This window comes from Bacillus sp. FSL M8-0077 (genome assembly GCF_038050255.1).
GTDB classification, from domain to species: domain Bacteria; phylum Bacillota; class Bacilli; order Bacillales; family Bacillaceae; genus Bacillus; species Bacillus altitudinis.
On record NZ_JBBPAF010000001.1, the window covers coordinates 1,057,534 to 1,115,204 of the forward strand.

The 57,671-nt window shown below is 41.2% G+C and carries 50 protein-coding genes and 3 pseudogenes (2 of these 53 only partly in view); 34 read left to right on the forward strand and 19 right to left on the reverse strand.

All coding sequences use genetic code 11. The features are described 5' to 3' along the window. Both NST57_RS05320 and NST57_RS05325 read left to right on the forward strand, forming a co-directional pair. Window positions 1–324: the end of an EcsC family protein gene (locus NST57_RS05320; RefSeq protein WP_341298192.1), read on the forward strand. Its footprint begins 384 nt before the window's first position; the window shows 324 of its 708 coding nt (coding positions 385–708); its start codon lies beyond the left edge, outside the window; its stop codon occupies window positions 322–324. Window positions 325–423: 99 nt separating this feature from the next. Beyond that, a protein-coding gene (locus NST57_RS05325; RefSeq protein ID WP_445818773.1) for an IS3 family transposase occupies window positions 424–1,613 on the forward strand; the annotation gives its coding sequence in 2 pieces (ribosomal slippage) (window positions 424–712 and window positions 712–1,613; 1,191 coding nt in all). 53 nt (window positions 1,614–1,666) lie between these two features. On the opposite strand, the gene NST57_RS05330 is transcribed toward NST57_RS05325, so the two are convergent. Next, on the reverse strand, window positions 1,667–2,854 hold the full coding sequence (locus NST57_RS05330) for an amidohydrolase (protein WP_142154678.1): 1,188 nt from the start codon (window positions 2,852–2,854) through the stop codon (window positions 1,667–1,669). 150 nt (window positions 2,855–3,004) lie between these two features. Between NST57_RS05330 and NST57_RS05335 the strand changes: the two genes are divergently transcribed. Beyond that, the gene (locus tag NST57_RS05335) at window positions 3,005–3,292 is read left to right on the forward strand and encodes a hypothetical protein (protein ID WP_341298193.1); all 288 of its coding nucleotides are present in this window, start codon (window positions 3,005–3,007) and stop codon (window positions 3,290–3,292) included. Between the two features lie 61 nt (window positions 3,293–3,353). Here the strand turns inward: NST57_RS05335 and NST57_RS05340 are convergent, their stop codons facing one another. After that, the gene (locus NST57_RS05340; RefSeq protein ID WP_007497177.1) at window positions 3,354–3,839 is read right to left on the reverse strand and encodes an antibiotic biosynthesis monooxygenase family protein; all 486 of its coding nucleotides are present in this window, start codon (window positions 3,837–3,839) and stop codon (window positions 3,354–3,356) included. A gap of 127 nt (window positions 3,840–3,966) precedes the next feature. Between NST57_RS05340 and NST57_RS05345 the strand changes: the two genes are divergently transcribed. From NST57_RS05345 to NST57_RS05375, 7 genes are all read left to right on the forward strand, one after another. Then, entirely contained in the window at window positions 3,967–6,102 is a 2,136-nt protein-coding gene (locus NST57_RS05345; RefSeq protein WP_341298194.1) for a transglycosylase domain-containing protein, read from the forward strand. A gap of 124 nt (window positions 6,103–6,226) precedes the next feature. Further along, window positions 6,227–7,285 carry a uroporphyrinogen decarboxylase gene (gene hemE / locus NST57_RS05350; RefSeq protein WP_341298195.1) on the forward strand — a complete coding sequence of 353 codons (1,059 nt, stop codon included), beginning with the start codon at window positions 6,227–6,229 and terminating at the stop codon, window positions 7,283–7,285. Between the two features lie 32 nt (window positions 7,286–7,317). Beyond that, entirely contained in the window at window positions 7,318–8,256 is a 939-nt protein-coding gene (gene hemH, locus NST57_RS05355) for a ferrochelatase (protein ID WP_268439710.1), read from the forward strand. Between the two features lie 22 nt (window positions 8,257–8,278). Next, on the forward strand, window positions 8,279–9,691 hold the full coding sequence (gene hemY / locus NST57_RS05360; protein WP_341298196.1) for a protoporphyrinogen oxidase: 1,413 nt from the start codon (window positions 8,279–8,281) through the stop codon (window positions 9,689–9,691). A gap of 176 nt (window positions 9,692–9,867) precedes the next feature. Further along, entirely contained in the window at window positions 9,868–10,446 is a 579-nt protein-coding gene (locus NST57_RS05365) for a TetR family transcriptional regulator (protein ID WP_200831208.1), read from the forward strand. Between the two features lie 64 nt (window positions 10,447–10,510). Beyond that, the gene (locus NST57_RS05370; protein ID WP_341298197.1) at window positions 10,511–12,820 is read left to right on the forward strand and encodes a YhgE/Pip domain-containing protein; all 2,310 of its coding nucleotides are present in this window, start codon (window positions 10,511–10,513) and stop codon (window positions 12,818–12,820) included. A 352-nt stretch (window positions 12,821–13,172) separates the two neighbouring features. Next, window positions 13,173–14,222, forward strand: a complete 1,050-nt coding sequence (locus NST57_RS05375; RefSeq protein WP_341298198.1) for a M42 family metallopeptidase — start codon at window positions 13,173–13,175, stop codon at window positions 14,220–14,222. Window positions 14,223–14,455: 233 nt separating this feature from the next. On the opposite strand, the gene NST57_RS05380 is transcribed toward NST57_RS05375, so the two are convergent. Together NST57_RS05380 and yhfH are read right to left on the reverse strand one after the other, a co-directional pair. Continuing rightward, window positions 14,456–15,745: a cation:dicarboxylate symporter family transporter gene (locus tag NST57_RS05380; protein WP_008348850.1), complete on the reverse strand. Its 1,290-nt coding sequence runs from the start codon at window positions 15,743–15,745 to the stop codon at window positions 14,456–14,458. A gap of 339 nt (window positions 15,746–16,084) precedes the next feature. Continuing rightward, on the reverse strand, window positions 16,085–16,222 hold the full coding sequence (gene yhfH, locus NST57_RS05385) for a protein YhfH (protein WP_008359029.1): 138 nt from the start codon (window positions 16,220–16,222) through the stop codon (window positions 16,085–16,087). A gap of 155 nt (window positions 16,223–16,377) precedes the next feature. On the opposite strand from yhfH, the gene NST57_RS05390 reads away from it, so the two are divergent. From NST57_RS05390 to NST57_RS05400, 3 genes are all read left to right on the forward strand, one after another. Next, the gene (locus NST57_RS05390) at window positions 16,378–17,121 is read left to right on the forward strand and encodes an MBL fold metallo-hydrolase (RefSeq protein WP_341298199.1); all 744 of its coding nucleotides are present in this window, start codon (window positions 16,378–16,380) and stop codon (window positions 17,119–17,121) included. A 2-nt stretch (window positions 17,122–17,123) separates the two neighbouring features. Continuing rightward, the gene (locus NST57_RS05395; protein WP_142154692.1) at window positions 17,124–18,113 is read left to right on the forward strand and encodes a lipoate--protein ligase; all 990 of its coding nucleotides are present in this window, start codon (window positions 17,124–17,126) and stop codon (window positions 18,111–18,113) included. Between the two features lie 172 nt (window positions 18,114–18,285). After that, window positions 18,286–19,839 carry a fatty acid--CoA ligase family protein gene (locus tag NST57_RS05400; protein ID WP_341298200.1) on the forward strand — a complete coding sequence of 518 codons (1,554 nt, stop codon included), beginning with the start codon at window positions 18,286–18,288 and terminating at the stop codon, window positions 19,837–19,839. 216 nt (window positions 19,840–20,055) lie between these two features. On the opposite strand, the gene NST57_RS05405 is transcribed toward NST57_RS05400, so the two are convergent. Further along, complete coding sequence (locus NST57_RS05405) at window positions 20,056–20,472, reverse strand: hypothetical protein (RefSeq protein ID WP_007497192.1); 417 nt, start codon at window positions 20,470–20,472, stop codon at window positions 20,056–20,058. 175 nt (window positions 20,473–20,647) lie between these two features. Between NST57_RS05405 and NST57_RS05410 the strand changes: the two genes are divergently transcribed. Further along, entirely contained in the window at window positions 20,648–21,931 is a 1,284-nt protein-coding gene (locus NST57_RS05410) for a M48 family metallopeptidase (RefSeq protein ID WP_341298201.1), read from the forward strand. Between the two features lie 46 nt (window positions 21,932–21,977). Here NST57_RS05410 and NST57_RS05415 read toward each other — a convergent pair whose 3' ends face one another. The 4 genes and pseudogenes from NST57_RS05415 to NST57_RS05430 all read right to left on the reverse strand — a co-directional run bounded on the left by NST57_RS05415 (window position 21,978) and on the right by NST57_RS05430 (window position 27,073). Then, window positions 21,978–23,123, reverse strand: a complete 1,146-nt coding sequence (locus tag NST57_RS05415) for a serine alkaline protease SapB (protein WP_039962807.1) — start codon at window positions 23,121–23,123, stop codon at window positions 21,978–21,980. 386 nt (window positions 23,124–23,509) lie between these two features. Then, the gene (locus NST57_RS05420) at window positions 23,510–24,094 is read right to left on the reverse strand and encodes a histidine phosphatase family protein (protein WP_142154700.1); all 585 of its coding nucleotides are present in this window, start codon (window positions 24,092–24,094) and stop codon (window positions 23,510–23,512) included. Between the two features lie 61 nt (window positions 24,095–24,155). Then, a complete protein-coding gene (locus tag NST57_RS05425) occupies window positions 24,156–25,517 on the reverse strand; it encodes a globin-coupled sensor protein (protein ID WP_445818813.1) in 1,362 nt (453 codons plus the stop codon). A 24-nt stretch (window positions 25,518–25,541) separates the two neighbouring features. After that, window positions 25,542–27,073, reverse strand: a pseudogene (locus NST57_RS05430) (FAD-dependent oxidoreductase). A 143-nt stretch (window positions 27,074–27,216) separates the two neighbouring features. Between NST57_RS05430 and NST57_RS05435 the strand changes: the two are divergent. Further along, window positions 27,217–28,077 carry an SDR family oxidoreductase gene (locus NST57_RS05435; RefSeq protein ID WP_341298202.1) on the forward strand — a complete coding sequence of 287 codons (861 nt, stop codon included), beginning with the start codon at window positions 27,217–27,219 and terminating at the stop codon, window positions 28,075–28,077. Between the two features lie 58 nt (window positions 28,078–28,135). On the opposite strand, the gene NST57_RS05440 is transcribed toward NST57_RS05435, so the two are convergent. Next, window positions 28,136–28,372 carry an IDEAL domain-containing protein gene (locus NST57_RS05440; protein ID WP_008348804.1) on the reverse strand — a complete coding sequence of 79 codons (237 nt, stop codon included), beginning with the start codon at window positions 28,370–28,372 and terminating at the stop codon, window positions 28,136–28,138. Window positions 28,373–28,661: 289 nt separating this feature from the next. Here NST57_RS05440 and NST57_RS05445 point away from each other — a divergent pair, with 289 nt between their 5' ends. The 3 genes from NST57_RS05445 (at window position 28,662) to NST57_RS05455 (ending at window position 31,359) form a co-directional block, all read left to right on the forward strand. Continuing rightward, the gene (locus NST57_RS05445) at window positions 28,662–29,240 is read left to right on the forward strand and encodes a competence protein ComK (protein ID WP_017366958.1); all 579 of its coding nucleotides are present in this window, start codon (window positions 28,662–28,664) and stop codon (window positions 29,238–29,240) included. A 143-nt stretch (window positions 29,241–29,383) separates the two neighbouring features. Next, window positions 29,384–30,490, forward strand: a complete 1,107-nt coding sequence (locus tag NST57_RS05450) for a D-TA family PLP-dependent enzyme (RefSeq protein WP_341298203.1) — start codon at window positions 29,384–29,386, stop codon at window positions 30,488–30,490. A gap of 386 nt (window positions 30,491–30,876) precedes the next feature. Further along, window positions 30,877–31,359, forward strand: coding sequence for a hypothetical protein (locus tag NST57_RS05455; protein ID WP_341298204.1), 483 nt, complete (start codon window positions 30,877–30,879; stop codon window positions 31,357–31,359). A gap of 31 nt (window positions 31,360–31,390) precedes the next feature. Here NST57_RS05455 and pdxR read toward each other — a convergent pair whose 3' ends face one another. Further along, complete coding sequence (gene pdxR / locus NST57_RS05460) at window positions 31,391–32,830, reverse strand: MocR-like pyridoxine biosynthesis transcription factor PdxR (protein WP_341298205.1); 1,440 nt, start codon at window positions 32,828–32,830, stop codon at window positions 31,391–31,393. Between the two features lie 144 nt (window positions 32,831–32,974). Between pdxR and NST57_RS05465 the strand changes: the two genes are divergently transcribed. From NST57_RS05465 to NST57_RS05490, 6 genes and pseudogenes are all read left to right on the forward strand, one after another. Then, complete coding sequence (locus NST57_RS05465) at window positions 32,975–34,144, forward strand: MFS transporter (protein WP_341298206.1); 1,170 nt, start codon at window positions 32,975–32,977, stop codon at window positions 34,142–34,144. A gap of 62 nt (window positions 34,145–34,206) precedes the next feature. Next, the gene (locus NST57_RS05470; RefSeq protein WP_142154713.1) at window positions 34,207–34,485 is read left to right on the forward strand and encodes a barstar family protein; all 279 of its coding nucleotides are present in this window, start codon (window positions 34,207–34,209) and stop codon (window positions 34,483–34,485) included. Between the two features lie 159 nt (window positions 34,486–34,644). Continuing rightward, a pseudogene (locus tag NST57_RS05475) lies at window positions 34,645–35,595 on the forward strand (ABC transporter permease). A 67-nt stretch (window positions 35,596–35,662) separates the two neighbouring features. After that, a complete protein-coding gene (locus NST57_RS05480) occupies window positions 35,663–36,034 on the forward strand; it encodes an iron chelate uptake ABC transporter family permease subunit (protein WP_341299186.1) in 372 nt (123 codons plus the stop codon). Beyond that, window positions 36,022–36,444: pseudogene (locus tag NST57_RS05485) on the forward strand (ABC transporter substrate-binding protein); the annotation flags it as partial. The gene NST57_RS05480 and the pseudogene NST57_RS05485, both read left to right, overlap by 13 nt. Window positions 36,445–36,636: 192 nt before the next feature. Further along, complete coding sequence (locus NST57_RS05490; protein WP_142154715.1) at window positions 36,637–37,593, forward strand: LCP family glycopolymer transferase; 957 nt, start codon at window positions 36,637–36,639, stop codon at window positions 37,591–37,593. Between the two features lie 418 nt (window positions 37,594–38,011). Here the strand turns inward: NST57_RS05490 and NST57_RS05495 are convergent, their stop codons facing one another. Beyond that, window positions 38,012–38,446, reverse strand: coding sequence for an enoyl-CoA hydratase (locus tag NST57_RS05495; protein ID WP_341298207.1), 435 nt, complete (start codon window positions 38,444–38,446; stop codon window positions 38,012–38,014). A gap of 85 nt (window positions 38,447–38,531) precedes the next feature. After that, the gene (locus NST57_RS05500; protein ID WP_142154719.1) at window positions 38,532–38,894 is read right to left on the reverse strand and encodes a hypothetical protein; all 363 of its coding nucleotides are present in this window, start codon (window positions 38,892–38,894) and stop codon (window positions 38,532–38,534) included. A 158-nt stretch (window positions 38,895–39,052) separates the two neighbouring features. Here NST57_RS05500 and NST57_RS05505 point away from each other — a divergent pair, with 158 nt between their 5' ends. After that, a complete protein-coding gene (locus tag NST57_RS05505; protein ID WP_341298208.1) occupies window positions 39,053–39,670 on the forward strand; it encodes a TVP38/TMEM64 family protein in 618 nt (205 codons plus the stop codon). Beyond that, entirely contained in the window at window positions 39,670–40,182 is a 513-nt protein-coding gene (lepB, locus tag NST57_RS05510; protein ID WP_341298209.1) for a signal peptidase I, read from the forward strand. Before NST57_RS05505 ends, lepB begins: the two co-directional genes overlap by 1 nt. A 239-nt stretch (window positions 40,183–40,421) precedes the next feature. On the opposite strand, the gene NST57_RS05515 is transcribed toward lepB, so the two are convergent. Beyond that, window positions 40,422–41,564 carry an AbrB family transcriptional regulator gene (locus NST57_RS05515; RefSeq protein WP_142156150.1) on the reverse strand — a complete coding sequence of 381 codons (1,143 nt, stop codon included), beginning with the start codon at window positions 41,562–41,564 and terminating at the stop codon, window positions 40,422–40,424. A 275-nt stretch (window positions 41,565–41,839) separates the two neighbouring features. On the opposite strand from NST57_RS05515, the gene NST57_RS05520 reads away from it, so the two are divergent. From NST57_RS05520 to NST57_RS05530, 3 genes are read left to right on the forward strand one after another with little or no spacing between them, the layout of a single operon-like run. Continuing rightward, window positions 41,840–42,262 (forward strand): BlaI/MecI/CopY family transcriptional regulator, encoded by a 423-nt coding sequence (locus tag NST57_RS05520; RefSeq protein WP_007499135.1) that lies wholly within the window; start codon window positions 41,840–41,842, stop codon window positions 42,260–42,262. Then, entirely contained in the window at window positions 42,255–43,094 is an 840-nt protein-coding gene (locus NST57_RS05525; protein WP_142154723.1) for a M56 family metallopeptidase, read from the forward strand. The genes NST57_RS05520 and NST57_RS05525 overlap by 8 nt, the downstream gene beginning before the upstream one ends. 57 nt (window positions 43,095–43,151) lie before the next feature. Next, a complete protein-coding gene (locus NST57_RS05530) occupies window positions 43,152–43,562 on the forward strand; it encodes a DoxX family protein (protein ID WP_008348626.1) in 411 nt (136 codons plus the stop codon). A gap of 193 nt (window positions 43,563–43,755) precedes the next feature. On the opposite strand, the gene NST57_RS05535 is transcribed toward NST57_RS05530, so the two are convergent. Continuing rightward, entirely contained in the window at window positions 43,756–44,202 is a 447-nt protein-coding gene (locus NST57_RS05535) for a ferritin-like domain-containing protein (RefSeq protein WP_007499129.1), read from the reverse strand. A gap of 166 nt (window positions 44,203–44,368) precedes the next feature. On the opposite strand from NST57_RS05535, the gene addB reads away from it, so the two are divergent. The 5 genes from addB to NST57_RS05560 are packed head-to-tail and all read left to right on the forward strand — an operon-like array spanning window position 44,369 to window position 56,470. After that, window positions 44,369–47,878: a helicase-exonuclease AddAB subunit AddB gene (gene addB / locus NST57_RS05540; RefSeq protein ID WP_341298210.1), complete on the forward strand. Its 3,510-nt coding sequence runs from the start codon at window positions 44,369–44,371 to the stop codon at window positions 47,876–47,878. Then, entirely contained in the window at window positions 47,856–51,560 is a 3,705-nt protein-coding gene (gene addA, locus NST57_RS05545) for a helicase-exonuclease AddAB subunit AddA (RefSeq protein WP_341298211.1), read from the forward strand. Before addB ends, addA begins: the two co-directional genes overlap by 23 nt. Before the next feature lie 25 nt (window positions 51,561–51,585). Then, a complete protein-coding gene (gene sbcD, locus NST57_RS05550) occupies window positions 51,586–52,761 on the forward strand; it encodes an exonuclease subunit SbcD (RefSeq protein WP_025207109.1) in 1,176 nt (391 codons plus the stop codon). Beyond that, a complete protein-coding gene (sbcC, locus tag NST57_RS05555; RefSeq protein WP_341298212.1) occupies window positions 52,758–56,153 on the forward strand; it encodes an exonuclease subunit SbcC in 3,396 nt (1,131 codons plus the stop codon). The genes sbcD and sbcC overlap by 4 nt, the downstream gene beginning before the upstream one ends. Window positions 56,154–56,170: 17 nt before the next feature. After that, a complete protein-coding gene (locus NST57_RS05560; protein ID WP_142154727.1) occupies window positions 56,171–56,470 on the forward strand; it encodes an HNH endonuclease in 300 nt (99 codons plus the stop codon). A gap of 47 nt (window positions 56,471–56,517) precedes the next feature. Here the strand turns inward: NST57_RS05560 and NST57_RS05565 are convergent, their stop codons facing one another. The 4 genes in view from NST57_RS05565 to NST57_RS05580 are tightly spaced (at most 22 nt apart) and all read right to left on the reverse strand, a layout consistent with a single transcriptional unit that may run on beyond the window. Next, window positions 56,518–56,736 (reverse strand): spore germination protein, encoded by a 219-nt coding sequence (locus NST57_RS05565; protein WP_003211468.1) that lies wholly within the window; start codon window positions 56,734–56,736, stop codon window positions 56,518–56,520. Window positions 56,737–56,758: 22 nt separating this feature from the next. Further along, window positions 56,759–57,193 carry a spore germination protein GerPE gene (locus tag NST57_RS05570; protein ID WP_142154728.1) on the reverse strand — a complete coding sequence of 145 codons (435 nt, stop codon included), beginning with the start codon at window positions 57,191–57,193 and terminating at the stop codon, window positions 56,759–56,761. Beyond that, window positions 57,193–57,369, reverse strand: coding sequence for a spore gernimation protein GerPD (locus NST57_RS05575; RefSeq protein ID WP_142154729.1), 177 nt, complete (start codon window positions 57,367–57,369; stop codon window positions 57,193–57,195). Before NST57_RS05575 ends, NST57_RS05570 begins: the two co-directional genes overlap by 1 nt. Next, window positions 57,366–57,671: the 3' portion of a spore germination protein GerPC gene (locus NST57_RS05580; protein WP_008348607.1), read on the reverse strand. It continues 309 nt past the right edge of the window; the window shows 306 of its 615 coding nt (coding positions 310–615); its start codon lies off the right edge, out of view; the stop codon is at window positions 57,366–57,368. Before NST57_RS05580 ends, NST57_RS05575 begins: the two co-directional genes overlap by 4 nt.

The window sequence follows — 57,671 nt, forward strand, 5'->3', positions numbered from 1 at the left end:
CTTGCTTGTATATATGGATTTGATTTGTCTCAAAAAGAGGAAAGACTCTTTTTGCTTTGTATTTTTCAACTCGCCTTTTCAAGCAGTACACATCGTCAAAAAATGATGAAACTCATTGAAGAATGGGAAACAACCGGGGAAGAAATGGATTGGTATAGCTTTCAGCAGGAATATCGAGATTATATTGACCTTGTGAAGCTGTTTCAATTAATGCCTGTGGTCGGTGCCGCTGTTGGTGGGGTGGCAAATCATCAGCTGACAGGACAGCTTGGTGAAGTCGCACGCCATGTGTTTCACTTGCGTGTGTTGAAAGAATTGAAATAGAAAAGCCGCTGGCGGGTGATATTATCCCCTCTAAGTAGACAGTGTAAAAAGCCCAAGAACATATCTTGGCTGTTACACTATACTTGGAGGGGATTTTTTATGGCGAGAAAAGGACAACAATTTCAACAATATTCTAAAGAATTTAAGATGAAAGCTGTCAAAATGTACGAAGAAGGAAACAAAAGTTATCAGTCATTGTCTGAAGAATTAGGTATCAAAAGCTCCACTCAGTTAAAAAGTTGGGTCAGAAAATTTCGTGAGGGGCAATCTTTTGAAGATCAAAGAGGAAAACATACAAAGTCAGAAAATCCTTTTAACGGACGTCCCAAGTTCATGTTTAAAAATGTGGAAGAAGAAAGAGATTATTTAAAGGCACAGGTAGAATACTTAAAAAAGCGTTATCCAAATCTACACGGAGAGGATGGATTTTAAAGAATGTGAGGTTTGAAGTTGTTCACGAATTAAAGAGTTTTTTTCCGTTGACATGGCTCGTCTGCATCGCCAAAGTATCACGATCTGGGTACTATAAATGGCGTAAGAATCAAAAGATTCGAATGGAACGACAACTGAAAGAACAAATCCTCAAAGAACACATCATGGCCATTCATCATTCAAGACCCTTCTATGGCTATCCTCGGGTGACAATCGCTTTAAAGAAAGAAGGATTTCGCATCAACCATAAGCGTGTCTACAGGTTGATGAAAGAGATGAACATCCAATCAATCATTCGAAAAAAACGGCGGTATTTCGGAAGACAAGCTTCGGTTGTCCATCCAAACAGATTAAACCGAAAATTTAAAGCCAATCAATACAATCAGCTATATGTGACTGATATTACCTATATCGCTTGCCAGCATCACTTTTATTATCTTTCAGCTATACAAGATCTATACAACAATGAAATCGTCGCATGGAAACTGTCAAAACGAAATGATCTTGAACTGGTCATGGAGACATTAAAGAACTTGACATCCCTGCGGGATGTCAAAGGAGCCCTACTTCATTCAGATCAAGGATTTCAATACACAACAAAAGCATATCAAAAGCGACTAGAAAACGTTGGTTTGAAGGGCAGTCATTCCCGAAGGGGAAACTGCCTGGATAATGCCTGTATCGAATCATTTTTCTCCCATCTCAAAACAGAGAACACTTACTTTTCTTCGTGTCAAACGGAAGAAGAGCTTCATAAAAGCATAGAAGATTACATTCAATTCTATAATCACGATCGATTTCAGAAAAAATTAAACCAGTGTGCTCCGGTAGAATACCGTCACACACTGGCAGGTTAGGCTTTTTATAATTGTCTACTTGACAGGGGTAAGACCAGGGCAGCGGCTTTTTTTCATTCATCGTAGGAAAGGACGGCATGAGCCAGTACCTTTGCTGCGACAGGCATTGCGTTTTCATTTATATCAAATTTCGGGTGATGGTGTGGATATACATCTTGGCTGTTTTCCGGCATAGCGCCTGTGTAGAAGAAAGTACCAGGAACATGCTGAAGGTAGTAAGCAAAGTCTTCTCCGCCCATTTGGGTTTCTGCTTCTTTTACTTCTGTGACTCCTTCTGTCTGTTTGGCTATTTCAGCTATATATTCAGTTGGCGCAGGGTGATTTTTGACAGCAGGATAGCCTCTCACATATTCATAGGTGTAGGATGCATCGTGCATGTGGCAGACGCCTTTCACCACCTGTTCAATTTCACGTTCAATGACATGGCGTGCACTCTCTTCAAAGGAACGTGCAGTACCTGTTAGCACGGCCGAATCTGCAATGACGTTAAAGGCATTTTCAGCGACAAATCCCCCAACAGATACCACCGAAGAATCAATCGGGTTGACTTTACGGGCCACGACCTGCTGAAGATTGGCCACAATTTGTGAACCGATGAGTACGGCATCTTTCGTCAAGTGCGGCTGTGCGCCATGTCCACCTTTACCTTGTACTTGAATAGAGAAACGATCGGCGGCTGCCATAAAGTTCCCGCTTTTATAAAGAACAGTGCCGCATGGTTCTGAAGACCAAAGGTGAGTGCCGAAAATGACGTCAACACCGTCTAAACAGCCATCCTCAATCATTGGTTTCGCACCGCCGGGGGCATATTCCTCAGCGTGTTGATGAATGAGGACGATTTTTCCTTTTAATTGATCTCGGTGCTCGTGTAAGATCTTCGCTAAGACGAGAAGTGTAGCTGTATGACCATCGTGACCGCAAGCGTGCATGACACCAGGTTTTGTTGAACGGTAAGGTACATCCTTTTCATCATGAATGGGAAGTGCATCAAAATCAGCTCTCAGTGCAATGGTCGGTCCAGGGGAAGCTCCTTCAATAAAAGCGAGTACACCATGTCCGCCTACATGTGTGCGTGTTGGAATATGTAATGTGTCATAATATTGAGCGATGTAAGCAGCTGTTTCCTCTTCCTGAAAAGAAAGTTCTGGATTCATATGGAGATGGCGTCTAATTTCAACCATTTCCTCATAATGTTCATCAAGACGTTCATTGATCCTTTTGTGTAAAGTGGATACTGTCATTGATCCGAAAACCTCCTTTAGGCTCTTTTACTGATTGTATGGTAATTGTTAGAATCTTTCAACAGAAGAGGATGTCGAGAATGACAGAAAAGGTCATTTTACATAAAAGTCGAAGGTTAAGTTATGAAGCTTGAAAAAGGGGGAGTGGCATTGGGAAGCTGTCCAAATTGTTCAAAAGCATTTTCTTTCGTCGAAAAATTTCATTTATCGCATACGAGAATGATGCTTTGTCCAAGCTGCCGGCATCAAATCAATGAAACGTTCGTTTCGAAGATGAGCTTTTTGATGATTTGTTTGATTCCACTATTGGTACTACTTATTCAGATGAAAGGTGCTTCACCTATGTTAAAATGGCCAATCTTATTGGGATGGATCTTGCTGAATTTTTATGTACTTCAGCCAATCATTCATCGGTACGAGCTTAGAGAAAAGCGTTGAAAGCCCAGCAGTAGAAGGGCTTTTTTTTATAAAAAAAAGAAGTGCGAAAAGCAGCACTTCCTTAATGGTCTATGACGGCATGATAGGATGTCAGATAGGCAGGACGAGAGAAGATGGAGCCAGTATCCTCGTGCGGCTGAAAGAAGGCTTCTGACTCTTGAAAGTCTTGAAATAGGTCTTCAGATTCCCAAAGGGTCAAAATCAAGTACACTTCTTCATCCTTTTTTGGTCTTAACACACGAAGCGCCTGAAAGCCGCGCTGGTGCTCTGACATGTTTGTTTTTTTCTGAAAGGTGGATTCAAAAAGTGCTCTGCTTTCGAGCTTTACAGGGATATGATTCAGCGTGACAAAGCCAGATTGGACGAGCTCACCTTTTGTATAAATCACATCATAGGCATGGGGTGCTTTAAAGACTGTCTCACCCTCCGTTTCGTGAAAAAGAGCCGCTTGTTCCTTACCGACCGTATAAAGCAGATTTTCAAGATGATGTTTTTTTGCGATTTTTTGCAAAAAGTCTGCTGTTCCATATGTAATATAGAAATTCATCTAAACCGCCTCCTGCTTGATAGTATAACAAAAGAATGATATATAATTCTTTGGTAGTCAATCCATAAAACATATTATGAAGCAATACATCCCATACTATCCGTATAAAGGAATGAGGTGACCTAATTTGAAGAAAAAGAAGATAATCATTCCATTAGTCATTGCAGGAAGTACAATCGTGCTTTCATTTATTGGCTATCTGACCATTTTATTTTTAGGACATTATGTCATAGATGAGAAGAAGCTCGTTTTTCATGCTTCCTCGAAAATCATTGATCAGAATGGAAAAGAACTCACAAGCATGTATTCAGAAAATCGGGATCCCGTGTCATTAAAAGAAGTCCCGGATAAAGTCGCGAAAGCTTTTGTTGCTGTAGAGGACAAGCGCTTTTATGAGCACCATGGAATTGATGCACAATCTATTTCAAGGGCGGTTTATCGAGATATATTAGCAGGTGGAAAGGTAGAAGGCGGCAGTACCATCACCCAGCAGCTCGCCAAAAATATTTTTCTCACAAATGATAAAACGTTTCTCCGAAAAACAAAAGAAGTCATTATTGCAATTAATTTAGAAAGAGATTATTCAAAGGACAAGCTGCTTGAAATGTATTTGAATCAGCTTTACTTTGGTCATGGCGTCTATGGAATCCAAGCAGCGGCCAATTACTATTTTAGTAAAGATGTAAAAGATCTCACTGTCAGTGAAGGAGCTACACTTGCTGCCATGCCAAAGGCACCTTCAACGTATTCCCCTGTTCTACACCCAGATAAAAATAAACAAAGACGGGATACCATCCTGAATTTAATGAATGAACAAGGATATTTGTCTTCTACAGAAACAGTTGAAGCAAAAGGAAGAACACTTGGCATTCACTTAAAAAAGAAATCAGAAACCCCTTGGGTGGACAGTTATGTAGATCTCATGATTAAAGAAGCAGAATCACAGTATTCGATTTCGCATGAACAATTGCTTCAAGGCGGCTATACCATTACGGTACCAATCGATATGAATTTGCAAAAAGTTGCCTATGAAGCGATGAAAAACAATCGTTATTTCCCGGGAAAAAGCGGATCACCTGAAGGCAGCGCTGTGTTTATTGACAACGCATCTGGTGGTGTAAAAGCAGCAATAGGCGGACGAGAATATCAGGCAAGAGGCTATAACAGAGTCACAGCTGTTAGACAGCCTGGTTCTGTCTTTAAGCCGATCGCGGTATATGGTCCAGCGATGCAGGAGAAAAAATTCAGACCGTATTCACTGCTTGAAGACAAGGAAAAAAGCTATGATGGCTATTCTCCAAAGAACTACGATGGACAGTACGAGGGCAAGGTCACGATGGTAGATGCCTTAATGAAAAGCAAAAATACAGCTGCTGTATGGACGTTAAGTCAGCTTGGCATCGATACGTCTAAATCCTATCTTGAGAAAATGGGGATGGATATTTCGGATAAAGGACTTGCCATAGCGCTTGGTGGGCTAGAAAAAGGGGTTTCTCCATTGCAGATAGCTGGAGCATTTCATACATTTGCAAATGAAGGCGTCTATAAAAAGCCGTTCTTCATTCAGAAAATCACGAATGATGATGGAGAAACCGTTGAAAAAAATCGAAACAAAGAAGAACGAGTGTTTAGCGTACAAAATGCTTGGAATATGACAAGAATGCTTCAACAGGTCGTCAAAGGCGGGACCGCTCAGAGTGGATCATACGCTGGAGATTTGGCTGGTAAAACAGGCACAACTACATATTCCGGTGTCAAAGGGGCAACGAAAGATGCTTGGTTTGCTGGCTACACGCCTAGTACAACAGGGGCAATCTGGATGGGGTATGACAAAACGGATAACAGTCATTATTTAACTGGCGGCAGTCAGTATTCAGTGCAGCTAATGAAAGATATTTTAACGACAGCCCAAATAACCAATGAAACATTCCAAAAGCCAGAGGGGATTAAAGAACTTCAATCGCCAATCCATTTAGAAGGACTGTCAGGCTTTGAAGCACGGTATGCATTTAAAATCAAAGGGCTCTTTACATTGGAGCTCTCATGGGATGAACAGGAAGACAAACGCGTTGAATATCGTATTTATGAAAAGAGAAATGGAAGCGAGACCCTGATCGACTCAGTAACAGGAACAAACAGCTACACAATGCCGTATGCGAATGTGTTTTCAGATGCGCAGTATAAGGTTGTTCCATACAATACTCAAACACAAGAAGAAGGCGAAGGTAGTGCTTATATCAAGCCAGAGGCTTTTGGACGTTAATATTCGGCGATTTTTTGAACATTGAGCCGCTTTAGTATACCGAGCCTTGAAAAAGCGGTATAGTAAAAGCAGTGTTTGAGCCTTATACAAAGAGAGTGTGAGGCGAAAGGTGGAATGAAAGGTAATGGGAAAAACGAAGGCTTTTAATGACACGTTCTTAAAGGCGTGCAAAGGGGAAAAAACAGACCATGTACCGGTTTGGTATATGAGACAGGCAGGACGCTCGCAGCCTGAATATCGTGCCCTTAAAGAAAAATACGGGCTATTTGAAATTACGCATCAGCCAGAGCTATGTGCTTATGTAACAAGACTTCCTGTAGAACAATATGGTGTAGATGCCGCTATTTTATATAAAGATATTATGACTCCGCTTCCAGCTATTGGAGTGGACGTTGAAATTAAAAATGGAATTGGACCTGTGATTGACTCGCCTATTCGGACAAAGGCAGATATCCAGCGTCTTGGAGAGCTTCATCCTGAAGAAGACCTGCCATATGTGCTTGATACGATCAAGCTGTTAACAGAGGAGCAGCTGAATGTTCCGCTGATTGGTTTTGCAGGTGCACCTTTTACGATGGCAAGCTATATGATCGAAGGCGGTCCATCTAAAAATTATCATAAAACAAAGGCGCTCATGTACAGTGATCCAGAGACATGGATGCTTTTGATGAACAAATTAGCTGATATGACGATCACGTACATACGGTCACAAGTAAAAGCAGGCGTCCGTGCATTTCAAATCTTCGACTCTTGGGTTGGTGCTTTAAATGCAGCAGATTACCGGACCTTTATTAAGCCTGTCATGCAGCGTATTTTCACAGAGCTGAAGTCTGAAAACGTACCAATGATTATGTACGGTGTCGGTGCGAGCCATCTGGCGAAAGATTGGCATGACCTGCCGCTTGATGTCGTTGGACTGGATTGGCGTATGAGTATAGACGAAGCGCGAAAAGAAGGCTTAACAAAAACGTTACAAGGAAACCTTGATCCAACGATTTTACTTTCTCCTTGGGAAGTGATTGAAGAAAGAGCAACAGCGATTTTAGATCAAGGGATGAAATCAGATCAATTCATCTTTAACTTAGGTCACGGGGTATTTCCTGATGTCTCACCAGACACGTTAAAGAAGCTGACTGATTTTATTCACGATTATTCAGCTAAACATAAAAAGACATCCATCTAAATGATTTCAAATGATCAGAAGGAGTGTTGGTTGTGGAGAAAAAGAAAATGGGGCTACTTGTCATGGCATATGGCACCCCATATAAAGAAGAAGACATTGAACGTTACTATACACATATCCGCAGAGGCAGAAAGCCAGAGCCGGAGATGCTGCAAGATTTAAAGGACCGCTACAAGGCAATTGGCGGCATTTCTCCTTTATCAAAAATTACAGAACAGCAGGCAAATGGTTTGTGTGAACATTTGAATGAGATCCAAGACGAGATTGAATTTCATGTATACATTGGGTTAAAACACATCGAGCCTTTCATTGAGGATGCGGTCGCTGACATGCACCGAGATGGCATCACAGAAGCGGTGAGTATTGTACTAGCACCGCACTTCTCCACATTTAGTGTGAAATCGTATAACAAACGTGCACAAGATGAAGCAGAAAAGCTTGGCCATCTGAACATTACTTCTGTTGAAAGCTGGTACGATGAACCGAAGTTTGTGGACTATTGGGTGAAACAAGTGAAAGAGACGTATGCATCCATGAGTCAGAAAGAAAGAGATTCAGCAGTGCTGATTGTGTCTGCACACAGTCTTCCTGAAAAAATTATTGCAGCAGGGGACCCATACCCTGATCAGCTTGCACAATCTGCAAAAATGATTGCTGAAGGTGCAGGAATTGAGCATTATGAAATTGGCTGGCAAAGTGAAGGCAATACGCCTGATCCGTGGCTTGGACCAGACGTACAGGATCTCACACGTGACCTATTTGAGCAAAAAGGCTATAAAACATTTGTATACGTGCCTGTTGGGTTTGTCGCTGATCACCTTGAAGTGTTATACGACAATGATTATGAATGTAAAGTCGTCACGGATGAAATTGGCGCAGCCTACTATCGTCCAGAAATGCCAAATGCGAAACCAGCATTTATTGATGCACTGGCAGCAGTCGTATTAAAGAAGCTTAATGAAAGCAAGTAATCATATAAAAGAAGGCGATCCTATGCATGACAATCAAAAACACCTTGTCATCATTGGCGGTGGCATCACAGGTTTGGCCGCCGCCTTCTATTTGGAAAAGGAAATTGAAGAAAAAGGCCTTCCTATCCAAATATCTCTTATTGAAGCGAGTCCTAGGCTAGGTGGAAAAATTCAAACATTATATAAAGACGGTTATATCATTGAACGCGGACCCGATTCATTTTTAGAAAGAAAGGTCAGTGGACCCCAGCTGGCAAAAGATGTTGGCCTATCTGATCAGCTCGTCAATAATGAAACAGGGCAAGCGTATGTATTAGTCAATGAAACCCTTCATCCGATGCCAAAGGGCGCTGTCATGGGCATTCCAACTCAAATCAGTCCTTTCATTACAACTGGGCTTTTTTCAGTTGCCGGAAAAGCACGTGCAGCGATGGATTTCGTTTTGCCAAAAAGCAAACAGACAGAAGATCAGTCTCTGGGGGAATTTTTTAGAAGACGTGTGGGTGATGAAGTGGTGGAGAATTTAATTGAACCGCTACTATCAGGCATTTATGCTGGTGACATTGATCGCCTGAGCTTAATGTCTACCTTCCCGCAGTTCTATCAAACAGAACAGAAGCATCGCAGTTTGATTCTTGGGATGAAAAAATCACAGCAGCATGCAAAAGCGCAACAAGTGACAGCGAAAAAGCAAGGACAGTTCCAGACAATCAATCAAGGGCTGCAAGCACTTGTTGAAGCGGTCGAAAGTAAACTCAAGCTGACGAAGGTTTACAAAGGAACAAAAGTGACCCAGATCGAAAAAGCCGATGGAGGCTATGGCGTTCAATTAGACAGCGGACAAACGCTTTTTGCGGATTCTGCTATTGTGACAACTCCTCACCAATCGATCTATTCCATGTTTCCAAAAGAAGCAGGGCTTGAGTACTTGCATGATATGACATCGACTTCTGTTGCAACAGTTGCACTCGGTTTTAAAGAAGAGGATGTTCACAATGAATATGATGGTACTGGTTTTGTCATCTCAAGAAATAGTGATTTCTCCATTACAGCGTGTACGTGGACAAATAAGAAATGGCCTCACACTGCACCTAAAGGAAAAACATTGCTTCGTGCATATGTTGGGAAAGCTGGTGATGAATCAATTGTTGAACAGTCTGATCATCAAATCGTTAGCATCGTGCTGGAGGATTTGAAGAAGATCATGGATATTAAAGCAGATCCAGAGCTGACGACAGTGACTCGCTGGAAAACAAGCATGCCGCAATATCATGTGGGTCATCAAAAACAGATTTCGACGATGAGAGAAACGTTTAAGCAATCATATCCTGGTATTTATATCACGGGTGCTGCATTTGAAGGTGTTGGGATTCCTGATTGTATTGATCAAGGAAAAGCTGCCATCTCAGAAGCTGTATCTTATCTATTTTCATAAAAAAACAAACTCCCTTTTCTGTCATGGAAAGGGAGTTTTTCATGTTCGTATGTTTAGAAAAGAGTGGTGAATAATAAAATTGAACAAAGTTGTTGCATCTGAGGAAAAGGATGTGGTATATTACTTTCTGTACTTAATGACCGAAACGTTCAAATAGTCATTTTGGGAGTGAGATCATGAGTGTTGATAGGAGACAAATGATTTTAGATGGAGCTACAAAGGCATTTACCCAATTCGGGTATAAAGCCACGACAATGGACCTTGTAGCAAAGCTTGCCAACGTCGGAAAAGGAACGATTTATACCTTTTTCAAAAACAAAGAAGAGCTGTTCGATGAGATTTTCACTTCACTGTTAATGGAGATGAGGAAAATTGCAGATGAAGCAATAGATGAGAAGAATAGTTTCTCTGAAAATCTTCACTTAGCACTCTTTGCAATATTAGAATTTCGAAAAAACCACCAGCTTACAATTAAAATCTTTCAGGAAAATGCGGAGCTTGGCACGACAGCAGTGAAAGAAATGATTGAAAAAATGGAGCAGATGATCATTCGCTATATTAAAACAAAAGTAAAAGAAGCGGTTGAAAAAGGCGACATTAAGCCCTGTGATCCTGAATTGACGGCATTTGTGATGGTGAAACTATATATTGCACTTATTTTTGACTGGGAAAAGCGATATGAGCCTTTAACAAAAGAAGAGGTCGCTGAATCGCTTGAGCTTTATGTACTAAAAGGACTGTCTGCAACAACATAATTTTTTTTGAGTTCAAATGACCGGATTCTTAATTTAGTCATTCATCAATGGGAGGAAAACAGCAATGAATTTAATTCGGAATCAATGGAAAGACATTGTGACGAGCAAAAAACTACTGATCCCGATTTTAGCTGTCTTATTTATTCCGCTGATTTATAGTGGTGTATTTTTAAAAGCTTATTGGGATCCATATGGTACAGTTGATCAATTACCTGTAGCGGTTGTCAACTTGGATGAAGGTAGTCATTATGACGGCAAAACCCTTCAAGTGGGCGATGATTTAGTGAAGGAATTGAAGAAGAACGATAGTTTTAAATGGCATTTTGTTGATAGTAAAGAAAAGGCCATCAAGGGGTTAAATAACGAGGACTATTATCTCGTCGTCGAGATTCCGAAAGATTTCTCAAAAAATGCGAGTACAGTACTAGACAAACATCCGAAAAAATCGAATCTGAAATATTATACGAATCCAGGCGCAAACTATGCTGCGTCTCAAATTGCGAATAACGCCATTATCAAATTAAAAGATTCGGTTTCAAAGGAAGTCACAGAAAATTATGCAGAGGTCATCTTTGATAACTTCAAAACGATTGCAAAAGGATTAGATCAAGCAAGCGATGGAGCGAAGAAAATTGATGACGGAACAAAAAGCGCAAAAGACGGTAGCCAAAAGTTAAAAGACAATCTGGCGAAATTGGCAGAAGGAACGTTAACGTATAGCGAAGGTGTCCATCAGTTCGCAGGAAAAATGGGTGAACTGAACACTGGCATTCAATCTCTTGATAGCGGTCTAGGTCAGCTCTTAACAGGCTATCAAACGATTGATCAGAAATTTGGTGAGCTTGGCACAGGAATTGATACATTGACCGAAGGGTTAAACACAAGCCGTGAAGGACATGAGCAGCTTTCTTCTAAAATGCCGCAATTCACAGCAGGCATTGAGCAGCTGAACAATAAAGCACAGTCATTTTCAGAAAAAATCACTGCTGTTGAGAAAGTATTGTCTTCACCTGAATTAGCGAATCTAGAAAAGATGGCGCCTAAGATTGATCAGGTGAAAAAAGATGCAAAAACGCTCAGTACCAAACTTGCTTCTTTAAAAGAAGCGTTATCTAATCGAGATGCAAAAGTAAAAAGTATTATTCAAAACAGCTCGATGACAGATGAAGAGAAAAAGGCGGCAATGGATCAGCTAGACAGTCTTCCTACAATCGAACTGCCTGATTTGTCTGGTCTTGAGCAAAGCGTAGCGGCGCTGCAGGAACTGCCTGACGCAAGTGAAGTTCAGTCTGCGGTTGCATCTGCAAAAGCACAGCTACAGCAAGTCAAGCAGCTGCCAGAGAAAACAGAACAGCTGTATACATCGACAGTCGCCATACAAAATGCGATTGATCAAATGACATCCGGTACGAATAAATTGTATCAAGGTGCACTGAAGCTTCAAACGGGCCAAGGAAAATTACAAGATGGCCTGCAAACAGCAAATGGAAAGCTTGATACAGCGAAAAGTGGTGCGGATAAACTGGCAAATGGTTCAAGCCAGCTTAGTGCAGCATTGAATAAACTAGAAAGTGGATCAGCGAGTATCCAAAGCAACTCATCTAAACTGGCTGAAGGGTCAAAATCCCTTGATAAAGGATTAGGTGACTTAAAAAGTGGGACTGGAAAGCTTTCTGATAAGCTAAAAAGCGCTGCAGATGAAACAGGAGACATTGATGCGGGGCAGGACAATTACAATATGATTGCAAGCCCAGTCAAAACAGAGAATGATACAGCGAAAAAAATTGATAACTATGGAACAGGGCTCACACCATATATTTTATCAATGGGACTCTTTGTTGGAGCTCTTATGCTGACTGTTGTATTCCCAATGAAAGATCCTGCTGGACGCCCTAGAAATGCGTTTGAATGGTTTGTCAGCAAATATAGTGTGCTTCTCTTAGTCGGTATCTTGCAGGCAGTGATTGCAAGCTCTATGCTCATCTTTGGACTTGGACTTGAGGTGGAAAGCCTCTGGCGCTTCTATCTCTTTGCGATCATCGTCAGTCTGACATTCCTAGCGATCATTCAGCTTCTTGCGACGACGATGGGGAACCCAGGTCGCTTCATTGCCGTCATTATCTTGGTTCTTCAGCTTGCAGCAAGTGCGGGTACATTCCCGCTTGAGCTTGTACCAAAATTCTTCCAAGTCATTCACAGTCTGCTTCCAATGACGTATACCATCAACGGATTTAGAACGATCATTGCAAGCGGTGATAACAGTTATTTATGGCACCAAGCAGCGGTTCTTGGAACAGTAGCCATCATCATGATGGCTGCAACAACAGCATACTTTGCTTGGAACATAAGAAAAATGAAACAAGAAGAAGCTTAATCGAAAAACCTTTCTCTTTCATGAGAAAGGTTTTTCATTTCAGATTGTTGACAAAGGGCTAAAATAACTTGATTTTAGCCCTTTGTCTTCTTTTCAGCGTGATAGAAAACTTTTGAAGTCTAGGAAGGACGAGTACTGGAGCGGAGCGAATTTGACATTCGTGAGCACCAGCACGCAGGAATGACATCGAATGCGAGGGTTTGTCTACACGCTGAAACCTTTCTCTTTCATGAGAAAGGTTTTTTCTATTAGAAATTAGACATCAGGAACCCGAAGCGATATATTTTAAGAAGGATGCTGAAAAAAGGCATGCTTGGAAAGAATTTCTTTTAGATGAAGGAGGATATGCCGAATGACAACGGAAGTAAATGAAACGCTTCAGCTTATTCAAAAACTTGTGTCGATCCCAAGTCCATCAGGTAATACTGAGAAAGTGATTGGTTTTGTCGAACGTTTTTTACAAGATTTAAATATTGAAACGAAGCGAAATCGAAAAGGTGGATTAATTGCCACCCTAAAAGGAACAGATGACAAGGAACACCGCATGTTGACAGCACATGTCGATACGCTTGGTGCGATGGTCAAAGAAATTAAATCAAATGGCCGGCTGCGTCTTGCACTTATTGGAGGCTTTCAATATAACTCGATAGAAGGCGAGTATTGTCAAATTGAAACAGTAACAGGCCGTACATACACAGGTACCATTCTGATGCATCAAACGTCCGTTCACGTATATGAGGATGCTGGAAAAGCGAAGCGAAATCAAGAAAATATGGAGATTCGCTTAGATGAGAAGGTGAAAAATGCGGACGATGTGCAAGCACTCGGCATTCAAGTAGGAGACTTTATCTCATTTGATCCTAGAGTGGAAGTGACGTCTTCAGGTTTTATTAAATCAAGACACCTTGATGATAAGGCAAGTGTGGCACTGTTGCTGAGATTGATTCACCGCATTCAAACAGAGCACATCACATTGCCGCATACGACACATTTCTTAATTTCAAATAATGAAGAAATCGGATACGGTGGGAACTCGAATATCCCGGAAGAAACGGTGGAATATTTGGCTGTTGATATGGGAGCCATCGGTGATGGTCAATCAACCGATGAATACAGTGTGTCGATATGTGTGAAGGATTCTAGCGGCCCTTATCACTATGGTTTGCGCAAACATTTAGCAGCAATAGCTGAGGCAAATGAGATCGATTACCGCCTTGATATTTACCCTTATTATGGATCAGATGCGTCGGCAGCGATTCGAGCAGGGCATGATATCATTCATGGACTGATTGGACCTGGCATTGACTCTTCGCATGCCTTTGAAAGAACCCATGAAGACTCATTGATCCATACAGCCAATCTTCTGTACCATTATATTCAAAGCAAATTAATCACAGCATAAAAAAAGAACCCCATGATCGGGGTTCTTTCAGCGTGTAGACAAACCCTCGCATTCGGTGTCAGTCCTGCGTGCTGGTGCTCACGAATGTCAAATTCGCTCCGCTCCAGTACTCGGCCATCCTAGACTTCAAAGGTTTTCTATCACGCTAAAAAGAAGACAAAGGGCTAAAATCAAGTTCATTTTAGCCCTTTGTCAACAATCAAAAAGAACCCCATGATCGGGGTTCTTTTTGATTAGCTCGAAAGTTGTGTTGGCTCAGGTACATCTTGTCCAGTCATCACACGGTGTCCTTTTTCAGGGTCATATTGCCCTTCCCATTTAGACATCACGACAGCTGCAAGTGCATTACCAGTTAAGTTGACAACGGTTCGTGCCATATCCATGATACGATCAACACCTGCAATAAAGGCTAGACCTTCAGCAGGAACACCGATCGTTCCAAGTGTTGCAAGTAATACAACAAAGGATGTACCAGGAACGGCAGCCATTCCTTTTGATGTCACCATCAGTACAAGGATCAGTGTGAGCTGCTGTACGATCGTGAGGTCAATGCCATATACCTGCGCTAGGAAAAGCGCTGCAATGGCTTGATACAAGACGGAGCCGTCCAGATTAAACGTATAACCAATTGGGATAACAAAAGAAACAATTCCTTTTGGACACCCGATGCGCTCCATTTTATCCATGACTCTCGGTAAAACAGTTTCAGAGCTGGATGTACTAAAGGCGAGAAGCATTTCGTCTTTCATGTAAGCAAGAAATCTGAAAATATTGACGCCAATCATCTTTCCAATAATTCCGAATACAACGATAAGGAAGAGGGCGAGCGCAAAATAAACAAGACCTACGAGCTTACCTAATGAAACAAGAGATTCAAGACCAAATTTTGATACTGTTACACCAATGAGGGCGAACACACCAAATGGTGCAGCTTTCATCACAACATTGACGACATGGAACATCGCATGTGACACACCTTCAAAGAAGGCGAGCACTGGTTTGCCGCGTTCACCAATCGCTGAAACGCCAAGTGCGAATAATACAGTGAAGAAAATAATCGCAAGCAAATCACCTTCAGCCAATGATTGGAAGAAGTTCGTTGGAACGATATGAAGGAACGTATCAGCAACTGATTTACTGCTTTGTTCTTTTTCCGTTTCAACATACTGGCTAATATCTTGTTTTTCTGTATGTCCAAAGTCAACGCCTGCACCTGGTTGAACAAAGTTCGCAAGCACAAGACCAAGGATGATCGCAAACGTTGTGATAATTTCAAAATAAAGAATGGTTCTAAAACCAAGCTTCCCTACTTTTTTACCATCACCCGCACCTGCAACACCTAAAATTAAGCTAGATACGACAATCGGAATGACAATCATCTTAATGAGGCGTAAGAAGAAGTCTCCAATTGGTTTTAAATATGTCTCAACACCAGGGTTACCGAAAAAGATCGCACCAACCACGACACCGAGAATAAGACCGATTAGGATTTGAGTAGCTAATCCGAATTTTAATTTTTTCATAGATTTCCTCCCTAACATATTCATTAAAGGAATATTCCCATTATATTAAGTTTTAATATATGAATTAAAGTATAACTAAAATTAAAGAGGTTCGTCCACGATTAAATTATATTAAGAAAATACAAAATTGTATGAAAAAATGAACATTTTGAACCTCCTGAAACGATTCAAATCAATAAAAAGTGTCTTCAGCACTAAAAGTCATCAGATTAAAATACTAAAAAACCCTTTTATATCAAGGGTTTTACCTTTTTACCTATTTTTCAGAAAAAATAAAAAGCACTTTTGACTCCAACTGACGAAGGAGGAAAAAAGTGCTTTTTTATTCTATTTATTACCTTATTTAAGATAACTTACTTGTGAGCATTCCTCACATTCATTACCGTAACACTCGTGCTGTTCCATTAAATCATTTCCACATTTTGTGCATTTTTTTGAAGGCAAATTTCTAAAAAACTCAGTGATTTTTCCTAGCATTTGTCATCCTCCAATACGTTTTGTTGCTATTATTGTATTATAACAGATTGATAATTGTCAATCTGTTTTGTAACAATAGGCAAGAAGAATGCTTTTTTTATGAAAAATGGGTATATTGTAAGAAGGGGATTTTTTGAAAAGGAGGAAATATGACGATGAAATTAACCGTGATTGGCTGCTACGGAGGATTTCCAGCAGCTGGTGAAGCCACCTCAGGTTATCTTTTTGAATCAGATGGTTTTCGTCTGCTTGTCGACTGCGGGAGCGGAGTTCTGTCAAAGCTTCAGCAATACATTGATATAGAAGAACTAGATGCTGTACTCCTTTCTCATTATCATCACGATCATATTGCAGATATCGGACCTCTCCAATATGCGAAGCTAGTGGGTTATCATTTAGGAAAAAGCAGTGGTCCGCTGACGATCTACGGACATACCGGGGATCAAGCAGCATTTCAGCGGCTCTCTGATGATGTACATACAAAGGCAAAACCTTATCAGCCGGAAGAGGGCATTCAAATCGGACCATTCCAGATTGAGTTTTTGAGAACGGTTCATCCGGCAGAATGCTATGCGATGAGAATTCAGGCAAATGATGTGGTGGTGGTGTATACAGCTGACTCCAGCTATCAAGATGCATTTATTCCTTTCAGCAAGGATGCAGATTTACTTATTGCCGAAAGCAACTTTTACGCCGGACAAGACGGATTGGCTGCAGGACATATGAACAGCACTGAAGTAGGGAAGCTGGCCAGTGAAGCAAATGTTGGGGAGCTTATCATCACCCATCTGCCTCATTTCGGTCGGCATAAAGACCTAGTCAATGAAGCACGGGCGTTATATACTGGCAATATACAGCTTGCCCATTCAGGGCTTAGATGGAATAAGGAAGGAAGATAGAGATGCTGTTTATCGATAACGAGCAACATTATGACCCAATGATTAATTTAGCAATTGAAGAGTATTGCTTAAAATATTTAGATCCAGAAGAAACATATTTACTGTTTTACATCAACCAGCCGTCCATTATTATTGGAAAGAACCAAAATACAATAGAAGAAATCAACACAAAATATGTGGAGGACAATGGCATCAAAGTGGTTCGCCGGTTATCTGGCGGTGGTGCAGTTTATCATGACAAAGGAAACTTGAACTTCAGTTTTATTACTAAAGACGACGGGGACAGCTTCCACAACTTTAAAAAATTCACCGAGCCAGTCATCAAGGCGCTTGAAAAGCTGGGCGTCAAAGCGGAATTAAGCGGCAGAAATGACATCATGGCAGATGGGCGTAAAATTTCGGGGAATGCTCAGTTTGCTACACGAGGACGTATCTTCAGTCATGGCACCCTTTTATTTGATTCAGAAATTGAACATGTTGTCTCGGCATTAAATGTGAAGAAAGAAAAAATTGAATCAAAAGGCATCAAATCCATTAGAAGCAGGGTTGCGAATATTAGTGAACTGATGGAACAAAAGATGACAACAGAAGAATTTAGAAAAATTCTTTTAAGTTATATTTTTGACACGAACGGTGACGTGCCTGAGTATCAGCTGACAGAAAAGGATTGGGAGAAGATTCATGAGATTTCTTGTGATCGATACCAAAAATGGGAATGGAACTACGGCCGTTCACCTAAGTTTAACTTGCAGCACTCTAAGCGTTTTCCAGCTGGATCGATTGATCTTCGATTAGAAGTGAAAAAAGGCATCATTCAAGACTGCAAAATTTTTGGTGACTTCTTCGGCGTAGGAGATATTGCCGATATTGAAAAACGACTCATCGGGCAGCAATATGATCGCAAAACCATTAGTGATGTATTAGAAGACATGGATATGCGCCATTATTTTGGTAACGTATCAAAAGAAGATTTTCTGAATTTGATCTATTAAGTAAAGACGAGCACGGCTAGAGATAGCGGTGCTTTTTCTAATGAAAGGGATGAAAGCGGTTTACATTTGATCTTGTGGATTTTTTCGATTGTCTATTATAATAGAAAGGAGGAATGTTTGGTCATAAAATGAATGGCTATTCATTCATTGATGAAGTATAAGGGGTGGGAGAATGGATTTGATCAAAAATCTTGAGCAGACTGCGATGACCAAGGAAGAGAACGTCGCACTGATCTTTGAAGGGAACAAGTGGACCTATCGAGAACTGATGACAAGTATCGAACGTTTTGCAGATGGTTTAGTGAGCGAAGGGTTTCAAGCTGGAGATCATATCGCGCTGATTTTAGGAAATTCACCGCATTTTGTGATTTCATTTTTTGGTGCATTAAAGGCAGGGCTTGTTGTTGTACCTGTTAATCCAACATATACGCCAAGTGAAATCGGCTATATGCTGGTCACTGGTGATGTAAAAGGGATTGTTGCACCGGATCAGCTTCTGCCGATATACGAGCAGGTGTATGAACAGCTTCCAGCTATTGAACGAGTCATTATTTGTGCACAAAATGAATCTGCGTGCAGGTCAAGTTTAAAAGAAGTATCTGATCGTCTTGTTTTCTTCGGAAAGCTTGTGTCTGGAGATGCGGCAGAAGCTGAGCATCCTTTCATACAACCTGACGATACGGCCGTTATTTTATTTACATCTGGCACAACAGGAAAACCAAAAGGTGCAATGCTCACTCATGTTAACCTTTATTCAAATGCAAGAGACATTGCTGAGTACCTGTCAATTGATGAGAAGGACAAGGTGATTGCTGCTTTACCGATGTTCCATGTATTTTGTTTGACCGTTTGTATGAATGCCCCTTTGATTCATGGAGCGACCATCTATGTCCTGCCGCATTTCAGCCCATCAGAGCTTTTACGAATGATGGAGAAAGAAAAACCAACGCTATTTGTTGGTGTTCCAACCATGTATAACTATTTATACCGCCAGGACGGTCATGAGGAAGCGATGAAGTCGGTGAGGATTTGTATATCAGGTGGTGCGTCCATGCCTGTTGCTTTACTTCACGGTTTTGAAGAAAAGTTCGGTGTCACGGTGCTAGAGGGTTATGGATTATCAGAGGCTTCCCCAGTGACGGCATTCAATCCCCTTGATGGAAAAAGAAAACCAGGCTCGGTCGGCACTGATATTATGAATGTGAAAAATAAGATCGTGAATGAACTTGGAGAGGAAGTTGGACCAAACGAAGTCGGAGAATTGATTGCAAAAGGGCCAAACATTATGAAAGGCTATTATCAAATGCCAGAAGATACAGAAGCAGCACTGAAAGACGGCTGGCTGTACACAGGCGATTTGGCGAGAAGAGATGAAGACGGATATATTTATATCGTCGATCGAAAAAAGGATATGATTCTCGTTGGTGGGTATAATGTCTATCCAAGAGAAGTAGAAGAAGTGCTTTATCAACATGAAGCTGTAGCAGAAGCCGTTGTCATCGGTGTGCCAGATCCAAACACAGGAGAGGCTGTTGTCTGTTACATTTCCCCTAAGAAACATGCTCACATCAATCAAGAAGACATCATCACACATTGTTCACGCTATTTGGCGAAATATAAGCAGCCCCAAACGATCCATTTCATTGATGATATTCCAAAAAACACGACTGGTAAAATTTTAAGAAGAGCGCTAAAGGATAAGTACCAAGCAGAAACAAGTAAATAAAAAAGGGAGCCTCCTAATTGAAGAGGCTCCTCAGATTGTTGACAAAGGGCTAAAATGTTGTTTATTTTAGCCCTTTGTCTTCTTTTCAGTGTGATAGAAAACCTTTGCAGCCCTAGGAAGGACGAGTACTGGCGCGGAGCGAATTTCACATTCGTGAGCACCGGCACGCAGGACTGACACCGAATGCGAGGGTTTGTCGACACGCTGGGGAGCCTCCTATGAAGAGGCTCCTTTTTGAATCGCTTCTTGTACCTGTTTTCGGAAGGAATTTGACTGTTTTTGATTTAATTCATAATAGGTGCCGTCTACTAAAAAAACAACTTGAGAGCGGTTGGTCCATAGCTGAAAAGAAGTGCCATTTGTCCGTCCGAACATGACCTTGGCGATGTAATCTGGCTTTTTTACATTCTTTTTGAGATGGCTGCTTGTTTGTTTCCCTTTGTTTAATTGTTCAATTAGATCTTCAGTTGTATCTTTATCATCTATTTCATAAGAAATGGACTGGTTCGTCGGTGAAAGCAATAATTTCTCTGCTCGATTTTCATCGAAGATGTCACTTGTCCGGCTGAACACATAAAAGAAGGTAATCAGTAAAAGCCCAAAGATCACAATTCCTGCAAGGATTTTCTTCATGATGAACCTCCAACTCACTTTTTTATGGTTAGTTTCTCCGATTTTTGAACAGCATAATCATTTTTTTCGCTCAAGCTTTTTCAGATAGGGCATGCTATGATGAAGCCACATGAGACAGGTTCTAAACAAAAACGTGCGTGATTACAATAGAGAGAAATGGAAAGGAGGCTGACCAGTGCGAGTACGCAAATGGGTAGCTCTTGCAACGGTAGCATACATATTGTACGGTTTTTTTATTTATTTTTACTTATTTCTAATGGGGGATTCATCTGTCCCTGACAGTGTGAAAGGGACAAGTGCAGACCCGCATACATTTATGACAAGCCATGAGCTTGTGATCAGTGGAAGTTACTCGAACATTCGTAACCTGTTGTACTTTATGACAATTCCTTTAGATTGGTATGTCTTTTTCCTTTTGCTCATTTCTGGGTTTTCAAGGAAATTAGCAGATTGGAGCTTGGCAGCAGCTCGTTTTCACCTTTTGAGCAAACTTGTGTATGTGTTTGTGCTGTCACTTTTGACGATGCTGATCACATTGCCGGTGAAGTGGGTGAGCTACCAGTTGTCCTTGCACTACGGTGTTTCAGCACAAAGCACGGCAAGTTGGCTAAAAGACCAAACGCTTGATTTTTGGATTCAATATCCGCTGCTTGTTCTATGCGCCATTGTGTTCTTTTGGCTTATTCAAAAGAAAAGGAAATATTGGTGGCTGTATGCTTGGTGTTTAACCATTCCAGTTACACTGTTTCTCTTCTTTATACAGCCGGTCGTTATTGATCCACTCTACAATGATTTTTACCCATTGAAGGATCAAGCGCTTGAGAAAAAGATATTAACCCTTGCAGAGAAAGCACACATTCCAGCAGATCATGTATATGAAGTCAACATGTCAGAGAAAACAAACACGATGAACGCTTACGTCACAGGGATTGGTGAAAATAAGCGAATTGTTTTGTGGGATACGACACTTCAAAAGCTGAAAGACCGTGAAATCTTATTTATCATGGCGCATGAGATGGGACATTACGTGATGAAGCATGTGTATATTGGATTAGCAGGATATTTAGTGCTGTCTCTGATTGGATTTTTTGCCATTGACCGTCTGTATTTTTACCTTTACCAAAAAGGCGCTTCTCCATTTCGTATGAAGGCCCCACATGATGTTGCTGCTCTTCCGCTTCTTTTGATCATTGTATCTATGCTGTCATTTGTTGCTTCTCCTTTTACAAATGCTGTGTCAAGGCATCAAGAACGTGCAGCTGATGAATACGCCGTGAACTTGACAAAGGATGGAGAGGCGGGGGTGACGTCATTTCAAAAGCTTGCAAAATCAGGGCTTTCCCAAGTCAATCCGCCACTTTTAGTGAAAATATTCCGCTATGGGCACCCGACGATGATGGAGAGAATCATCGATATGGAAAAAGCGGCGAAAAAAGAGGAAACATCGAAAAAGCAATAAATAAAAAATCCGGCTCAGTTAGCCGGATTTTTTTGTCACACTTATTTTAGTTAGAAGCTGCTTGAACGTTAATCAATCCTTTTCCATAATAGAACGAATTACCAAGCGGAGTTGCCGTATTTTCTAAGCGCTGACGAACCTGAGAAGTTGATAGATTCGGATACTTAGAAAGGATAAGCGCTGCTGCTCCTGCTACATGAGGAGATGCCATCGATGTTCCCGTATAAGATGTATATCCACTGCTTGGTACTGTACTTAAAATCGATGTACCAGGTGCAGAAACATCTAATTCAGGACCTGCGCTTGAAGACGAGTTTCTGACATTGTTGCTGTTCACGTTGGCAACAGCAATGGTTGAGTCGTATTTAGCAGGATAGCCAACGGTGCTAGTAGAGCCAGTTGAACCTGAATTCCCTGCTGCGGCAACGACAACTACTCCGCGGTTATTCGCTGTGTCTACAGCATTTTTAAGCGCTGTGGAGCCGCTTGGGCCGCCTAAGCTCATATTGATGACATCCATGTTATTGGCAACAGCCCATTCAATACCGCTGATAATCCAGCTGTATTGTCCATCTCCGTTTCGATCTAACACTTTAACGGCATACAAGGAGGCGCTTGGCGCAACCCCAAGAACACCAATCGTGTTATCAAGGGCAGCAATGGTTCCGGCTACGTGAGTTCCGTGTGATTGAAAGTCTTGTGTGGCATTTGGCTCTGAAGGGACGAAGCTAGCACCGCCTGCAACATTTAAGTCAGGGTGTGCGGCGTGGATTCCAGTATCAAGGACAGCTACTTTGACGTTAGCACCTTTATAACCTTGAGCGTGTACGGCTGGAGCTTTGATTTGAGGGATACCATAAGGGACGGTTTGTGCATATGCTTCTGCTTTGTGGTCTTCTTCTACATAAGCAATGCTAGGGTCGTGTTCAAGTTTTTTTGCGGCTTGTTCAGACATCTTCACTTGTGCAGCATTAATGAGGCGGTATTGTTTTTCTAATTTCCCACCATTTTGTGTCACTGCTTGTTTCTTAGAGCTGTTTGTGGTGGCAGAAGCTTTAAAGCCAACGATATAGCTTTTTTCACTTTCTGACTTTGAGGCAGTCTCGGCATTTGCCATCGAGCCTCCAAACCCTGCTGAAAACAGAAGAGGGACAGCCAATAAAACACTTGTCATCACATTTTTCTTTTTCACGCACATTCCACATCCCTTTTTCTTATTTCAGAATAATCATCCGTAGTCTATAAGAATGATTCGTTTGATTATTCTGTATTTTCAGTTTAATAGAGGTAGGCAAATAAGAGTAGACCTGAATTTTTGTGGAAGTCCTAGCGAAAAATAGGGAATTAAGTCGCTTGGAAACAATGGTAAAATATGTTTATTGTGTATTTTCAACGATTTTCTGTTAAAAAGGAATCGTGCTTTTTTTCTCATGATCTATTTGGGGATAAACATTCGATACCCGAAATGCTATAAAATAGGTAGAAAAGGCTATCATCTATTTCGAATTTCGATATAAAAAAATATTATTTTATCATTATTTTTGACATGAAAAAGAACCTGCTATGGAAACAGGTTCTTTAAGAAGGGGCAGATTGTGTTAAATGGCTGACCACGTTGTAATCGTTCACCTTCCATTCACCATCTGTCCATTCCACATAATTTAAGCAGGCATTGACAAGTCTAGTGTCCTGAATACCCATATGTTCGTCAGCTAGTACGGTGAGTAAGGCATGGATGGCAGCCCCGTGTGCCACGATTAATACCCGTTTATCTGGGTAGGTTGCTCTCACTTTTTCAATACCTTCTAGCATTCGATCTTGAAGTGCCGATAGTGGTTCCATATTTGGATACTGTTTATTAGGAAACAGCTTCTGACGTTCCTCAAATGACATGCCTTCAGCGTCGCCATAATCACGTTCAATAAAATCGTCCATGATCACGAGCGGTGCATGTACATGCTGTAAAATCAAATGAGCTGTTTCTTTTGCCCTTGATAGCGGACTGGAAATGACAACATCCCAGTGGGCATCTTTTAGGTAAAGACCGGTTTGTTCCGCTTGCCATTTACCAGTGTCATTTAAAGGGATATCTGTTCGTCCTTGAATTCGTTTCGCTGCATTCCAATCGGTTTCACCGTGTCTGACTAGGCAAATTGCTGTCAATCAAATCCCGCCTTTTCTATCTTTTCTTCTATTATACTAAAACAGAAGAAGAATGACTGGATCAGCGATTTGTCAGACTCGTTAAGGACTCGACCGAACTTGCCACTTGGGACACTGTTTGTTTGACTTCTTTCAATTCGTTTAGGAATGTTTGCAAATCTATTTCAATTTTTCCGTTTTGGTTTTTGCTTAAGTTCATGCTGCTGACGATATCATCGAATAGAGAGTTGATTTGGGTCATTTTTTCTTTACTGTCTGTCACAAGTAAATTCACGTCAGCAATATGCTGTGACACAATGGCGATTTGTGAATTTGTGTTGTTGACGAGCTCAGATACAGTTGAAACCGTTTTCTTTGTGTCCTCTGATAATTTGCGAACCTCGTTTGCAACGACAGCAAAGCCTTTGCCATGTTCACCTGCTCGAGCTGATTCGATTGAAGCGTTTAAAGATAGTAAATTCGTTTGCTCCGCAATACCTGTGACGATCCCAAAAATTTGTTCAATTTGTTTCGCAATTTCTTCTAAGCGCTTAATCTCTGTTTCAATCTTTGTCATGCTGCCATCAATTTGATTCATTTGCGTCTGCTGAATTTCTAACTCTTTTTTACCGCCAATTGATTTCTCTTCAACTTGTGCTGAAATCTTTGTGCCAGCCTGTGACATGTCCGCCATCTCATCAGATTTTGATACAAGTTTGTCCACTGCATTTGTTGTGTTTGAGAAGAGAGAAGCAAGCGAATTAGATGTTTCTGTAATTTTTGTATGAAGCTCTTTTTGCTGTACTTCTGCTTCATCACGAACTTTAGAGTATTCATTTTGGAACGTATCTAGGACAAGCTGTTGCTCTAGATTTAAAATTTTCGTCGTCGCTTTCACTGCCGTCTGATATTCTTTGAAATCTTGGATATGCTGGGCGAATAAATCCATAATGGATAGCAAAAGGTCTTGGAAGGCTGCCATATACCATTTAGGTTGAAGCCCAATTCTTAAATGAACTTGTGCAATTTTAATTCTTTTGGCTACATAAGATTCGTCAATCACACCGGCAAACATTTCACTAATATGAATGCGTAGTGTTTTCTTTAGACGCTCGACTGAGCTGTTATCTTGAATGATGTGCATCAAGGAAGACTCGACTTCTAGGTTTTTATAAAATTTATCGACGATATGTTCAATTTCATCTTGAACGATTGGATTCAGCTGTTTCAAGATAAAAAGGTCTTGCTGTGTCAAATCAATCATTTTAATTTGTTTGACAATGTCCGTATTCTCCGAAAAATTGATTCGTTTTATTCCATCATCCTGCTGTGTGAAAAAAGCAGTATTTTTCTTTTTGCTCTCTTTTTTAAATAACAATGTGTTTGTCCCCCCATGATCATCAAAAATATCAGACTTTATGTTTTTTATCGGATAATAATGGATTTTTTAAAGGGGAACAGTGAAATTTTACTGTTCTTTATATGACCTTTTCAGTGGTTTTTTAGCCGGGCCTTCTACTACTTCTCCCGTAATGGAGAAACGAGACCCGTGACAAGGACAGTCCCATGTGCGGTCACTATTATTCCAAGCGACTTCACAGCCTAAGTGAGTACAGGTTGTATCGACAAGAAAGAGATCGCCGTCCTCTGACTTAAAGGCACCACATTTTTTATGCTCATAAGACACAATCCCGCCTTCACCGGGTTTTAAATCATCAATTGTTTGATCAGCTCGTTTTAATTTACCGCTGATTAGCTTCGCTGCAACATTGGTGTTTTCTTTAATAAAGTCTTTTATGAATGGATCTGACACGAGTCTTGATGGAGTAAAGATGGATTCGTAAGGATTCGATTTGCCTTCGATCAAATCTCCGATCAGTGTCGCTGCCACGTGGCTTGTGGTCATGCCCCATTTTCTAAAGCCTGTTGCAACAAAAATATTCGAATGATGTTTTGTCAGGCGGCCAATGTAAGGGATTTGATCCATTGTGACCATATCATGCGTGGACCAGCGGTAGAGAACTTCCTTTATGCCAAGGGTGGCTTCACCAAACTTTTCTAGTGCTTCATAGTGTGCGGATTCATCTCCGCCTTGTCCGGTTTTATGGCCTTCTCCACCGATGAGCACGACATCTTCTCCGTGGAATTTTGCCGTTCTTAATGAGTGGGCAGGCTGATCAATTCCTAAGTACATGCCGTCTGGAAGCGGTTTGTTTGTTTTGGCTGCGACGACATAAGATTGCTCAGGATGGATTCGCGTGAAATACAGTCCTTTGCCATCGTAAAAAGGAAAGTGTGAGCATGAAATGATAGAGCGCCCCATCAGATGATGGCCACTTTTTGTGATGACAGCAGGGTGTTTTCCTTCTTTTACATCGACTGCTGTTGTCTGTTCAAATATGCGCACGCCTCGATCAATGAGCTGATCGATCAGTGCATGAAGAAATGAAGAGGGTGAAATTGTGCCTGCTGCGTCATGGCGAGTGCTGCCTTGATACCAGCATCAAACGGGAGCGCTGTTTTCCATTCGCGATCGATACCAAGCTGTTTGTACGCATCTAATTCCTTCTTTAACTTTTTGACGCCATTTTCTTCTGTTGTATAAAGGTAAGCATCTTTTACCTCAAGCTGACAATCAATGTCATACTCTTTTACACGTGCTTGGATGAGCTCTTTTGCTTTTTCATTTGCTTCTACATATAAACGTGCTTTCGGCATACCAATATGCTGAATCAGCTCATGATAGTACACATCATGCTGGGAGGTGATTTTCGCTGTCGTATGTCCAGTGGTTCCTTGCAGCACTTGATCAGCATCTATGATGATGACATCCAGCCCACGTTCTGTCATTTCAAATGCAGTAGCGATACCGGTAATACCGGCACCGACAATGATGACATCTGCTGTAAGATCCTCACTGACAGTAGGAAAAGAAGGCTTCTCACTCTCAGCTAGCCATAACGATTTTGATTGTTCCAATCCTTTATGTTCTTGTTCCATGTTGTCGCCTCCAGTCACTTGTTGTGTATAATTTTTCCACAATGCTGAAAATCATACATTTTAATGGAAACAAGAGCGAAATACATAAAAACATGAGCAACACATAAAAATAAACGAGATAAAAAAGGAAGGAGTGGACTGACGTGTCAACAAAGCAGCCAAAGAAAACGTTACCGCCTCAGCATCAGAACGAACGTCCAGGACTTGAATATAAAATGAACCCTAGACCTATCTTTGATCGAGAGATGCAAGGCAAAAAGCTGACAGGGAAAACGGCGATTGTCACAGGTGGAGACAGCGGGATTGGAAGAGCAGTATCTGTCTTATTTGCGAAAGAAGGAGCCAATGTAGCGATTGTTTATTTGAATGAACATCGCGATGCGGAAGAAACGAAGGACTATATTGAAAAGATGGGAGGCCGCGTCATCTTAATAGCAGGTGACCTAGGCGATGAAGCTTTTTCAAACGAGGTCGTCAAAAAAACAAAAGATGCTTTCGGTTCGATTGATATTTTGGTCAACAACGCAGGTGAACAGCATCCGCAAAAAAGCATTGAACAGATTACTTCTCACCAGCTTCTTCGGACATTTCAAACGAATATATTTGCCATGTTCTATTTAACAAAAGCGGTGCTCCCTCATTTAAAGAAAGGAAGCAGTATTATTAATACAGCATCGGTCACTGCTTATAAAGGTCATGAAACCTTAATTGATTATTCATCGACAAAAGGGGCGGTTGTAACATTTACAAGATCATTATCTCTCTCTCTTATCAAACAAGGGATTCGGGTAAATGGGGTAGCGCCTGGACCGATTTGGACACCGCTGATTCCATCCACATTTACGGAAAAGGAAGTGTCTGAATTTGGTGGAGATGTCCCAATGGAGCGGCCTGGTGAGCCAGTAGAGTTAGCGCCAAGTTATTTATTTTTAGCGAGCGAAGACTCTTCTTATATGAATGGACAAATGATTCATGTGAATGGCGGAACCATATTAAATGGATAAAAACAAAAAACTTGCGGTAAAGAGACAAGTTTCTGTCTCTCTGCCGCAAGTAAAATCATCATGATTGATGTAAGCAATGTTCTGCATATTGAGCTGACAGGTCATTAAAACGCTTTTCATCACGCTGATCTAGCGCCTTGTCAATCTCTTCTCTAAGGAAGGTTAAGCGCTGTTTATAAAGCGCCTCATCTAAAACCATTTGAATATAAATGTCTAAAATAGTAACGCCATTCTCTTCGGTTTTTTGGGTGTTGCGGGACTTCATGAGCTCAGCATACGTTTTTTTCTCTTTCATAAAGAATCCCCCCGATGCCTTTTTTATAGTATATGGATTGGCGGAGAAAAAATCAACAAGAATTTATAATTTTTAGACAATTTATTTTTGAGCCATATCGACACCCCTTGTCCAGTCGACAAGATGCGATATATCTTTAAAAATGGCTTTTAGATAGATCGAATGTACTAAAAAACATGATAAAAAGATAATTTTAAATAAATATTGAAAAAATCCTGTCGTTTCTTATACGTTGGTGATAGATTAATAGTATCTAAAATAACCAAAAATTAACACAGGAGGAAATGAAGTGTCAGGAATTAGTGAAACACCATTAGATTCATACGTCATTAATCAAACAACAATGGCGGTCCTTCCAGTTGAAGAAGGAAAACGAGTATATTCAAAAGTGATCGAAAGAGAGACAAGTTTTTACGTTGAATTAAAGCCGTTGCAAATTATAGAACGCAGCTGCAGGTTCTTTGGTTCAAGCTATGCAGGCAGAAAAGCGGGAACATACGAAGTAACAGGAATATCTCATAAGCCTCCCATCGTGATTGACTCATCCAATCATCTGTATTTCTTCCCAACCTATTCATCCAACCGCCCTCAATGCGGATGGATCTCCCACAAATACATTCATATCTTTCAGGAATCATCCCTCGGAGACACGGTTGTTACTTTTACAAATGAGCAATCGGTCAAACTAGATGTCTCATATAAGTCATTTGAGAGTCAAGTACACCGAACAGCGTATCTCCGAACGAAATTTCAAGACCGCCTTGATGGAGGTCTTCCTAAGAAACAAGAATTTATGCTGTATCCAAAGGAACAGCAGCTCAACCTTGTGTATGATTTTATCTTAAGAGAACTTCGTAATCGTTATTAGTGAGAGACCAGCGGCAGACAGCCGCTGGACTGCTTACTCATCGCCATCACTTTTTTGCAGAAAAAACCATTGATTATCGTATAAAAAAATATATAATTTATCTATATCGTATAAATTTTTATACAACGAAAGGAGACATGGGGATGATGTATGAAGAGCTGGATACGCCGGCACTACTCATTGATAAACAGGTGATGATGGAGAATGTAGCGGCGATGCAGCAATACGCAGACCGTCAGCATGTCAAATTGCGCCCTCATACGAAAACTCATAAAACGCCTGCACTTGCCAAGCTGCAGGAAGAGAAAGGTGCATCTGGCATTACGGTGGCGAAAGTAGGAGAGGCTGAAGTAATGGCAGCCCATGGGCTCAAGGATATTTTTATCGCCAATCAAATTGTAGGTGAGACTAAACTCAAGCGGATTCGCAAACTAGCAGAGTCGATACAGATTTCTTTTGGTATAGATTGTGTTGAGCATGTGAAGCAGATTGAGCAAGTCTTTCGTGAATCAGAGAAAAAAGCGGAGGTTTTAATTGAGATAGAGGTTGGAGAGGGAAGGTCTGGTGTCATTGAAGAACGTGATTTCTGCCACATATTAGAGGCGATTCAAACAAGTGATGCCGTTCATTTAAAGGGGATTTTTTCTCATGATGGTCATACGTATCAAGCGGAAAGTAAAGCACATTGCCGGACATTATACAAGGAGGCTGTAAATCGAACGCTCCGTTTTGCGCAGATTGCAGAAAAAGCTGGTATGCCGCTAGAGGTCGTCAGTATTGGATCAACACCGCCATTTTTATTTCAATTTGATATTCCAAAAGGAGTCACAGAAATACGGCCAGGCACATACATCTTGATGGATGCTTCCCAGTCCAACGTAATCGGCACATATTCACATTGTGCAGCATCTGTGCTGACGACGGTCATTAGTAAACCGACAGAGCGCCGGGTGATTACAGATGTAGGGGCCAAGGGGCTGACGGCACAAACACGTACAAAAGGGCTGACCAAAACAGAGGGCTTAGGCAAAGTGAAAGAATATGATGATGTATTTGTTTCAAGCGTATTTGACGAGCATGCCATTATCTATCATGAAGGCTTTCGTCAAAGTGTACAGATCGGTGAGAAGGTGCAAATTATTCCGAATCACATCTGTCCTGCTGTGAATCTTCATGAAAAAGCATACCTCATTCAAGATGGCGAAGTGGTAGAAGAGCTGGAGATTGCTTGTAAAGGAAAGCTGCAATAAATTGGTAGGATCATAGAGGGTGTTGCCGCTATGCAGAGCAGAATATAAGGCAGCTTCCATTCTAAGAAAGATCATCATTTGAAATCTATACATTTAAGGAAAAGGCGCCGAAAGGGGTCTTTTTTATTTGAGAAAAAATGACGAAGATGAAATAGATTGAAACCAAATGTGCCTCTCTCGTCGTCTATTGACTGTATCATCATGAAATGGCAGGGAAATGTGAACCATTAGAAGGATTTTCATTCATTTCCGCATAAATCACAGAAGTGATACATGCGGTCTGTTACAATAAAAACAAGTCATTTCTTGCAATGTGTTCGTATGAGGTAAAAGTTGATCATATTTGACCGATATGAACAAATGGGAAAGAGAAATGGGGGCCCTGTATGAAAAAACGATGGCATTTGATGCTGCTATTTACCGTGACAGTGACACTACTCACGGCCTGCAATCAAGCAGATCAGCCGCCTTCAAAACAAAACACAAAAGAAGCTGCGTATGAACAATGGGTTCAGCGTTATATGGATGAGTTAAATGAAGCATATGAAAACATGACCGATCAATTTATTTCGGATGGACATGGAAAAATTCAAGTAAATGAAAAATTGACAAAAGCGACGAAAGCATTTGACCGTGTGATTCAAAAAGGGCTTGCTCATCAAGAAGTGCCAGCTGTGTATCAAAAGGCAGACAAACAATTAAAGACAGGTCTTGCTTCATTTGAAAAAGGAATTGGCAAGGTAGAGCAGCTGTTGAAGCGGCCTGATCAAGAAAAGCTGTTTATGTCAGCAACTCAACATTTTCAAGATGGATTGCAAGAGACAGCCTCTTTCATTGAAGAAGTGGGAAACGTTCAGCAATCACGTTAAAAAGTCTGGAAGAGAGAACTTCCAGGCTTTTTTAGATGTGCAGTGTTTGCTTTAATCGGCATACACCTTCTTGAATCATGGCTTCATCCGTACAGGCAAAACCAAGCAGCAACCCTTTCCTTTCGCTTTCATAACAATAGGGGCTTAATGGATAAATGCCGACACCTGCCGCTTTTGCGGCCTCAATCGTACCTTGTTCATCAAAGTCTGATGTTCCTTCCAAAAAGACGTGAAGGCCTGTATCAGTTCCATATAAACGGAAGTGTTTGTCAAAGTGATGTGTCAAAAGAGCATCCATCATCGCTGCCTGCCGTTTTTTATACACCTGTCTCATCCGCCTGACATATCGCGTAAACTCTCCTTCTCTGAAAAAAGAGGCAAGAGTGATTTGCTCCATGATCGGCAGCTGTCTTTGAATAAGTGATTGCAGTGCAGCGATTTCTTTGATGACTGCTTTGGAGCCGATGATGGCAGCAAGGCGGATGCCTGGAGCAAGTACCTTGGAAAAACTGACAATATAGATCACATGATCGGGTGCTTCTGAAAATAAAGAAGGAAGCGGTCCGCCATGATAACGATAATCCCCATCAAAATCATCTTCTAATATGTAAGATTGAGCCTTCGCAGCAAACTGCAGCAGCTCCCGTCTTCTATTGACGCTCATACAGACACCGGTTGGCCGCTGATGAGAGGGCGTTACAGCGATCAGCTTTGTACGTTCTGGCAATGTATTCACCATCATTCCTTCTTCATCGACTGGTGCGGGGTAAATAGTCATTTCGCGATGTAAAAAGGACAACCTAGCTCCAGGAAAACCAGGATCTTCAACAGCTACTGTATCTCCTTTTTTGAGTATGACTTGTGAAATCAAGTCAATGGCTTGCTGTGTGCCTCCTGTTAACACCATTTGATCTTCTTCTATATCAATGCCGCGTTCAACTGATAAGTATTGGCGAATTTCTGAACGCACTTCCCATAATCCGTGCGGAGAAGAATAGCCCCAATCCTTCATATTTAAGCGCTGTAATGCTTTTAGAAGCGAGCGTTTCCATATGTTTTGAAAATGGTCGTCGATGGCAGGTTCTTGATGGCGGAAATCAATCTCAAGTGCTTCGTGAAATTCATTGGCCGAGAGCCAGTGATCCATTTGTTTTTCAGCCTCGTCAAAGTGAGGTCTTGTCGGAAGTGCAAAAGGCGGTTCGTTTTGATGTGGGTGAGAAGCAGCATAGTGATCACTTGAAATGACCTTTGTCCCGCCTCTTCTAGAGGTGCTCACATAGCCTCTTGCTAGCAGTTCATCATAGGCAAGCTGTACGGTGGATCGAGATACGTTGAGTTCTTGTGCTAATACTCTTGTCGGAGTCAACTGATCATCAGGATTCAGTGTGTTTGTATGAATTTTTTGAATGATGCCATTAACGATTTGCTGCCAGAGCGGGGTAGAGCTGGAACGGTCTAAATGAATGTACACAGTGCACCTTCTTTCCTTTGTCATGTCATCATTTGATGATGACATGGAATTATGGACTGGTCAATAGCTTCATTTTTGGATGTGGGAAGAAATCCAAATGATGTGTACACTGGTTCATATCATTTACACAGAGGAGAGAGTCCCATGATTCCTGCATCAAAAGAAGAAACAGCACAGCTATCCATGATTCCGTTTGTGTTCGTTTTAATTAGTCTTTTTATGATTACAACAGCAGTGAACCTGCAAGTCCCACTTTATACGGAATATGCAGAGCAGGCAGGATACGGAAAGGCGTCAACAGCCCTTGTGTTTGCTGCGTATGTTTTCGGACTGATTCCAGTATTATTGTTACTTGGCGGCATGTCTGACCGGGCTGGACGAAAACCGATTTTATTGATCGCTCTTTGCTTTTCATTATGTGCCACCCTGCTCATGATCGTGCATCCGACCATACAAATGCTCTTTGTCGCCCGGCTGCTGCAAGGAGTGGGACTTGGGTTAAGTGTTGGTACATGTACTGCCTACTTGATTGCTTTATATCCAGAGAAATCGGGCTGGATCCCAACGTTTATCGCATTATGCAGTTCAATTGGATTTGGAGGAGGTGCTCTGTTTACAGCGATTCTTTCTTTTGAGCGAGTGTCACTGACGCCTCTTAGCTATTGGATTGTGTTGGTCTTAATCATGTTGACGATTGTTGCTGTATTCTTTTTGGTGCCGCCTGTACAAGGGGATGCAAGTAAACCGCTAATGAACATGCCGAGGTTTCCAAAAGGGACAATGCCAGCGAACATAGCCATTGCTATCGCATGGTCTGTGTGCGGTCTTGTCATTTCGATTTTGCCAGCACAGCTTAAATTAAATGGCTATGAATTGTGGGTAGGCCCGGCGCTGTTTTTTATTAATATGGCAGGTGTTCTGATGCAGCCTTTTGTCCGAAAGATGAATAGCAGTGCAGCGCTTCGTATCGGTTTTATTTGTCTTCCGTGCGGATATGGCCTGCTGTTATTCGGTACTAATAGCGGGTCCATTTTCCTTGTCCTTGCTGGAACTCTTTTAGCGGGTACAGCTTGCTATGGATTTACTTACTTAGGCGGTCTTCAGCTGATTGTTGAGAAAGGGAAGAAGGAAGCGGCTAGAGCCGTTAGTGGGTATTACTTGTTTGCGTATCTAGGTCTTGGCATACCAAGTGTGTTCGTTGGCCTCTTTGCTGATATGTACGGTACTCAGACAGTGTTAACACTCTTTTTTATGCTCGTGTTGGCCACCTGTCTGATCTTGTTTAGTTTAAGTTTCAGAGAGAGGCAAAAGTGAAATCAGTTCTTTCTCTTTCCTCTCCAATTCGTTTAAAATAAAGACAGGAGAGGGGGAGGGAAATGAAAAAAGTACAGCTAAATGGTGCGATGTGCCGATCACAAGAAGAGCTTCATAATCAACTAAAAACAGTGTTACAACTACCTGACCATTACGGGGAAAACCTTGATGCCCTCTGGGACTGTTTAACAGGAGAAGTGAGCTTACCTGTAGAGCTCACATGGATTCATTATCAAGCAAGCAAAGACGAGCTTGGTGATTATGCAGAGAATTTGCGGCAGTTATTTCAAGAAGCTGAAGAGGAACTGCAAGGGCAGTTTCAATTGAATATTGAAGCGTAAAAAAGCAGCTGATCCCACAAGCTGTTTTTTTATGTGGTTTTCACCCTCACTCATTCTACTATTGAATATTTCACTAAATATGATAATATATGAACTGCTGCTTAATTGATAATGATAATCATTTGTGGCGGAGAGCTTGATAGAAAGTGTGAACCCTGTATGAAGTTGTACCAATTAAGTTTGTTGTTTGTGTGTTTGGCATGTGCGTCGCTGTTTGTCGGGGTACAGGACTTGTCTCTTTTACAGTTGTTTCATCTAACAGGTGAACAAATGAACACCTTATTTTCAAGTCGCATCCCGCGGCTGATGAGTATTGTGCTTGCTGGCATGAGCCTGAGTTTATGAGGTTTTATCATGCAAAGCATGACGAGAAATAAATTTGTATCTCCAACGACTGCAGGAACAATGGATTGGGCCAAGCTGGGTATTTTAACCGCCATGCTTGTTTTTACACAGGCAAGCCCGCTAATGAAAATGGCGATTGCGTTTTTATTTACGTTAGCTGGCAATCTATTATTCTTAAAAATTCTACACCATATTAAGGTGAACGATACGATCTATGTACCGTTAGTCGGCTTAATGTTTGGCGGAATTGTTAGTTCAATTTCCACGTTTATAGCCTATAAATATGATTTGATCCAAAACGTATCCGCATGGCTGCAAGGGGATTTTTCTCTTATCGTTCAGGGGCGTTATGAACTGCTCTATGTGAGCGTTCCTCTATTGATCATCGCGTATTTATATGCTGACCGCTTTACAGTGGCTGGTATGGGTGAGAGCTTTGCCGTCAATTTAGGTTTAACGTATAAACGTGTAATGACAGTTGGTTTGGTAATCGTTTCGATGATTACGTCTGTTACGATTTTGACTGTTGGCATGCTACCTTTCCTCGGCTTAATCATTCCGAATATTGTATCGATCTACCGAGGGGATCACTTGAAAAAAAGCCTGCCGCATACGGCTTTATTAGGAGCTATTTTTGTGCTCATTTGCGACGTGCTCGGACGAGTGGTCATTTATCCTTATGAAATATCTGTCGGGCTTATGGTCGGTATCATTGGAAGTGCGATCTTCCTGTACATGTTATTAAGGAGGAAGCGCTATGCATAAGAAACGAACATTATGTCTCATTGCAGCTATTGCAGTCGTATTCGTTGTCATCTTCGTCACCTTTCAAATGGGATACTGGGAGTACACAGTGCCGAGCCGTTTAAAAAAGGTGCTTGCCATGACTTTGACAGGAGGCGCGATTGCCTTTTCCTCTGTTGTGTTTCAAACATTAACCAATAACCGAATCTTAACGCCAAGCATTTTAGGGTTAGACGCGCTTTATTTGTTTTTGCAAACGGCGATTATTTATTTGTTTTTGCAAACGGCGATTATTTATTTGTTTTTGCAAACGGCGATTATTTATTTGTTTTTGCAAACGGCGATTATTTATCTGTTTGGGTCAACCAATTTGATGATCGCGAATAAGAACCTCAATTTCTTTCGCACAGAAAAAAGAATCATCAATCCAACGCAGTTGATCAAAAAGTGGCTGCATTAAAGAAACAAGCAAAAGAGTTAAACAAAAATGGTCTCGTGATCATGGCGAACGACAGCAAAATGACGGCATTTGGTCCTAAGTCAAGATATGGTTTGATCCATGATGTATTTGGTATCACACCAGCAGATCAAAAGCTAGAGCCATCTGATAAACACGGACAAAGCATTTCTTATGAATATATGGTCAAAACGAACCCAGATTACTTATTTGTCGTGGATCGCGGCGCGGCGATTGGAGAAGAAACATCTGCGAAACAGCTTGTTGAAAATGATTATGTGAAATCAGTCAAAGCAGTGAAAAACAATCATGTGGTGTATTTAAACTCTGACATGTGGTATTTAGCAGGCGGCGGCCTTGAATCATTGAATGCGATGATTGATGAAGTGAAAAAAGGAATTGAACAAAAGTAATCGATGAAAAGAAGACAAAGAGCTAAAAATAAGCTCATTTTAGCTCTTTGTCAACAATCAGAAGCTGCTCATTTTGAGCAGTTTTTTTATTGTGGATACATAAAAATATGTTGCATGAAGGAAACTTTCATCAAAATATGTTATAGTGGAACCTACATTGTGAGACTAAGATAGAGTGAGGGTTCGGAAAGGATGAAGGAGAAAACAAGATCAAAAAGAAGGCTAAGACCTTGGGTGAAAGTCGTGCTGTTTATCATGGCATTTGTCATGATCATGGCTGTATCTGTCACAGGATATGCATACTATAAAATTTCAAAAGCGTCGAATAAAGCGCAAGTATCTTTAGAAAGAGGAGAGACCTCGCAAAAGCGTGTGAAAGCTTTTGATCCAGGAAAGGATAGCTTTTCGGTGCTGCTCTTAGGGATTGACAGCCGTCCAGGTGAAACGGTAGACGAAGCAAGAAGTGATGCGGTCTTACTGGCGACGGTGAATCGAACAGACAAAACGATGAAGCTCCTAAGTATTCCTCGTGATTCTTATGTTGATATACCGGGGAGAGGATATGATAAAATTGCTCACGCCCATGCGTTTGGGAGTGCAGATTTATCAGTCAAAACGGTAGAGAATTTGTTAAACATCCCGGTTGACTATGTGATTGCAGGAAACTTTAAGGCGTTTCAAGACATTGTCGATGAGCTAAATGGAATTGACGTAACGATTGAAGATGAAGGCATTGCAAAACAAATGGAAAAGGATTCAAAAGGAAAAGTTCATGTGGAAACAGGCACGCATACGCTCAGTGGTGAAGAAGCATTAGCGTTTGTGAGAACGAGAAAGGCAGATAGTGATCTCATGCGCGGAAAGCGCCAAATGGAAGCACTTCAAGCCATCTTTGAAAAATCAAAATCCATTTCTTCCATACCGTCTTATGACAACATCATTGATACACTTGGGGATAACGTCTCCACCAATTTATCCATGAAACAGTTGATCGGTCTATTCCCTTTACTGAGTTCATTAAAATCAGTGGATACCATCCAGTTAAAAGGGCACGATTACCAGCCAGGGAATGTGTATTACTTTGAGTTAGATGGACCAGGGTTAGAAGAAGTGAGACAAGAGCTGAGAAAACAGCTCGAATTATCATAATTGAGAAAGAGCCTGCCGCTGTGGCAGGCTTCAAGCGTGTAGACAAACCCTCTCATTCGCCCGCAGTCCTGCGCTCTGGTGCTCACGAATGCCAAATTCGCTCCAGTGCTCGTCCTTCCTAGACTGCAAAGGTTTTCTATCACGCTGAAAAGAAGACAAAGGGCTAAAATAAAGTTCATTTCAGCCCTTTGTCAACAATCTGGAGCCTGCCACTATGGCAGGCTCAGCGTGAAGAGAAAGTGAGGGTTTTTAAGACAAGATGTCCACAAAACCCTCATTTTTGTCTTTTGAACTGTCCGAGAAACGATATATGGTGTTTTTCATTTGGGATTTATTCAATATACGGTGTATTTAAAACTACAAAAAAACTGTCGAGATTTTCTCGACAGCCTGAGCCTGCCACTATGGCAGGCTTTTTTTAATAATAGAGAGTTGCAGGCATCGTTGGGTACCACACACCATTTAAAGCAAGCGCCCAGCCATACACCTTTTGACCTGATTCAATCTTGTCCTTTACCGAAGTGAGCGCTTCGTATGAAAAGACTTGATAAGCCTGTCCGGTTTTTTTAGCGACAATAACCGATAGAATATTGTCATTGAATACACTCGGCTCTTCGTCCGTACTCGTCCAAGCAATTCGATTATAGTAATTCATGTTAAAAGGATTTTCGAGTGCTTTCACTTCAAACTTCACTCGCTTTCCAACGATAGATACCGTTGTATAGGCTACACTTGTTATTTGTGCAGATGCTGCTGGAGCTTGTTTTCCTGTTTGCAGTGGTTCTACTGCTGACACTGTGCTTGGCACAAGTAATCCTGCTGCTAAGGTGAGTGCTGTTATTTTTTTGAACATGAGTTGGAACCTCCTAATTTTTGGTATAACAATCAATTCGCCAAAAACTGAAGAGTTCCTTCTATAAATGTAAAATATAACCATATTATTTTCCTGAATGGAGAAAATAATGGGTGAGCAATTCTTCTACACGATGACGTATGCGGGGATTAAAATATTTATGCTTTTCTTCATAGCCATTTATTAGAAATAAATATGTCGTAAATCCTTCATCGTGTTCAATTTGCTGTACGTTCATTTTTTCTTTACGTAACTGTTGTTTCAGTTGATAAAGGGCTGTTTGTGCTTCTTTTAATGAAGAGGTGACTAGCTGAATATAGGGTTCATTTAGTTTGAATGTTTGATGTTTTTTAAGGTGCGTCAAATCACGATTGAGGATGGAGATGACCATTGGAAGAAAGATGGCCTGTTCCATCATCTGAAGTTGTACGCTTGATAATCTCGTCATGTCCATGCCTACTTTCTTTGTTTATAGAACACTTGTTCTCATTTATTATATCGGATGAGTTAAAAAATCTCAAGAGGTGCTCAGAGGGATTCATTTGTATATTTTTATGTTTTCCATGTAAAATGAAAGATAGACAAACCTTGAAGGAGTCAAACAAGTTGCCATCATTTCTTTCTATATTTACTCATGAAAATATCACATCATTTTTTGAAAGCTACAAGGCTTTTGGACCCATTGTGGCTATATTGCTCCCTTTAATCGAAGCATTTCTACCGTTTTTACCTCTCGTTGCATTTGCGGTGGCCAATGCAAATGCTTTCGGGCTGTGGGAAGGCTTTTTATTGACCTGGATTGGTGCCAGTGCAGGGTCTATCCTTGTCTTTTTACTGATCAGAAAATTTGGACAGATGAGGATGCTGAACTTTATTAGCAGACACCCTTCTATTCAAAAGCTAATGCTTTGGGTTGAAAAGCGGGGATTTGGTCCGTTGTTTATTTTACTCTGCTTTCCTTTTACACCTTCTGCTGCCGTTAATGTCGTAGCAGGTCTATCAAGAATCAGCGTCTGGCAGTTCTCATTAGCTGCTTTATCAGGGAAGTGTGTCATGCTCTTTATTATTAGTTTTATCGGCTATGACATTTCTGCTTTAGTAAAGAATCCGTTAAGAAGTGTTTTTGCGGTTCTAGTCATTGCTTTATTATGGTATGTTGGAAAGAGAGTAGAAAATAGGTTGAATGTTCGGATGAGTCAGCGTGAGGACAAAGGAGGCTCTTAATGAAAAAGAAGCCATTGCTATGGTTCATGATTATTACATGCATCGTCTTGTTGTTCCAAGTAAAGAATTTCATGTTTGTCACGTACAAAGTAGAAGGGGTTAGTATGGACCCAACATTTACAGATGGAACAGAATTATTAATTAACAAGTTCTCACCAAAACTCACGAAAATTAGCCGGTTTGACTATGTGTTATTTCATGGCCCTAAAAATCAAATCTTGATCAAACGGGTCATTGGGCTTCCAGGAGAAACAATCAAATATGAAGATGATCAGCTGTTTGTCGATGGTGTAAAATGGAAAGAGCCGTATTTAAAAGAGCAAAAAAAAAATAAAATGGGCAACGTCCTAACAGGTGATTTTCAGCTGAAAGCCATCACCGGTCGTCAGAACATACAAGACAATCATTACTTCGTGATCGGAGATAATCGAATACATAGCTTTGACAGCCGGCATTTTGGAACCATCTCAAAGGATCAAGTAGTCGGTGTAAAAAGGAATCATGATGAATAAAAAAGAGCCGCTCTGCTTATGCAAAGCGGCTCAGCGTGTAGACAAACCCTCGCATTCGTTGTCATGTCTACGCTCCAGTGCTCACGAATGTCAAATTCGCTCCGCTCTGGTGCTCGACCTTCCTAGACTTCAAAGGTTTTCTATCACGCTGAAAAGAAGACAACGGGCTAAAATCAACATCATTTTAGCCCGTTGTCAGACAATCTGAAAGCCGCTCTGCTTATGCAAAGCGGCTCTTTTTATTTAGCGGTTTTATAATCAGTCTGTCTTTTTGCCCAGACATGATGTAAGAAACGAAAAAACGGTGGCAGCATGGCGATGACCAAAATAATTCTAACGACTTGTACAGCCACAACAAAGGTGGAATCCTCATGAAGTGTAACAGCTGTTGTTGCCATTTCTGCAATACCGCCAGGCGAAAAAGCAAGAATGGCCGTAATGACAGAAATACCTGTTATTTCTGCAATGGCAATTGAACTGAGAACGGTCGCGGCAATCAATCCGGCTGAGCTGACGACGGCCACAATCAAGGTATTTTTTAGCCCGACAAACATTTGTTTATTCATTTTTGACCCGATGGTTGCCCCTAGAAATACCTGTGACGCAATGTTCGCTTGGGCTGGCCAGTAAGGAATCAAATCATGACCTGTCAAGGCACCTGCCCCTACTTGGAGAGCCGCCACACCTAACATACTGCCGATCAGCCAAGGGGCGGGAAAGTGAAGACGCACGGCTAGGCGTGACATCAGCCATGCCCCTAAAATGAGTGCAGCAGTCCAAGAAATGTTTGATATTGTGAAAACGCCTGATGAGAAGGCGCTGCCTTGGGCGACTACCACATCTGATTGGCTTTTTGTATTTAAATAAAATACCGTAAATGGAATGGTCAGTACGACCATTAACACACGTATCGTTTGCACGAGACTCACTACAGCTGTATTTGCTCCAACCTCTTGGGCAATGCCCGGCATAGCGGAAAGACCGCCGGGGGCAGTGCCGACAAAGCTGGTCAGCATATCTGTTTTACTCAGCTTCCATAAGACAAACCCGGAGAGCATGGCTAATAAAATAGAAAAGACGAGCATGAAACTCACGGGAAGCCAATTTTCAGCGAAAATGTGAAGGACTTTCATGTTCATTTTTTGTCCTAGTTCGATTCCGAGAATGAATTGACCAAGGAGTAGCCATCTGCTGTGAATACGTAAGGTATTGTTTCCTTTACGCTGAAACAGGGCGGGACGGCGCAGGGCAATAAATGCAGCTGTCATTAATGTGCCAATCATCCAGCCGATAGACATCCCTGTTAGAGACAAAAGGAAGCCACCTAAACCGCTTACCGCAATCAGAATGAGATCGGTTCGAAGGCTGTTTCCTTGCTTCATCACATATAAACCTTCTTCCTATATATTTGTTCAGTAAGTGAAATGTTGTTATCTTTACTATAATACAAAAGACTCCATAAATAAAATACGAATTTTTTTACTATTTTCATAAGATTATCTTATGGTTAGCTCTGTGTGAAAAGAGATTGTTTTGATATAAACGACATATAATTTTTACCAAAAACAAAAGCAATATACAACGATTTTCCCCTATTTTTGTTATCTGTTGACTATCATTTTCAATTACACTACAATGCTTAGTGTGAGGTGGTAACATGAAAATTCCTTCTTTTAAATATAATGAAAAGGGATTGAACCGCTTTTTCGGTCCTTTAGAAGGAAGGATTATGGAGATCCTTTATCAAGGTGAGGATATGCCGATTAAAGAGGTACAGCAGAAGCTGTCAGATGAGAAGCCAATTAATTTCAACACGGTCATGACGGTACTCAATCGTTTAACCGAAAAAGGAATTGTGGAAAAGAAAACGAAAGGGCGTTCATCTATCTATAACCCTGTTTTAACAAAAGAAGAATTTCTAAATGAGCAAACGAAATGGATTACTCAAGGACTGATGGATGATTTCGGTCCCCTTGCAGTCAATCATATGGTGGACGCAATTGAAAGTGCTGATCCTGAATTACTGAAGGTACTCGAAGCAAGGCTTGCATCCAAAAAAGAGGAGAAACGACATGATTAAAATGAAGTCGAGTCTGCTGTTTTTAGGCGGTATATTGATTGGTTTAGTGATCTTTTACCAGATGGGCTATTATGTACTCTCAAGCTTTTTTGGCTGGAATCAAGCATATAACCTGATCCATGTATGTCAATCTGTTCTCGAATTTTATGGATTCACTCCTTTAAAGTATTTTCTGAATGCGTTTGTCCTGTATACGCTTGGTTTTGCCGTTTTCTATCTGATGAAGCAGGTCAGAAAGTATATTCGTTTCAAAAGAAATATGATGATGGCAGTCGATCAACATTCAACGCAAAGTCTATCAGACATGTATAGAAATGAGATCATTGTGTTTCATTGTCATGAACCGCTTGCTTTCGCGATGGGGATGCTTCATCCAAAAGTGTATCTCTCAACAGCGCTTATAGACATGCTTGATGAAGGAGAAATCGATGCTGTGGTCCATCACGAATTACATCACAAATACAGCTATGACCCTTTAAAGTCTTTCACTTTCTCTATGCTCACAAAAGTGATTTGGTACATTCCTGTGTTAAAGCATATGAGACAAAGTTACTCCGTTTTTCGTGAAGTCATTGCAGATGACTATGCCATTCAGCAGACAGGAACTGAGCTTGGAGTAGGGCAAGCCCTTTTGAAACTCATTAAAAATAGAACCCAGTTTCAAAAACAAACGAAATTTGCAGTGTCCTTTGGAGATCGAGCATTGAATTTGAGAATCAAAAAAATCTTAAACCCAACATACAACATACCGTTGAATGTACCACTTATCCCATTTGTGACATCAACCATTCTCATGGTGGTCTTAATGATTATGCTCAACTTAAATTACTAATTTTTTTTACGAATGAACATTACATGATGTAGTGTAAAAATAGGAGGAAATCACTATATGAAAACAAATCAAGAAATAGGAACACTTTTTGTACGCGTCATCTTAGGCATTATTTTCTTTTTACATGGGCTTCAAGCATATCAAGGCGGACTAGGAGGCACTGCTGCATTTTTTGGTCAAATTGGTGTCCCTGAATTTATGGCCTATATTGTCAAAACAATTGAGCTAGTTGGTGGAATTGCCCTGATTCTAGGTTTAGGCACACGTCTTTTCGCAGCTTTATTTGTGCCAATTATGGCTGTAGCCATTATCACAGTTGGTTTTGCAAGAGGATTTGTGGGCGGTTATGAATTTGAACTTTCTTTAATGGTCATGGCGCTTTACTTGACACTTAGCGGCAGCAAGATGCTATCAATTGATGGATTGTTAAAACAACAGCAGCAAAGCAATGAAGCAAAATTTCATTAAATAACAAAAAAACTCCTTCTGCGATTTGTAGCAGAGGAGTTTTTTTATGGTCAAAAGGTCGTTTTATCATTGAAAAAAGGAAAAGGGAATAGGCGATTTGATGATGACAGCCCTTTATTTCACATATTGAATGAGCAAAAAGGCAATTTCATTTTTTGACGGAACATACGATCTCCTATTAAAATAGGGTTATCTAAGAAACATGGTGCGTTAAAAGATATAGAAACCAGACAGCATGCTGCTGTTCATCTTGAGCAATACGCTTCATTAATTCCTTTGTTCCTTGATCACGGACATAGTCTGATACCGTTAAGTAAAAATCGACTGTTTTTTGTTCGTCTTTAAAGGCAAATAAGAGACCTTCCCTAAATTGGTCTGGACAAGGCTCTGTTATGCTTGGTTTGTGGTTTTTACCAGTCAAAGAATAGTATAGCTTTGTAAATAGCTGATAATGTCTGACTTCATCCTGACGTATTTCTTGAATGATTTTTTTCGCTTCAGGATTTTTTGCTTTTTGTGCAAGTTTTTCATAGCATTGGATCGCAGAATATTCGCCATTTATGGCCTTTTCAAGGTCTGCAATGATCCTTGTGTTTTGGCGCATGTCATATGGCGAGTAGTCATAATAACCGTAATACATGATATTGCCAGCCTCCTTTTAGATCATGATGGTTTATGATATGAAAAGAGTCGGGAAAGGTGCCTATTTTCTTTTCAATCGGAGGAGAAAGGGAAGGTGATAGGAAAATAGCTATTTACCTTTATTTTCGCTAGAATATGAGTACATAAGAAAGGTGTTGTGGAACGTGGAGATTCAGTTTTTAGCAGGCAGATCGGGGAGTGGAAAAACGACTGCAATTCTAGAAGAAATCAAAGAACAACTTCGGCTTGATCCGCTGGGTCCGCCAATCATTTTTTTAGTCCCGGATCAAATGACATTTTTAATGGAATATGAGCTTGCAAAAACATCTGAAGCTGGTGGAATGATCAGGGCCAAAGTCTTTAGTTTTACTCGGCTTGCCTGGTCTATATTACAGCAGACTGGCGGTGCGAACCGTCAATTTGTCACAAGCACAGGGATTCAAATGCTCTTAAGAAAAGTAATAGAAGAACAGAAAGACAAGTTTAAGGTATTCAAAAAGGCGAGTGATAAACCGGGATTTGTTGAGCAAATAGAAAAGACGATGGCTGAATTCAAAAGGTACTGTATGATGCCAGAGGATATTGAAAAAATCTCGGCATCCAGCATGCATTCAGAGTATACAGAAGAAAGACGTGCGGCGGAAAAATTGCATGATCTTCATGTTCTTTATCAGCAGATGGAGCAGCATCTGCAAGATGAGTATGTGCACTCAGAGGATTACTTGACACTTCTGGCTCAGCAAATTCCTTTATCAGAAGAATTGAGAGGGGCACACATTTATATAGATGGTTTTTATCAGTTTACCCCCCAACAGCTTCTTGTCATTGAGCAGCTTTTGCTACATGCAGAAAAAATAACAGCTGCATTCACAGTGGATCGTTCCTATCATGACACGCAGCCAAATGAACTTGATTTATTTCGCATGACAGGTAAGACATATTCCCAGCTTTATCAGCTGGCCAAAGAGTGCGGAGCGGCTATTTCTGAGAACATTTTGGAGAGAAATAAGCGACATCTTCATGCCCCAGATCTAGCTTATTTAGAAAATCAATATGAACAGAGACCTTTGCAGCCGTATCAAGAAGAAACGCCTCACCTTACCGTATCGAAAAGTGCAAATAAACGAGCTGAAATTGAGGGAGTAGCGAGAGATATTCTTGATTTAGTAAGAGGGAAAGGTCTTAGGTTACGAGACATCTCAATTGTTGCAAGACGTGTAGACGACTATAAAGATACGCTAAAAGAGGTGTTTCGAGATTACGATATTCCTTTCTTTATTGATGGAAATGAATCGATGCAGTATCATCCGCTCATTGAGTTCATTCGTTCGAGCCTCGATGTCATAAAAGGGAACTGGCGGTATGAGGCGGTGTTTCGCTGTGTAAAAACAGAGTTCCTATTTCCGCTTGAACTCGCTAAAAACAAAGCAAGAGAACAGGCGGATCAGCTTGAAAACTATTGTATTGCTTACGGTGTAAAAGGTGAACGCTGGACGAATGGTTCACGCTTTCATTATCGGCGCTTCCAATCACTAGATGAAGATTTTGGACAAACCGATCAAGAAATAGAAATGGAACAAATGCTGAATGATGTAAAAGAATGGATTGTTCCGCCTCTCTTTCAATTGCAAAAAAGATTGAAAAAAGCGCAAAAGCTAAGAGATATGGTGGAGGCAGTGTATGTCTTTCTAGAAGAAACCCAAGTGCCAGAAAAGCTTGAAAAGGCAAGACTTGAGGCAGAAGAAGCAGGCCGGTTAGCTGAAGCGATGCAGCATGGGCAAGTATGGGATGCTGTCATTCAATTAATGGATGAATTTGTTGAAATGCTGGGCGAGGAGGAACTCTCATTTCCATTATTTCAACAGATGATGGATACAGGACTGTCCTCTCTCAAGTTCGCTTTGATTCCCCCTTCACTTGACCAAGTCTTTATCGGAAGTATGGATTTATCCAGAATGTATCAAGTAAAGTGTACGTTTGTCATTGGAGTTAATGATGGGGTTATACCTGCCCGGCCCTCTGATGAAAGTGTATTGTCTGAGGACGACCGGGAATGGTTAAAACGTGCAGGAGCAGAGCTGGCAGAGACAGGGAAGGAACGGCTGCTGGATGAACAATTTTTGATTTATCAAGCGCTGTCCAGTCCATCGCACTACTTGTATTTATCCTATTCAGCTTCTGATACGGAAGGGCGGTCTCTTTTGCCTTCGACCCTCATCAAGTATTGCGAGGAACTGATGCCAAACCATCAGCAAGCCCTCTATGTGTTAGATCCAGAGCAGCTGGATGATCAGGAGCAATTAAAATTTGTAACAAACGAGCATGTCTCATTATCCTATACCGTTTCACAGCTGCAGCAATGGCTCAATCAATATCCGATCAGCGGCGTATGGTGGAGTGTATATAATGATTTGATGACCTCGTCCAACCGCGACATATCAAAAAAAATCATGTCCAGCTTGTTCTTTACAAATAGAGCGAAACGTTTAAAGCCAAATGTCACAAAAGAACTTTACGGTGACCATATTCAGGGCAGTGTTTCAAGAATGGAGAAATTCAATGCATGTGCATTTTCTCATTTTGCTTCCCACGGGCTAAAACTAAAAGATCGACAATTTTACAAATTAGAAGCACCTGATATCGGTCAGCTCTTTCATTCGGCTTTAAAACTGATTTCAGATACGCTTGTTGAACAAAAAAAGGATTGGAAAAACTTAACGAAAGAAGATTGTGTGACCTACTCAAGGCATGCAATTGAACAGCTGGCTCCACGTCTGCAAAAAGAAATTTTATTAAGCTCTAATCGGCATGCTTATATAAAAGAAAAGCTCCAAAAAATCCTCATCAGGGTGTCTTCTATATTAAGCGAACATGCAAAAGTGAGCGGATTCTCTCCGGTTGGACTTGAGTTAGGGTTTGGAGGTCAAGGTCCTCTGCCGCCGTTTACTTTTCAATTAAAAAACGGCTGCACGATGGAGCTTGTTGGAAGGATTGACCGAGTGGATAAAGCAGAAGGGTCAAAAGGACTTCTTTTAAGAATTGTCGACTATAAGTCCAGTGAGAAGGGGCTTGATCTAGCAGAAGTTTACTACGGTTTAGCCTTGCAAATGCTCACTTATTTAGACCTGACCATTACGTATTCTAAAGAATGGCTTGGCATGGAAGCGACACCGGCAGGAATTTTATACTTCCATATTCATGACCCGCTGATTCAAGCGCCTATTCCGCTCGCAGAGGATGCAATTGAGCAGGAAATATTGAAGAAATTTAAAATGAAGGGTCTATTACTCGAAGATGCGGAAGCAGTGAAGTTGATGGATCAAACACTCGAATCAGGAAGATCACAAGTCATCCAAGCGGGTTTGAAAAAGGATGGTTCTTTCCGATCTGACTCAGCGGTATTAAGTGAAGATCATTTTCACATTCTTACGAAACATGTTCGGCGAACCTTTGAAGAGGCAGGAGAAAGAATTACAAGCGGTGAGGTAGAGATAAACCCATATAAATTAAAGGATCAAACCCCTTGCCGCTTTTGCTCCTTTAAGTCTATTTGCCAATTTGATGAATCAATAGAAGATAATGAATTTAGAGTGCTCACATCTGAGAAGGATGATGTCATGATAGACCGGATCAAAAAAGAAGGGGATCAGTATGCAAATACCAAAACCGAATAACAGTACTTGGACAGATGACCAATGGAACGCCATCGTTTCTGAAGGACAAGATATTCTTGTTGCTGCTGCGGCGGGGTCAGGGAAAACAGCGGTCTTGGTTGAACGGCTCATTCGAAAAATGACTCGGCCGGAGCAGCCAGTTGATGTGGACAGGCTGCTCGTAGTGACTTTTACCAATGCTTCAGCAGCAGAAATGAAGCACCGGATCACTGAAGCACTTGAAAAAGAACTATCTAAAAACCCTGGATCACTTCATATGCGGAGACAGCTGTCACTCATGAATCGTGCCAATATTTCTACCTTACACTCCTTTTGTTTGCAAGTTCTTCGTACCTTTTATTATGAGATTAACCTTGATCCAGGTTTTCGTTTGGCTGATCAAACAGAAGGAGAATTATTAGGAGATGAAGTGTTAGATGAACTGTTTGAGGATGAGTATAAGGCTGGAAACCCGTCATTCTTTGAACTCGTTGATCGGTACACATCTGATCGGCATGATCTAGATCTTCAATGGCTTGTCAAAAGGATTTATGAGTTTTCTAGGTCACATCCAGCACCCGAACAATGGATGCGGGCGTTCCTTTCTCTTTATGATGTGGATACTCAAACAAAGGTACAAGAATTACCATTTTATCCATATATCAAAGAGGACCTTTCTCTCGTTTTAAGAAGCTGCCAGGAACTGCTGGAACAAGCCCTCACTTTATCAAAAGAGCCGGGTGGCCCAGCACCGAGAGCAGAGAATTTTATAGATGATTTAGAGCAAGTAAATGAATTAATAAGGCATCAAGATGATTTTGAGACACTTTATGAGCTTTTGCCAAACATCAATTTTAAAAGGTTAAAGACTTGCAAAGGGGATGACTATGACCCGGCACTGTTAGAAAAAGCAACAGATGCACGCAATCAAGCAAAAAAACAATTAGAAAAGCTAAAAGATGAATACTTTATGCGCAGTCCTGATCAGCATTTAAAAAGCTTGGCTGAAATGAAGCCAGTTGTAGAAACACTTGTAGAGCTTGTGATTCAATATGGAGAGCGTTTCGAAAGAGCAAAACAAGAAAAATCAATCGTAGACTTTTCGGATCTAGAACATTATTGTTTGCGCATTTTAGCGAAGCAGGACGCAGAAGGAAATTTCATTGAAACAGAGGCGGCTAAATACTATCAACAACAATTTGAAGAAGTACTCGTGGATGAATACCAAGATACAAACCTTGTCCAAGAAACGATTTTAAAACTCGTGTCTAAAGGAAAACATCCAGCAGAAGGCAACCGCTTTATGGTTGGTGATGTGAAGCAGTCCATTTATCGCTTTAGACTTGCAGAGCCGATGCTCTTTTTAAATAAATATAAACAATTTAAAGCAGACAGCAAAGAAACAGGTAAAAGAATTGATCTAAATAAAAACTTCCGTAGCCGGGCTGATGTTTTAGACAGTACAAACTTTCTGTTCAAACAGCTGATGGGAGAAACGGTTGGAGAAATTGAATATGATGAACAAGCTGAATTAAAGCTTGGAGCGAGTTATCCGCAAAGCGAAGACACAACGACAGAAATGCTTCTTGTTCATTTAGATCAGCACGACACAGAAAGCGATGAAGAACGAGAAGAGCTAGAGACGGTACAATTTGAGGCGAGAGTGATTGCAAAGAAAATAAAAGAGTTGGTAGAACAGCCTTTTCAAGTGTACGATGCAAAGCAGCAGCTGACCCGCAACTTGCAGTATCGAGACATTGTGATCTTGCTTCGCTCAATGCCGTGGGCTCCGCAAATGATGGAAGAGTTGAAGAAGCAGGGAATCCCTGTTTATGCGAATCTTTCCTCAGGCTATTTCGAAGCTACGGAGGTATCTGTCATTCTTTCTTTGTTAAAAGTGATTGATAATCCATATCAAGATATTCCGCTCGCTGCTGTTTTAAGGTCACCTCTTGTTCATTTAGACGAAAATGAGATGGCACTGATTAGAACAAGTGATAAAAAAGGCACTTATTATGATGCTGTGAAGGCATTTATGCGTGTGACACACTCTGATCATCCGACGTGCAGAAAGCTGGAGCGTTTCTTCCTTCAATTACGCAAATGGCGTGATTTTTCTATTCATCATTCGGTAGCAGAATTGATTTGGGAAGTGTACCGAGATACACAATATCTAGATTATGTCGGCGGGATGCCAGGAGGCAAGCAAAGACAGGCAAACCTTCGGGCTTTATATGATCGAGCGAAACAGTATGAAAAGGCTGCTTTTAGAGGGCTGTTTCGATTTCTTCGATTTATTGAAAGAATGCAAGAGCGTGGAGATGATCTTGGAGCGGCAAAAACGTTCAGTGAAACAGAGGATGTTGTCCGCATGATGACCATTCATAGCAGTAAAGGACTCGAATTCCCTGTTGTGTTTACTGCAGGACTTGGCAGGAACTTTAATATGATGGATCTAAATCAGTCCTACTTGCTCGATAAAGAACTAGGTTTTGGCAGCAAATATATTCATCCTGAGCTGAGAATTAGTTATGCAACATTACCGCTGATCGCGATGAAAAAAAAGATGAGAAAAGAACTATTATCTGAAGAACTGAGGGTTCTATATGTGGCGCTCACAAGGGCGAAAGAAAAATTATTTTTAGTCGGTTCTGTCAAAAATCAAGTGAAAGCTTTAAGCAAGTGGCAAAATGCCGCAAACGGAGACGACTGGCTTCTCCCTGATTTTGAACGTTATCAAGCGAGAACATACTTAGATTTTATTGGCCCTGCTCTTATCCGTCATCAAGCGATGTCATCTCTTTTAGAAGAATCGAGAGAAGTCGTTCTCTCTCATCCATCATCATTTTCTATCACCTTTCATCAAGCATCTGATCTTCTAAAAGAAGACATGTCACTTGAAAAACAAAAACAAGACGAAGTGGTACAAGCATTAATGGAAGGTGTGCCTGCTCAAGGATATGGAGATTATGAGGAGGAAGTAAAAGAAAGACTTTCATGGCGTTATCCATATTTAGCGGCCTCTCAGGTAGGTACAAAGCAGTCAGTTTCCGAGATCAAAAGAATGAAAGAAATACAGGATGAATACAGTGTGCCTTCTTCCATCCGAAAGGCTCGTGCGACACTGTACGAACGACCGTCTTTTATGAAGAAAAAAACACTCACAGCCGCAGAACAAGGGACGGCCATGCATACAGTCATGCAGCATATCCCTCTTCCTTCAAATGAACCATATGATGAATCTCGTGTAGAAGAGCTGCTCCATTCTTTAAAAGAGAAAGACTTACTAACAGATGAACAAATCCAGTCCATCAATCGAGAAGGAATTGTAGCCTTCTTTTCTACTGCTATTGGTCAAAAACTGCGGAAAGCGGACTGGGTGAAACGAGAAGTATCGTTTAGTATGGTTTTACCGGTTAAAGAGGTATACAGCCATATTGATGCAGAAGGTGAACCTGTGCTCATTCAAGGAATGATTGATTGTTTATTTGAAGCAGATGGCAAGCTCTATTTACTTGATTATAAAACAGATCGAGTGACTGGCAGATTCTCAGGTGGATTAGAGGAAGCTGAGGCGATGTTAAAAAAACGCTATGAAACGCAAATATCGTTGTATACAGCAGCGGTAGAACGTTTAACAAACAGAACATTAGAGGAGAAAATCCTTTATTTCTTTGATGGAAATTTAGAAATTTCTTTATAGGTGGAATGAATGAGAGGTGAATCACATGAGGATTCTGCATACAGCGGATTGGCATCTAGGGAAAACCCTTGAAGGCCGAAGCCGGCTTGAGGAGCAAGCTGAGTTTTTAGATGAATTAAATCAAATCGTCAAGGATGAACACATTGATGTCATTGTGATGGCCGGTGATGCCTTTGATACAGTGAACCCTCCTGCTCGCGCAGAACAGCTTTTTTATGAAAGTTTGTCTGCATTATCTGATAAAGGAAAGCGTCAAGTGGTTGTGATCTCTGGCAACCATGATAATCCAGACCGCTTATCAGCCGCATCTCCTTTAACGAATGAGCAGGGGATTCATTTAATTGGATATCCGACAAATGATTTAATTCATGTCGATGTTCCTTCTGCAAGTGAGCGTCTATCTATTGCAGCACTCGCTTACCCATCCGAAGCAAGGCTAAACGAGGTGCTGGCTGAAACATTTGAAGAGAAACTGCTTCGTGATCAGTACAATTTAAAAATACAACAAATGTTTCAACATTTAAGCAGCCAATTTCAGGCGGATACGGTCAATATCGCAACAAGTCATATTTATGTGGCAGGTGGCAGTCAAACGGATTCGGAAAGGCCGATTGAAGTGGGAGGCGCATATACCGTTGCGGCCGAAAGTCTGCCTGAGGCGGCTTGTTATGTCGCACTGGGGCATTTGCATCGCCCCCAAACCATTAAACGTGCCAAAACGATTGCCCGCTATTCTGGATCTCCACTTGCATACAGCTTTTCTGAAGCAGGCTACGCCAAATCAGTCACCATTGTGGATGCAAAACCGAATGAAACTGCAAGCTGGAAAGAAGTGTTCTTATCAAGCGGTAAACCACTTATGAAGTGGAAGGCGACTGAAGGGCTGAGCCAAGTACACAGTTGGCTGGATGAAAAGCGGGATCTTCAAGCCTGGATTGATTTAGAGATTCACTTAACAGATCAGCTGTCGATCGAACAAATTCATCAGCTTAGAAAACAGCATAGTGGATTTGTCCATATTAGACCAAAGTTTAAAGAGTTACAGCAAAAAGAAGAACAAAAACAAGTGGAAAAGCTCTCGATTGAAGAGCGGTTCGTGAAATTTTATGAGCGTCAGACAGGTGGAGGTCTGCCTGATGAAAAAACCGTCAAGCTATTTTTAGAGCTTGCCAATGACATGCAAGAGGAGGAAGCGAATTGAAGCCGATCACGTTAACCATTAAAGGACTTCATAGCTTCAGAGAAGAGCAAACCATTGACTTTAGCTCCTTATGTGATGCAGGTGTGTTTGGTATTTTTGGACCGACTGGAAGCGGAAAATCGTCTATATTAGATGCCATGACACTAGCACTCTATGGCAAGGTCGAACGTGCACTCAATAATACGCATGGTATTTTGAACCAAGCTGAAGAAAAGCTGTCTGTCTCCTTTACGTTCGCTTTGCAAAGGGAACACCATATTTCTTATAAAGTGGAACGTGCCTTTAAACGGGCAGATGAAATGAAGGTTAGAACGACGTTATGCCGATTGATTGAAATTGGTGATACGCAGACAGTTCTTGCAGATAAAGCAAGTGAGGTCAATCGTAAAATAGAAGAATTACTTGGTTTAACCATTGACGATTTTACGAGAGCGGTTGTTTTACCCCAAGGAAAGTTTGCGGAATTCCTTTCATTGAAAGGAGCCGACAGACGCCAAATGCTGCAGCGTTTGTTTAATTTGGAGAAATATGGTGATCAGCTCGTCAAACGTTTACGCGCAAAGGCTCAAAATCACTATGGACAGAAAAACGAACTGCTGGCTGAACTGACTGGATTAGGAGAAGCTGGTCCAGAGGCATTAGCGAAAGCTAAAGAAGCAGCTGCGCAGGCGCAAGCTATTTTTCATGAGAAAAAACAAACGCGGGACGAAGCGTTCACTGCTTTTACAAAAGCGCAAGCCATCTGGCAGTATCAAAAGGAACAAGAAGCGTACGAGAAGGAACAAAACAAACTCAATCTACTGGCACCAACGATGGAAGAGAAAAAGAATCAACTTCGCATTGCAGAGCAGGCAGAGACATTAAAGCCTTATGCGGATGCATTAACAAAGGCTGAAAAGCAGCTCTCTCAAGCATCAAAAGAGAAGCAGGAAGCAGAAAAACATTTACTTCATCAACGAACGATCTATGATCAAATGACGCAGGAGTATGAGCAGGCACGGCAAAAGAAAATGGAAAATGAGCCAGAGCTTCTTCAAAAGAAAGAGCAGCTTATTCAATTAAAAGAAATTGAACGAAAAAAAGAAACAGCTCTTCAGGAAAAGATCGTACTAGAGCAGCAAAACAATGAAAAAGCGCAGCAATTGACTCAAAAAAAAACGGAAGCCGAAAACCTGCAATCTTTATTAGAGCGTGCGCTTGCGAAACAAACACAGTTGAAGAATGAGCTGGATCAATTACAAGTCTCTGTCAAAGAGCGGAAACTTGTACAAGACGCACTTCGTTTAAGTGAAAATGTTCAAAGAATGAATGTGAGCATTCAAAAGGAAGAACAAAAGATTGAGGAGCTAAGACAGCGTTCAGCACAGGCGACACAATCGTATGAAAAGCTTCAAAAACAGCAAAAAGATCATCATGAAAAGATAAATCAATCGTTTCAAGCGATAGAACAATTGTATTTTTATGTATGTGAATTTGAACGAGGTCTTACAGAATGGAGTCATAAAGAGCAGGACAAAAAACAAGAAAAATTAAAACAGCGTGATGCTGTCAGATCGGCAGAATTAAGAAAAGAACTAGCGGCAGAGTTAGTAGACGGCGAACCATGTCCTGTTTGTGGATCGATTCATCATGATCCAAAGGCTGTGATAGACAATGACCATGAAGAAACTGTTGCCCAAATTGATGAAGTGATTGTGAAAATGGACAAAGAACTCAAGCTGGCTGAGGAATATGCTAGAGACATGTACGCTGCAAAGCAGTTGCTTGAAACGCATGCCAATCAATTAGTCAAACAGTTCTCCTTTTTATCTCAAAAGGCCCCCGGTTCGGAAGTAGCTGCAGCAGTAGAAGTAGTACAGAATCCACAGTCTTTGCACCAGCTGATTCAAGAATGGAAAGGCATAAAACAAGATATTCAAGCAATCGAAAGCAAACGTGCTCGTTTAATGGACGTCACTCATGATCAAGCGGCAGAAATGAGCAAAGTAAAAGATCAACTGACATTTGAGCAGCAGCGCATACAAGAACTAGACATGCTGATCAAGGAGCTTCGATCTGAGCTTTCCGAACAACTGACGCAATTTGAACAGACCTTTCCTCACCTGGCAATCAACCAAGTGCAGGAAATGCAGCAACAAATTGATGAAAAGGATCAACAAGCGGAAGGTTATCAAGAGCGTATTGAGAAGAGTATTTCTTTTCTAGAGGAAAAAAAGCAGGAAAAAGAGCTACTGCAAACAGCCATATACGATCTAGAGAAGGAACTCGATAAGCTGGCGCATCAGCTGGGAAGCCAGCAGCACCTGATCGATCAATATGAAACAGATTTACAGCGATATCCTTTAAAAGCCGCTTCTCTTTCTGATGAACTGGACGAAGTTCAACAATCTCTTGCTCATCTAAATGAAAAAGATCAGCAATCGTACGAGCAATTCAAGCATGCACAGCAATTATTTAGTGAGGCGCAAAGCCATTTCTCAAGCAGTGAACGTCAGCTCCAAGAGGCTAACCGGCGAAAACAAGAAGCTGAGAAAGCGTGGCAAAAAGAAACAGGACCTACTCCTTTTGATCAGCCGCAGGAGATTGAACCTGCTTTAATGGATCGATCTGTACGTCTTACAGTCAAACAGGAAATTGAGGAATTTGAGGATAAAAGAAAGCAATGTGCAGCAAACTTAAAGCGAATTTCTGAACTGTTAAAAGGTGAGTCGCTGGATGAAGACGAGTGGACAGACATTCAACTAAAAAAAGAAGCGGCGGAAAAAGCGCTTGAAGAAGCGACAGCGCTGAGTGGATCTGCACAGGAGCATCTGCGAGTGATTGAAGCAAACCATCAACGCTTTGCAAGCATTCATGAACGCCTTGAAGTACTGCAGCAAGAAATTGACCGGCTGGATAAGCTTCAAACTGTGTTTAAAGGGAATACGTTTGTTGAGTTCCTAGCAGAAGAACAGCTAGAAAGTGTCAGCCGTGATGCTTCTCATCGTCTTGGGATTTTGACAAGACAAAGGTATGCCATTGAAGTCGATTCAGAGGGCGGTTTTGTGATGCGGGATGATGCCAATGGTGGTGTCAGACGTCCGGTATCCAGCTTGTCTGGGGGAGAAACTTTCCTAACGTCTTTAGCACTTGCCCTTGCTCTGTCTGCACAAATTCAGCTGAGAGGTGAGTTCCCGCTGCAATTTTTCTTCTTAGATGAAGGATTTGGTACACTCGATCAAGACTTGTTAGATACGGTGATTACGGCATTAGAGAAGCTACAGTCTCAAAATTTAGCTGTTGGTGTGATCAGCCATGTGGAAGAATTAAAGATGAGACTGCCAAAGAAACTGATTGTCCATCCAGCAGATCCAAGCGGGAAAGGAACAACAGTCTCGATGGAATTAATGTAAAGTGAGGGGATCTCAGGATGGCAAAGCAAACGATTGGATTATGTGAGCTGTGCGGAAGACAAGCAGTCGTCCTTACAGAACATCACTTAACGCCAAGAGAAGAGGGAGGGGCCTTTCTACCGACTGCCTTTCTGTGTATCCCTTGCCATAAACAAGTACATGCTCTTTATACAAACCAGGAGCTTGCCGCACGTTTGAACACACTGGATGCACTAAGACAAGATGAAAAGCTTGTTCCGTACATCAAATGGATTCGAAAGCAGCCGGCAAGCAAGCTGGTCAAAACAAAGAAATCAAGACAACGCAGAAAGAAATAAGCATAAAAAAGCGCTCCTCTAAATGAAATGAGTGTAGAGGAGCCGCTTTATGCATTGCCTACCATATTCTGATCATTTAAGTCAGGATCCACATAGTTGGTGGCGCTAATGCCATTATTTAAAATCAAGAAATCTCCGGTATTCCCCGCTCCAGAGCCTAAAGCAGATTTTGAAGAACTTTTAGGCGAAAGATAAAATGAGTCACCGACGTTTACGACGCCCCCAGAAATCGAGTTAATGTAAATGGGTCCGACAATTGCTGGCATAATCGACATCCTTTATTCGAAGTCATATCACCATCATATGCGCAGGGAGGTCCAATTGTGAGTTTGGCGGATGTTCGTCATTGTTGCTAAATAACTCTCGAATATGCTTCACTCGCGCAACGGCATTTATTTCGCACGTAGAGCCAATTTGATAGATAGACGAGGAAGAGACCCCTTCTACATGAATGGACGAAACTTTAATGAGGGGCTTTTCATGATAAAAGGCCGTTCTAACCGCTCGTTCTGGCAGCATCAATGGGATCGGCTCATAATACACTTCAAATTCTTTTGCATCTAGGTTTTCAGCTTCATTTCCATAAAACAAACTAATGGTTCGCTGAACAGCTAACACCTTCACGTTCGGACATAGCTCCTGTGTATCACCAATTTGAATAGTACTCGCAATCCCGACAGAATTCACTTTTGAGAACTTCACTTGAGATGTGCGCTTGATCATTATCGAGGGGCTAGAGGAACAAACGGGCCAATAATTAATGATTCTGGCGGTGTATCGAAAATTGATGACAATTGTACATGGTCCGTGTCCCCGATAATAAATAGGGAAGAGGACGATACCCCAACTACTCTAATGCTTCCGGTTTCGATGTTGCGGTTGACGACTGTGAAATTCATCCGTTTTCCTCTCCTTTCGTTTCATTTGGAATATGGGCTAAAAAATGCTCGATTGCTCGTTTGACATCATGTTTCACGTATTCAGCAATTTGCTCGGAACGTTGAAGCGGGGTCATATCTTCCCTTTGTGGCAGCTGCCCCGCATAATATTTGATTCTGCTGTCTATTTGTTTTCGAATGTCCTCAATGATATGGTGTTTGTTGCTTTCATCAAGCGAGCCTTCGTATCGCTGCTCTAGTTCTTCAAGAAGCTGTGGAGCTTCTTCATTTAAGAATGCATCGACAAGCTGGCGTGTTTGATT

Excerpts from the sequence above, each read along its gene's own strand:
- NST57_RS05330 (WP_142154678.1), bottom strand. The coding sequence starts at position 2,854 with ATGACAGTATCCACTTTACACAAAAGGATCAATGAACGTCTTGATGAA.
- NST57_RS05340 (WP_007497177.1), bottom strand. The coding sequence starts at position 3,839 with ATGAATTTCTATATTACATATGGAACAGCAGACTTTTTGCAAAAAATC.
- hemE (WP_341298195.1), top strand. The coding sequence starts at position 6,227 with ATGGGAAAAACGAAGGCTTTTAATGACACGTTCTTAAAGGCGTGCAAA.
- hemY (WP_341298196.1), top strand. The coding sequence starts at position 8,279 with ATGCATGACAATCAAAAACACCTTGTCATCATTGGCGGTGGCATCACA.
- NST57_RS05365 (WP_200831208.1), top strand. The coding sequence starts at position 9,868 with ATGAGTGTTGATAGGAGACAAATGATTTTAGATGGAGCTACAAAGGCA.
- NST57_RS05370 (WP_341298197.1), top strand. The coding sequence starts at position 10,511 with ATGAATTTAATTCGGAATCAATGGAAAGACATTGTGACGAGCAAAAAA.
- NST57_RS05375 (WP_341298198.1), top strand. The coding sequence starts at position 13,173 with ATGACAACGGAAGTAAATGAAACGCTTCAGCTTATTCAAAAACTTGTG.
- NST57_RS05380 (WP_008348850.1), bottom strand. The coding sequence starts at position 15,745 with ATGAAAAAATTAAAATTCGGATTAGCTACTCAAATCCTAATCGGTCTT.
- yhfH (WP_008359029.1), bottom strand. The coding sequence starts at position 16,222 with ATGCTAGGAAAAATCACTGAGTTTTTTAGAAATTTGCCTTCAAAAAAA.
- NST57_RS05390 (WP_341298199.1), top strand. The coding sequence starts at position 16,378 with ATGAAATTAACCGTGATTGGCTGCTACGGAGGATTTCCAGCAGCTGGT.
- NST57_RS05395 (WP_142154692.1), top strand. The coding sequence starts at position 17,124 with ATGCTGTTTATCGATAACGAGCAACATTATGACCCAATGATTAATTTA.
- NST57_RS05400 (WP_341298200.1), top strand. The coding sequence starts at position 18,286 with ATGGATTTGATCAAAAATCTTGAGCAGACTGCGATGACCAAGGAAGAG.
- NST57_RS05405 (WP_007497192.1), bottom strand. The coding sequence starts at position 20,472 with ATGAAGAAAATCCTTGCAGGAATTGTGATCTTTGGGCTTTTACTGATT.
- NST57_RS05440 (WP_008348804.1), bottom strand. The coding sequence starts at position 28,372 with ATGAAAGAGAAAAAAACGTATGCTGAGCTCATGAAGTCCCGCAACACC.
- NST57_RS05450 (WP_341298203.1), top strand. The coding sequence starts at position 29,384 with ATGATGTATGAAGAGCTGGATACGCCGGCACTACTCATTGATAAACAG.
- NST57_RS05455 (WP_341298204.1), top strand. The coding sequence starts at position 30,877 with ATGAAAAAACGATGGCATTTGATGCTGCTATTTACCGTGACAGTGACA.
- NST57_RS05465 (WP_341298206.1), top strand. The coding sequence starts at position 32,975 with ATGATTCCTGCATCAAAAGAAGAAACAGCACAGCTATCCATGATTCCG.
- NST57_RS05470 (WP_142154713.1), top strand. The coding sequence starts at position 34,207 with ATGAAAAAAGTACAGCTAAATGGTGCGATGTGCCGATCACAAGAAGAG.
- NST57_RS05480 (WP_341299186.1), top strand. The coding sequence starts at position 35,663 with ATGGGATACTGGGAGTACACAGTGCCGAGCCGTTTAAAAAAGGTGCTT.
- NST57_RS05490 (WP_142154715.1), top strand. The coding sequence starts at position 36,637 with ATGAAGGAGAAAACAAGATCAAAAAGAAGGCTAAGACCTTGGGTGAAA.
- NST57_RS05495 (WP_341298207.1), bottom strand. The coding sequence starts at position 38,446 with ATGTTCAAAAAAATAACAGCACTCACCTTAGCAGCAGGATTACTTGTG.
- NST57_RS05500 (WP_142154719.1), bottom strand. The coding sequence starts at position 38,894 with ATGACGAGATTATCAAGCGTACAACTTCAGATGATGGAACAGGCCATC.
- lepB (WP_341298209.1), top strand. The coding sequence starts at position 39,670 with ATGAAAAAGAAGCCATTGCTATGGTTCATGATTATTACATGCATCGTC.
- NST57_RS05515 (WP_142156150.1), bottom strand. The coding sequence starts at position 41,564 with ATGAAGCAAGGAAACAGCCTTCGAACCGATCTCATTCTGATTGCGGTA.
- NST57_RS05520 (WP_007499135.1), top strand. The coding sequence starts at position 41,840 with ATGAAAATTCCTTCTTTTAAATATAATGAAAAGGGATTGAACCGCTTT.
- NST57_RS05525 (WP_142154723.1), top strand. The coding sequence starts at position 42,255 with ATGATTAAAATGAAGTCGAGTCTGCTGTTTTTAGGCGGTATATTGATT.
- NST57_RS05530 (WP_008348626.1), top strand. The coding sequence starts at position 43,152 with ATGAAAACAAATCAAGAAATAGGAACACTTTTTGTACGCGTCATCTTA.
- NST57_RS05535 (WP_007499129.1), bottom strand. The coding sequence starts at position 44,202 with ATGTATTACGGTTATTATGACTACTCGCCATATGACATGCGCCAAAAC.
- addA (WP_341298211.1), top strand. The coding sequence starts at position 47,856 with ATGCAAATACCAAAACCGAATAACAGTACTTGGACAGATGACCAATGG.
- sbcD (WP_025207109.1), top strand. The coding sequence starts at position 51,586 with ATGAGGATTCTGCATACAGCGGATTGGCATCTAGGGAAAACCCTTGAA.
- NST57_RS05560 (WP_142154727.1), top strand. The coding sequence starts at position 56,171 with ATGGCAAAGCAAACGATTGGATTATGTGAGCTGTGCGGAAGACAAGCA.
- NST57_RS05565 (WP_003211468.1), bottom strand. The coding sequence starts at position 56,736 with ATGCCAGCAATTGTCGGACCCATTTACATTAACTCGATTTCTGGGGGC.
- NST57_RS05570 (WP_142154728.1), bottom strand. The coding sequence starts at position 57,193 with ATGATCAAGCGCACATCTCAAGTGAAGTTCTCAAAAGTGAATTCTGTC.
- NST57_RS05575 (WP_142154729.1), bottom strand. The coding sequence starts at position 57,369 with ATGAATTTCACAGTCGTCAACCGCAACATCGAAACCGGAAGCATTAGA.